The sequence below is a fragment of the Pseudomonas sp. F220 genome (genome assembly GCF_057813935.1).
In genome coordinates, this window is record NZ_JBVASJ010000039.1 from 1 (window position 1) to 50351 (window position 50351).

General features: G+C 59.2%; 45 protein-coding genes and 1 pseudogene. 22 read left to right on the plus strand and 24 right to left on the minus strand.

Going from position 1 to position 50351, the window contains the following annotated elements; genetic code table 11:
• Positions 1-381: 381 nt before the first annotated feature.
• The 9 genes from ACZYSM_RS24510 to ACZYSM_RS24550 all read right to left on the minus strand — a co-directional run bounded on the left by ACZYSM_RS24510 (position 382) and on the right by ACZYSM_RS24550 (position 12000).
• Entirely contained in the window at positions 382-1308 is a 927-nt protein-coding gene (locus ACZYSM_RS24510; protein WP_489075480.1) for a ketoacyl-ACP synthase III, read from the minus strand.
• Positions 1309-1725: 417 nt separating this feature from the next.
• Complete coding sequence (locus tag ACZYSM_RS24515; protein ID WP_489075482.1) at positions 1726-3294, minus strand: flagellar hook-associated protein 3; 1569 nt, start codon at positions 3292-3294, stop codon at positions 1726-1728.
• Positions 3295-3308: 14 nt separating this feature from the next.
• Positions 3309-5351 (minus strand): flagellar hook-associated protein FlgK, encoded by a 2043-nt coding sequence (flgK, locus tag ACZYSM_RS24520; protein ID WP_489075484.1) that lies wholly within the window; start codon positions 5349-5351, stop codon positions 3309-3311.
• Positions 5352-5374: 23 nt separating this feature from the next.
• Positions 5375-6649: a flagellar assembly peptidoglycan hydrolase FlgJ gene (gene flgJ / locus ACZYSM_RS24525; RefSeq protein WP_489075486.1), complete on the minus strand. Its 1275-nt coding sequence runs from the start codon at positions 6647-6649 to the stop codon at positions 5375-5377.
• A 10-nt stretch (positions 6650-6659) separates the two neighbouring features.
• Entirely contained in the window at positions 6660-7769 is a 1110-nt protein-coding gene (locus ACZYSM_RS24530; protein WP_489075488.1) for a flagellar basal body P-ring protein FlgI, read from the minus strand.
• A gap of 15 nt (positions 7770-7784) precedes the next feature.
• Positions 7785-8480, minus strand: coding sequence for a flagellar basal body L-ring protein FlgH (gene flgH, locus ACZYSM_RS24535; RefSeq protein WP_489075490.1), 696 nt, complete (start codon positions 8478-8480; stop codon positions 7785-7787).
• Between the two features lie 51 nt (positions 8481-8531).
• Positions 8532-9317, minus strand: coding sequence for a flagellar basal-body rod protein FlgG (flgG, locus tag ACZYSM_RS24540; protein ID WP_489075492.1), 786 nt, complete (start codon positions 9315-9317; stop codon positions 8532-8534).
• A 45-nt stretch (positions 9318-9362) separates the two neighbouring features.
• Positions 9363-10103: a flagellar basal body rod protein FlgF gene (locus ACZYSM_RS24545; RefSeq protein WP_489075494.1), complete on the minus strand. Its 741-nt coding sequence runs from the start codon at positions 10101-10103 to the stop codon at positions 9363-9365.
• 328 nt (positions 10104-10431) lie between these two features.
• Positions 10432-12000 carry a sigma-54-dependent transcriptional regulator gene (locus ACZYSM_RS24550; RefSeq protein ID WP_489075496.1) on the minus strand — a complete coding sequence of 523 codons (1569 nt, stop codon included), beginning with the start codon at positions 11998-12000 and terminating at the stop codon, positions 10432-10434.
• A gap of 422 nt (positions 12001-12422) precedes the next feature.
• Between ACZYSM_RS24550 and phhA the strand changes: the two genes are divergently transcribed.
• The 6 genes from phhA to ACZYSM_RS24580 all read left to right on the plus strand — a co-directional run bounded on the left by phhA (position 12423) and on the right by ACZYSM_RS24580 (position 16834).
• Entirely contained in the window at positions 12423-13214 is a 792-nt protein-coding gene (gene phhA, locus ACZYSM_RS24555; RefSeq protein WP_489075498.1) for a phenylalanine 4-monooxygenase, read from the plus strand.
• Between the two features lie 70 nt (positions 13215-13284).
• Positions 13285-13641, plus strand: a complete 357-nt coding sequence (locus tag ACZYSM_RS24560) for a 4a-hydroxytetrahydrobiopterin dehydratase (protein WP_489075500.1) — start codon at positions 13285-13287, stop codon at positions 13639-13641.
• On the plus strand, positions 13641-14834 hold the full coding sequence (locus tag ACZYSM_RS24565; RefSeq protein ID WP_489075502.1) for an amino acid aminotransferase: 1194 nt from the start codon (positions 13641-13643) through the stop codon (positions 14832-14834). The genes ACZYSM_RS24560 and ACZYSM_RS24565 overlap by 1 nt, the downstream gene beginning before the upstream one ends.
• Before the next feature lie 267 nt (positions 14835-15101).
• Positions 15102-15233 carry a hypothetical protein gene (locus ACZYSM_RS24570; RefSeq protein ID WP_489075504.1) on the plus strand — a complete coding sequence of 44 codons (132 nt, stop codon included), beginning with the start codon at positions 15102-15104 and terminating at the stop codon, positions 15231-15233.
• Between the two features lie 81 nt (positions 15234-15314).
• On the plus strand, positions 15315-15497 hold the full coding sequence (locus ACZYSM_RS24575) for a hypothetical protein (protein WP_489075506.1): 183 nt from the start codon (positions 15315-15317) through the stop codon (positions 15495-15497).
• Between the two features lie 137 nt (positions 15498-15634).
• On the plus strand, positions 15635-16834 hold the full coding sequence (locus ACZYSM_RS24580) for an MFS transporter (RefSeq protein ID WP_489075508.1): 1200 nt from the start codon (positions 15635-15637) through the stop codon (positions 16832-16834).
• Here ACZYSM_RS24580 and arfB read toward each other — a convergent pair.
• From arfB to ACZYSM_RS24615, 7 genes are all read right to left on the minus strand, one after another.
• Positions 16831-17244 (minus strand): alternative ribosome rescue aminoacyl-tRNA hydrolase ArfB, encoded by a 414-nt coding sequence (gene arfB / locus ACZYSM_RS24585; RefSeq protein ID WP_489075510.1) that lies wholly within the window; start codon positions 17242-17244, stop codon positions 16831-16833. The genes ACZYSM_RS24580 and arfB overlap by 4 nt on opposite strands.
• A gap of 230 nt (positions 17245-17474) precedes the next feature.
• Positions 17475-18896, minus strand: coding sequence for an amino acid permease (locus ACZYSM_RS24590; protein WP_489075512.1), 1422 nt, complete (start codon positions 18894-18896; stop codon positions 17475-17477).
• A 959-nt stretch (positions 18897-19855) separates the two neighbouring features.
• Positions 19856-21124 (minus strand): 23S rRNA pseudouridine(2605) synthase RluB, encoded by a 1269-nt coding sequence (rluB, locus tag ACZYSM_RS24595; RefSeq protein WP_489075514.1) that lies wholly within the window; start codon positions 21122-21124, stop codon positions 19856-19858.
• A gap of 295 nt (positions 21125-21419) precedes the next feature.
• A complete protein-coding gene (scpB, locus tag ACZYSM_RS24600) occupies positions 21420-22415 on the minus strand; it encodes an SMC-Scp complex subunit ScpB (RefSeq protein ID WP_489075516.1) in 996 nt (331 codons plus the stop codon).
• Positions 22416-22427: 12 nt separating this feature from the next.
• Entirely contained in the window at positions 22428-23246 is an 819-nt protein-coding gene (locus ACZYSM_RS24605) for a segregation and condensation protein A (protein ID WP_489075518.1), read from the minus strand.
• Entirely contained in the window at positions 23247-23876 is a 630-nt protein-coding gene (locus ACZYSM_RS24610) for an L-threonylcarbamoyladenylate synthase (RefSeq protein WP_489075520.1), read from the minus strand.
• A 13-nt stretch (positions 23877-23889) separates the two neighbouring features.
• Complete coding sequence (locus tag ACZYSM_RS24615; RefSeq protein ID WP_489075522.1) at positions 23890-24753, minus strand: PHP domain-containing protein; 864 nt, start codon at positions 24751-24753, stop codon at positions 23890-23892.
• Between the two features lie 87 nt (positions 24754-24840).
• Between ACZYSM_RS24615 and ACZYSM_RS24620 the strand changes: the two genes are divergently transcribed.
• From ACZYSM_RS24620 to ACZYSM_RS24645, 6 genes are all read left to right on the plus strand, one after another.
• A complete protein-coding gene (locus ACZYSM_RS24620) occupies positions 24841-25437 on the plus strand; it encodes a septation protein A (RefSeq protein WP_489075524.1) in 597 nt (198 codons plus the stop codon).
• 1 nt (position 25438) lies between these two features.
• Positions 25439-25738, plus strand: coding sequence for a YciI family protein (locus ACZYSM_RS24625; RefSeq protein ID WP_489075526.1), 300 nt, complete (start codon positions 25439-25441; stop codon positions 25736-25738).
• A 110-nt stretch (positions 25739-25848) separates the two neighbouring features.
• Complete coding sequence (locus ACZYSM_RS24630) at positions 25849-26259, plus strand: SH3 domain-containing protein (RefSeq protein WP_489075528.1); 411 nt, start codon at positions 25849-25851, stop codon at positions 26257-26259.
• 7 nt (positions 26260-26266) lie between these two features.
• Positions 26267-26944: a response regulator transcription factor gene (locus tag ACZYSM_RS24635; protein WP_489075530.1), complete on the plus strand. Its 678-nt coding sequence runs from the start codon at positions 26267-26269 to the stop codon at positions 26942-26944.
• Between the two features lie 333 nt (positions 26945-27277).
• Entirely contained in the window at positions 27278-27715 is a 438-nt protein-coding gene (locus ACZYSM_RS24640; RefSeq protein WP_489075532.1) for a Spy/CpxP family protein refolding chaperone, read from the plus strand.
• A 64-nt stretch (positions 27716-27779) separates the two neighbouring features.
• Positions 27780-29114: a sensor histidine kinase gene (locus ACZYSM_RS24645; RefSeq protein WP_489075534.1), complete on the plus strand. Its 1335-nt coding sequence runs from the start codon at positions 27780-27782 to the stop codon at positions 29112-29114.
• Between the two features lie 123 nt (positions 29115-29237).
• Here the strand turns inward: ACZYSM_RS24645 and ACZYSM_RS24650 are convergent, their stop codons facing one another.
• A complete protein-coding gene (locus ACZYSM_RS24650) occupies positions 29238-29804 on the minus strand; it encodes a nitroreductase family protein (RefSeq protein WP_489075536.1) in 567 nt (188 codons plus the stop codon).
• Positions 29805-29925: 121 nt separating this feature from the next.
• On the opposite strand from ACZYSM_RS24650, the gene ACZYSM_RS24655 reads away from it, so the two are divergent.
• A complete protein-coding gene (locus tag ACZYSM_RS24655) occupies positions 29926-31380 on the plus strand; it encodes a TrkH family potassium uptake protein (RefSeq protein ID WP_489075538.1) in 1455 nt (484 codons plus the stop codon).
• Here ACZYSM_RS24655 and ACZYSM_RS24660 read toward each other — a convergent pair.
• Entirely contained in the window at positions 31337-32398 is a 1062-nt protein-coding gene (locus ACZYSM_RS24660) for an AraC family transcriptional regulator (protein ID WP_489075540.1), read from the minus strand. The genes ACZYSM_RS24655 and ACZYSM_RS24660 overlap by 44 nt on opposite strands.
• Before the next feature lie 160 nt (positions 32399-32558).
• Between ACZYSM_RS24660 and ACZYSM_RS24665 the strand changes: the two genes are divergently transcribed.
• Both ACZYSM_RS24665 and ACZYSM_RS24670 read left to right on the plus strand, forming a co-directional pair.
• On the plus strand, positions 32559-32870 hold the full coding sequence (locus ACZYSM_RS24665; protein WP_489075542.1) for an Mpo1-like protein: 312 nt from the start codon (positions 32559-32561) through the stop codon (positions 32868-32870).
• 110 nt (positions 32871-32980) lie between these two features.
• A complete protein-coding gene (locus ACZYSM_RS24670; protein ID WP_489075544.1) occupies positions 32981-33571 on the plus strand; it encodes an HD domain-containing protein in 591 nt (196 codons plus the stop codon).
• A 134-nt stretch (positions 33572-33705) separates the two neighbouring features.
• On the opposite strand, the gene ACZYSM_RS24675 is transcribed toward ACZYSM_RS24670, so the two are convergent.
• A complete protein-coding gene (locus ACZYSM_RS24675; protein WP_489075546.1) occupies positions 33706-34527 on the minus strand; it encodes a UDP-2,3-diacylglucosamine diphosphatase in 822 nt (273 codons plus the stop codon).
• Between the two features lie 134 nt (positions 34528-34661).
• On the opposite strand from ACZYSM_RS24675, the gene ACZYSM_RS24680 reads away from it, so the two are divergent.
• Together ACZYSM_RS24680 and ACZYSM_RS24685 are read left to right on the plus strand one after the other, a co-directional pair.
• Positions 34662-35411 carry a helix-turn-helix transcriptional regulator gene (locus ACZYSM_RS24680; RefSeq protein WP_489075548.1) on the plus strand — a complete coding sequence of 250 codons (750 nt, stop codon included), beginning with the start codon at positions 34662-34664 and terminating at the stop codon, positions 35409-35411.
• Positions 35412-35537: 126 nt separating this feature from the next.
• Complete coding sequence (locus ACZYSM_RS24685; RefSeq protein ID WP_489075550.1) at positions 35538-36431, plus strand: DMT family transporter; 894 nt, start codon at positions 35538-35540, stop codon at positions 36429-36431.
• Here ACZYSM_RS24685 and ACZYSM_RS24690 read toward each other — a convergent pair.
• Positions 36425-36712 (minus strand): Rdx family protein, encoded by a 288-nt coding sequence (locus tag ACZYSM_RS24690; protein WP_489075552.1) that lies wholly within the window; start codon positions 36710-36712, stop codon positions 36425-36427. The genes ACZYSM_RS24685 and ACZYSM_RS24690 overlap by 7 nt on opposite strands.
• A gap of 90 nt (positions 36713-36802) precedes the next feature.
• Between ACZYSM_RS24690 and ACZYSM_RS24695 the strand changes: the two are divergent.
• Positions 36803-37524: pseudogene (locus tag ACZYSM_RS24695) on the plus strand (patatin-like phospholipase family protein); the annotation flags it as partial.
• A gap of 119 nt (positions 37525-37643) precedes the next feature.
• On the opposite strand, the gene ACZYSM_RS24700 reads toward ACZYSM_RS24695, so the two are convergent.
• The 3 genes from ACZYSM_RS24700 to recQ all read right to left on the minus strand — a co-directional run bounded on the left by ACZYSM_RS24700 (position 37644) and on the right by recQ (position 41979).
• Positions 37644-39110: a motility hub landmark protein FimV gene (locus ACZYSM_RS24700; RefSeq protein WP_489075554.1), complete on the minus strand. Its 1467-nt coding sequence runs from the start codon at positions 39108-39110 to the stop codon at positions 37644-37646.
• Between the two features lie 188 nt (positions 39111-39298).
• A complete protein-coding gene (locus ACZYSM_RS24705) occupies positions 39299-39733 on the minus strand; it encodes a MarR family transcriptional regulator (RefSeq protein WP_489075556.1) in 435 nt (144 codons plus the stop codon).
• Positions 39734-39852: 119 nt separating this feature from the next.
• Positions 39853-41979 (minus strand): DNA helicase RecQ, encoded by a 2127-nt coding sequence (recQ, locus tag ACZYSM_RS24710; protein WP_489075558.1) that lies wholly within the window; start codon positions 41977-41979, stop codon positions 39853-39855.
• Between the two features lie 277 nt (positions 41980-42256).
• Between recQ and ACZYSM_RS24715 the strand changes: the two genes are divergently transcribed.
• The 4 genes from ACZYSM_RS24715 to lapD all read left to right on the plus strand — a co-directional run bounded on the left by ACZYSM_RS24715 (position 42257) and on the right by lapD (position 46154).
• On the plus strand, positions 42257-42844 hold the full coding sequence (locus ACZYSM_RS24715) for a UPF0149 family protein (RefSeq protein WP_489075560.1): 588 nt from the start codon (positions 42257-42259) through the stop codon (positions 42842-42844).
• Positions 42845-42854: 10 nt separating this feature from the next.
• On the plus strand, positions 42855-43253 hold the full coding sequence (locus ACZYSM_RS24720; protein ID WP_489075562.1) for a YbaN family protein: 399 nt from the start codon (positions 42855-42857) through the stop codon (positions 43251-43253).
• Positions 43254-43480: 227 nt separating this feature from the next.
• Positions 43481-44188: a cysteine protease LapG gene (lapG, locus tag ACZYSM_RS24725; RefSeq protein ID WP_489075564.1), complete on the plus strand. Its 708-nt coding sequence runs from the start codon at positions 43481-43483 to the stop codon at positions 44186-44188.
• Positions 44189-44213: 25 nt separating this feature from the next.
• Positions 44214-46154 carry a cyclic di-GMP receptor LapD gene (gene lapD, locus ACZYSM_RS24730; protein WP_489075566.1) on the plus strand — a complete coding sequence of 647 codons (1941 nt, stop codon included), beginning with the start codon at positions 44214-44216 and terminating at the stop codon, positions 46152-46154.
• 100 nt (positions 46155-46254) lie between these two features.
• Here lapD and ACZYSM_RS24735 read toward each other — a convergent pair.
• On the minus strand, positions 46255-50351 hold a 4097-nt coding region (locus ACZYSM_RS24735), incomplete at its 5' end, for a type I secretion C-terminal target domain-containing protein (RefSeq protein ID WP_489075568.1).

Consider the following 50351-nt stretch of genomic DNA (forward strand, 5'->3'; position numbering starts at 1 on the left):
CGGCCTGACGACAACCCTGAGCTCCCATACGGCTGAAAGGCCGTTCTAGTAATTAGGATCGTCGGGCATCGATTCTCATCGAGGCGCGGGGCCACCACCCCACTCAGACGCCGGATAGATGAAAGCAAGCCAGCCACGCATCAAAAACAGTATTGTAGAAAAGGGGGTAACCATAGATGTGGGAGCGGGCTTGCTCGCGATGCAGGCAGCGCGGTTTTCCAGATGTACCGAGTCGCTTCCATCGCGAGCAAGCCCGCTCCCACATTATTAGATTCCCGTTGCATCAAGACCGTGACGGCCTGAAAAAAACACCTACTCTAAAACGCAAAACGCCCAAGGTCTTTCGACCCTGGGCGTTTTTGTTGTTACTCGGTTAAGGCATCAAGGGCGATAGATAATCGCCGAGCCCCAAGACAGGCCCACACCGAAACCGCTTAGCGCCACACGCGACCACGAAGCGTCGAGTACGTGCTTTTCCAGCAGCAGAGGAATGCTCGAGGAAATAGTGTTACCGGTCTCGACCATGTCCTTGATGAACTTCTCTGGCTCTCCCTCGAAACGGCGCGCCACCGCATCGACAATTGCCGCACTGCCCTGATGGATACAGAAAGCGTCGATGTCTTCAGGCTTGAGGTCCGACTCGCTGAGCAACTCATGCAGATGGGCCGGTACTTTCAGCAGCGCGAAGTTGAACACCTGACGGCCATTCATGAAAAACACCCCGTCACTGACCTTCAGGTGCGGCGCGCCGGAACCGTCAGTGCCGAACTTGGCTTTGCCCAACTGCCAGGGAGCGTCTTCGCCCATCCAGGTTGCGGTGGCGGCATCGCCGAACAACATGGTGGTGTTACGGTCTTGCGGGTCGACGATTTTCGAATAAGGGTCAGCGGTTACCAGCAGGCCATTTTTCAGCCCTGTGGCTTCCATGAAGCCTTTGAGTGCATAGATCCCGTAAACGTAGCCAGAGCAGCCCAGGGAGATATCGAAGGCCGCGACATTAGTCGACAGACCCAGCTTGTCCTGGACGATGGCCGAGGTATGGGGCAGGCCTTCTTCGTCACCGTTCTGGGTGACGACGATCAGCACGTCGATAGATTCGCGCTTGAGCTCTGGGTTGTTCGCGAACAGCGCGTTGACCGCCTCGACGCACAGGTCGGAGGTTTCTTGGGCGGCATCCTTGCGCGGCAGAAATGCCGAACCAATCTTGCCCAGGATGAACTCTTCGTCTTTATCGAACTTCGCGCCCTGGGCGTAGTTATCAAGCCCGCTCGCTGGCACGTAACTGGCGATGCTTTTTATGCCAATCATTGTGGCTTCCCAATACTAAATAACTGGAGATCACCGCTCGCACGATCGAGTGGCGCTGACAATTAAGGAGGTTCACCGCGCAAAGATGCGCCGCAATTGGATGCCAACACCATGAAAATCGACCCTGCAGAGGCCCGGCATCCGTCCATCCTTTTCACACGATACAGTGAAGATGCGCTTTATGACTCATAGGTCACTCATTTTGCGTGCTTTGTGCAAAACCGCCAGCGCTGCAGACACCATCGACCAGGCGTTTGCGCACCCAACCGGCAAGCAAACAGAAGGCAGGACAGCAGGAAAATCCACGGGTTTGATGCAAAGAAAATCTAATGTAGGAGCGGGCCCGACCCGCCCCCACATCTGGACCTGTGAAACGCTGAAAATGTCATCACCTTAACTTAAGGGCATAAGCGCGGCTCAGAGCTTGCTGAACAGGCTCAGTTGGGCGATTTTCACAAAGGCCAGCTGCGAGGCTTGCAACAACGACTGCTGGAACGCCAGGTCGATGGACGCCTTCGCGACATCGGTATCGGCGATGGACGACTGGGTACTGGTGTTGGCCATGTCCAGACTGGTGTTCTCGGAGTCCTGGGTATCAATGGCGTTCATCCGCGCACCAATTGACCCGCGTACGTTATCGACATGATCAGTAGCATTGGACAGGTTGCCGATCGCCGCATTCACCGAGTCCTTGAGCTTGAGCTGAGCCACCACGTCGCCGTCGGACGGTGTTTCCAGCGCTTTACGCAGCTGGCCCAAGGTCTCCAGCGCGCTCTGGCTTTTATGGCTGCTGGCGCCGACCACAAATTGATCGCCCGGGTTCGGCGTGCCAGTGACGTCAAAGGTCACCCCGGCCTCGGTAATCGAGGTACCGGCCATGGTTCCCGTCGCGATGGCCTTGCTGTTGGCGCTCAAGGGCTGGGCGTAAACCGCATAGTCAGTGGCATTGGTGAATTTGATGACCGCGCCGCTGCTCGGGAAGGTGCTGGCGTAAGCCGCCTGGTTCGTCACGTTGGCCCCCGTCACCTGCGCGGTGGAGGTGTTGCTCGGGGTGCGCGAAGCATTAAAGCTGTCGGGCTTGGTCTGCAGTGTGAAGACATGCCCATTGACCGTCGCATCCGGGGTGGGATCGTTGTCCTTGAGATTGAGGCTGATATCGAAGGTCACCCCCCGCAGACTGATGCTCGATGACCCTTCCTTCTTCGAATCGAAAATCCCGTTGCCGGGGATTTCGGAGGTCACATCGGTGCCAGCGGCATCAGTCACGGTGTACTGGGTGCTGCTGGTGAACGCTACCGTATAAGGCTGCCCGGCAGTGAAGCCTTTTTGATAGGTCGAGTTCGAGGTCAACAAGCCAGCCGAGACCGAGACCGTGCCATCATTGATCGAGGGCGGCTGCAAGGTGGCCTGGGTGCGGCCCGAGTTGGGCGCCCCTTCCAGAATAGTCTTGCCGGTGTCATTGGAGGCTATCGACAAGGTATCCGACACCTGCAGGCTCAGCGGGGTCTCGTCACCCTGGTAGGTATAAGTACCGTCATTGTTGCGAACATAGGGTGGCGTCGAGCTCTTCGAACCGGAAAACATGTACTGACCCGAGGAGTCCTTGCTGTTGAGCAGGCCCATGACCTGCTTTTCAATCTGGCCGATCTCGCTGCCGATGGATTTTCGGTCTGCATCGCTGAGGCCACCGTTACCGGCCTGGATCGCCAGTTCACGCGCTCGCTGCAACGAGGTATTGACGCTGTCGAGCACGCTCTCTTCATTGCTCAGGGAGTTTTTGAGGCTGCTCATATTGCCGCTGAATTGGCCGAGCATGTCTTTCTGTTGTTGCAGCAGCAACAACTTGGCAGCCCCCACCGGATCATCCGCAGCGGTCTGGATGCGCACGCCGGAGCTTATTTGCTCCTGCGTCTTGACGATACTGGAGAAGTTATTCTGGTACTTGGCCGCGCTGGACTCGAAATACTGAGCGGTAGAAATTCGCATCGTCGACTATTCCCTTAAAGACTGTTGATCAGCGTACTGAAAGTTTCTTGCGCGGCTTTAATAATCTGCGACGACGCGGTGTAGTACTGCTGGAACTTGACCAGGTCAGCGGCCTCGTCATCCAGGTTTACCTGGGTCACCGAGTTTCGGCTGGCCTTGGCCTGAGTCAGAATCGCGCTGGTGGCCGTGTCGTCCACACTGGCCTGGCTGGCTTGCGCCCCCACGTGCTCCACCAGACGACTGTAGGCCGTCGTCAGGCTGACACCGGCATTGCCTGCGGTCACCCCCACCGTGGCCTTGGTCTGCAAATCGAGCAGCGCATTGGCGTTACGGTTGTCCGACTTGCCCTCGGCATTGAACGAGATGGTGTAGCTGTCGCCCTTGGCCGGCGAGCCGCCAATACTGGTATCGAAACTGAAGGTCTTGGGGTTGTTGGCGGCATCGAGGATCGGGTTTCCGGCGGGGTCAAGCATCGGCACACTGATCGTCAGATTGTTGCTCTGGCCAGGAATAATGCTGCCCGTGCCAATCTTCGTGCCCTTGGCGTCATAGACGTTGTAGGCCTGAGTGCCGCCACTGGCCGCGTCAAATGCCATCTTGACCGGCATCGAGTGCTCGATGGCCCCTTGTAACTCGGCCAGGCCTGCGCCGCTGTAGATATCCAGCGGAGTAGTCAAGGACGGCTGGGTAATGGTGCCGGTGCCATCATTGCCTGTGTTCCCGGTGGTCGACAGCGGCCCTGCAAATGCGAGTTTGCTGGCATCCGTCAGCGGGGCGCCGATGGAGGTCGCGCCGGCACGGGTTGGTACGACCTTGAAGCTGTCGCCAGCACGGAGAGCCCCGCCATTGAGTGCCAAGCTGAAGCCGTCGATCACCGGCGGCGGATTGGTCGACAGGTCGAACGCCCCCATGGCTTTACCGTCGGAGCGATTGACGCTGTACTGCGTAGCACTGCTGAAGGTGACGTTATAATCGTAGGTGGACAGCGCACTGGTATTGCTGATGCTGACATCCAGGTTACCGGAGCCTGGACTATTTCCATTCGCCGCAAGACTGCGCTGGCTGACGGCCCCCGGGCTGTTGATGTTGGAGAACAGCGCTGCGCCGAATTCACCATTGGCGTCCAGGCCTTGCCCCAACTGACTGTTGATGGCACCTGCAACCACTAGCGCGGTGCGCCCAAGATCGTTTATGGCCGGCGCCAGCGCATCGTCGCGATAGCGCAGCAAACCACCGATTTGCCCTCCGGTAATCACCGAAGTCACATCAGCGCTGGACTGGGGGTTCTTGATTTGAATGCTGTACTGGCTCTTGTCTACTGGACCTGGGCCCACCGACATCGTGTTAGTGCTACTGCCGAGGACCAGCAACTGCCCCGTCCCAAGCGAAATATCATAGTTGCCGTCGCGCTCGTTGACCGTCACGCCAACCAGCTCATTCAACGAACGAACCGCCTCATTGCGCGCATCCAGCAGGTTCGCGGGACCGCTGCCCGACGTCGTCGACTGGGTAATCTGCTGGTTCAGCGAAGCAATGGATGAAGCCAGCTGATTAACCTGCCCGGCCAAGGTGCCCAACTGGGCGTTGACGCCCTGGTTCTGCTGATTCAATTGCGACGATATGGCGTTAAAACGGTTACTCAGCGTCTGCGCACTGGTCAATAGCAACTGTCTGGACGACACATTATCCGGGGCCGCCGCCGAGGTCTGCAGCGAAGCAAAAAAGCTGCTCAGAACCGCACTGATGCCCGTGGACTTATCGGACAGAAGCTTATCAACCGTACCGATCTGGTCGAGGTACGCCTTGGTATCGCCATTGAGCGAGGTGGTGGTCTGCAACTGTTTATCGAGGTAGGCGTTATACACCCGACGCACATCCGCCAGGGTCGTGCCGCTGCCGATAAACACGTTACCGTACTGTTGAGAAGCACTGCTGCTCTGGACGGTTTGCTGACGTGAGTAACCCGCGGTGTTGGCGTTGGCAATGTTATTACCAACAGTGGCCAACGACGATTGACTCGCATTGAGCCCCGACATCCCGATATTGAGCAAACTCATGGTTCAGACCTTATACCTTATGTCTATAAAGGCGTGGTGGAAACGCCCGCCGCAGCGTAGTTCTGGTAACTCTTCATCTGCTTGGCTATCTGCGAAATCTTGCTTGCGTAGTCCGGGTCGGTTGCATACCCGGCTTTTTGCAACTCGCGTACAAATTGTTCAGGGTTATCGGCCGACTTCAGCACATCTTGATAGCGATTATTGCTTTGCAGCATGGTCACCAAGTCATGGAAGCTGTCCTGGTAAGAGTCATAGGAACGGAACTCAGCCGTCTCCTTGACCATCTCGCCATTTCTGAATTCGCTGGTGATTGCGCGGGCCTGAGGCCCCTGCCAACTGCTCGTCGCCTTGATGCCGAACAGGTTGTGACTGCTGGTACCGTCCTGCTGACGCATGACCGATTTACCCCAACCGGTTTCCAGCGCCGCCTGGGCCACCAGATAGCGCGGGTCGACGCCGATCCGTTCAGCCGCCTGCTGCGCCATTGGCAGCATGGTGGCGACGAAGTCATCTGCGGAACTGAACGCCTGTTTGGCCGGTGCCAATGGCGGCTGCGCCACGGCACGACCGTAAATCTGCATCCGCCCGCGTGGCGCGGCATAGCTTTGCGCAGCCTGCCAATCACCTTTGATCACCGCATCGGTGGCCGCGGTGGTGCGGTTCGGCAAGGTGGTTTTGTGGGTGGCCACAGACGCGGTCGCAGACGACGGCACTATCCCGGCCAACAAGCGATCGGTCAGCTTGCTCGGCAGCGACAGACGACGCTGATTGAGCAGCGCCATATCGTTATGCGCAGAACCATCAGAGGTTTTATGCGGATCAACAGCACGCGATGCCCAGAGCGGACGCTGGCCATTGAGCCGTGTCAGCGGTCCGCCTGTCGCACTGGTACCGGCGGCGATGGGCGTCGGCGTCCTGGCAACGTCAGTCGCACCGGGCAACGTGGTCGGCGCAGCGGCGGCGGTCGATTTGGTTTTCGACATCTGGCGCATCAGCACATCCGCGAGGCCGATACCACCGCCTTGGCGAGACATGGAAATCGCCAGTTGCTGGTCGTACATTTCCTGATACTGCTTGGCTGCCGGCGTGTTGAGCGGATTGTCCTTACCCAGCGTCTCGGTGGCCGAGCGCATGGACTTGAGCATTTCGCCGAGAAACAACGATTCGAATTCCTGCGCCACCTTGCGCATGTTCGCATCGCTGTTTTTGTCGCCGACCTTGAGCTGATTAAGCCGGTTGAGGTCGGAGTAAGCCCCCGAATCCCCACTGGAAACCAGACCGCTCTTGCGAATATCCATGGCCGCTACCTCAAATCACGATCAGGTCGGCTTGCAACGCGCCGGCCTGTTTCAAGGCTTCGAGGATTGCCATCAAGTCACCCGGCGCTGCGCCGACCTGGTTCACCGCTCGGACGATTTCGTCCAGCGTGGTGCCCGGACCGAATTTGAACATTGGCTTGGCTTCTTGCTGGGCATTGACCCGCGAACGCGGCACCACTGCCGTTTGACCGTTGGACAGAGGTCCTGGCTGGCTGACAATCGGGTCTTCGGTGATGGTCACGGTCAGGCTGCCGTGGGTCACGGCGGCCGGTGAAACCTTGACGTTCTGCCCGATCACGATGGTGCCAGTGCGCGAATTGATAATGACCTTGGCCACCGCCTGACCCGGATCGACTTCGAGGTTTTCCAGGATCGACAGGTAGTCGACGCGCTGGCCAGGATCCAGCGGCGCAGTCACCCGAATCGAACCGCCATCGATGGCCTGAGCGACGCCAGGGCCAAGCAAATTATTGATCTTGTCGACGACGCGCTTGGCGGTAGTGAAGTCTGAACGGTTGAGGTTGAGGGTCAGGCTGTTGCCCTGATTGAAACCGCTCGGCACCGCACGTTCGACAGAGGCACCACCTGGAATCCGGCCGGCCGATGGAACGTTGACGGTGATCTTCGAACCATCACGACCTTCAGCATCAAAACCACCGACCACCAGATTGCCCTGAGCGATGGCGTAGACGTTGCCGTCAATACCTTTGAGCGGCGTCAGCAGCAAGGTGCCGCCACGCAGGCTCTTGGAGTTACCGATGGAAGACACGGTGATATCCACCAGTTGCCCCGGCTTGGCGAACGCCGGCAAATCCGCACTGATCGATACCGCTGCGACGTTCTTCAACTGCACGTTGCCGGAGCCTGCCGGCACCTTGATGCCGAACTGCGACAGCATGTTGTTGAAGGTCTGCAAGGTGAACGGGGTTTGCGTGGTCTGGTCGCCCGTGCCGTTAAGCCCGACGACCAGGCCGTAGCCGATCAATTGGTTGGAACGTACGCCCGAAATACTCGCGATATCCTTCAACCGCTCGGCATGAGCGCCGAAGGCTGCAGTCAGCAACAGCATGGCCGCCATCAGGTGCTTGAAATTCAACATGGGAAGTTTCATCACCTAGAAAGGGAACAGCGGGCTGAGGAAGAAACGGTCGAACCAACCTGGCTGACTCGCATCGGCAAACGAACCGGTACCCGAGTACGTGATGCGCGCATCGGCGATCCGGGTCGAAGACACAGTATTGTCGGTGGCAATATCGTCAGCCCGCACCAGACCGGCAATCCGCACCAGCTCGTCACCGGTATTGAGGGTCATCCACTTCTCGCCGCGCACAGCGATGATGCCGTTAGGCAATACGTCGGCGACGGTCACGGTGATCGAACCGGTCAGGCTGTTGCCCTGCCCCGCCTTACTGTCACCCTTGGTCGCGCGGTCACCGCTGTAGCTGGCGTCCAGACTCAAATCGCCACTGCCCAACGGGTTATTGGTGTTGGGCACACCACCGAACAGCGAGGACAGGCCAATGTTGGTCTTGCTGGTCTTGGCCAGTTGCGAGTTGGCATTTTTACTGGCTTGGGTTTTCTCGTTCAGGGTGATGGTGATGATGTCACCGACCCGGAACGCCTTGCGGTCGCCGTACAGGTTCTGCTCGAAACCGGCCTGATAGATCGAACCATTGTTCGCCGCAGCAGGCAATGGTGTGCGCGGCAACACCGGCGCGTAGTAAGGGTCATTGGGCTTCGGCGTCGGGGCAACACAGCCCGCGAGCACAGCGATCCCACTCAGTGTTAGAACAGAAACAAACCGATTCATGACCCTACCTCACGGTGTTGCAGGCGACCTCAGGCCGCCTCATAGACTTGATTACAGATTCTGCGTTAAGTGCGAGAGCATCTGGTCGGCGGTGGAGATCACCTTGGAGTTCATCTCGTAAGCGCGCTGAGTGGTGATCATGTTGACCATCTCCTCAACGGTGCTGACGTTCGAGGTTTCCAGGGTGTTCTGCAGCGTGGTACCGAAACCGTTGAGGCCTGGCGTACCAATTTGCGGCGCGCCGCTGGCAGCAGTTTCCAGGAACAGGTTGCTACCCACCGCTTGCAGACCGGCCGGGTTGATGAAGTCGGCAGTTTGCAGGTTGCCGATCACTTGCGACGCAGCGCTACCGGCGGTGGTGATCGAAACGGTACCGTCCTGGCCTATGGTGAAGGTTTGCGCATTGTTTGGAACGACGATCGCCGGCTCCAGAGCGAAGCCGTTGGCCGTCACGATCTGGCCGTTAGAGTCCAGGTGGAAAGTACCGTCACGGGTATAGGAAGTCGTGCCATCGGGTTGCAGGATCTGGAAGAAGCCGCGACCGTTAACGGCCATGTCCAGCGGCTGCTCGGTGGTTTGCAGGCTACCGGCGGTGAAGTTCTTCTGAGTGCCGACAATGCGCACACCGGTACCCACTTGCAGGCCCGACGGCAGCGAGCTGTCCTGGGTCGACTGGGCACCAGGCTGGCGTTTGATCTGGTACAACAAGTCCTGGAACTCGGCACGGTCACGCTTGAAACCCGTGGTCGACACGTTCGCCAGGTTGTTGGAAATAGTCGTGAGGTTGGTGTCCTGTGCGGACAGACCTGTTTTGGCAACCCATAGAGCCGGAAGCATTTAATTCTCCTCGTGCGCCTGTTTTACGGCGCTACGTTCTGATAATTAGCTGATCTGCAAGACCCGAGCCATGGCCTGGTCATCGTCTTTGGCGGTGTTCATCATTTTGATGTGCAACTCGAACTGCTTGGACAGCGCCAGCACCGAGGTCATCTCTTCGACGGCATTGACGTTGCTCGACTCCAGGAAACCGGACACTACTTGCACGCTGGCATCGGCCTGCACCGGCTGGCCGTCCTTGGTGTGGATCGAACCATCCAGACCCTTGGTCATGTTTTTGAGGTCCGGTCTGACCAACTTGATGCGGTCGACTTCAGCCATTACCCGTGGGCCTTCGCCCATCGCACGGATACTGATGGTGCCGTCCTGACCGACTTCGATTTTCTGCTCTGGCGGCACGGCAATCGGTCCACCGTTGCCCATCACCGGCATACCGTTGCCGGCCCGCAGCACGCCCAGGGCGTCCACGTTCATGCTCGCGGTGCGCACATAACCTTCGCTGCCATCGGGAGTTTGCACGGCAATCCAACCGTCGCCGCTCACCGCCACATCGAGGTCGCGCCCGGTTTCCACCATGGCCCCGGCAGTAAAATCAGTTGCCGGACGCTCGGACAAAGCAAACGCTCGCGCCGGAAAGCTGTCACCAAACACCGGTATCGAACGCGCCTGCTCCAGGTCACGCTGAAAACCGTTGGTGGAGATGTTCGCCAGATTGTTGGCATGCGCCTTTTGCGCCAGTGCATTCTGGCTGGCGCCGGTCATTGCCACGTAAAGGTACTTGTCCACAGTCTTTCCTCTGTCTGCCGGACGTTTGCCGCCCACCGCTGTACTGCTGAGTCACAAGCAATAAGTGCACCAACTTTTTTTCTGGGGGCTTGGGGCAAGCAGACAAAGGACTTGAGGGGATCAGAGGGAATTTATGAATTGTGTCAAAGACGAAAAACCGGCGGAGTTATGCCGCTTGGTGGCAAATCGACCTGGGTACACTCTCAAGCGGGCACAAAACCTGTAGCAGCTGGCGAAGCCTGCGTTCGGCTGCGAAGCGGTCGTAAAAAGGTCCGACCTGATTTCGGATCAAACAAAGAGTCGCCTGTTGCTACGAAAAACCTGCGCATTAAACGGGATCCTTATCCCCCTTCCCCACCTCATACTCGCGCAACTTGTTGGCGATGGTGGTGTGGGAAACCCCAAGCCGCTTGCCCAATTGCCGACTGCTCGGATGCTCCGAATACAACCGTTCCAGCACTGCTTTTTCGAAGCGCCCGACAATCTCGTCCAGCCCTCCTTCCAGCGAAAAATCGCCAAGCGGTTGGCGCACGCCGTAGTCCGGCAAACGAATATGCTCGGCTTTGACCGTCCCCCCCTCACATAGCGAAACCGCCTGAAACAGCACGTTTTCCAACTGCCGAACGTTGCCCGGCCAATGGTAGTGGCTGAGCCGATCCATCGCCGCCGGCGCCAGTTTCGGCAAAGGGCAACCGATCTGTCGGCTGGCCTGATCGAGGAAGTGCTCCACCAGCGGCGTCAAACCGTCGAGGCATTCGCGTAGCGGAGGGATATGCAGGGACAGCACATTGAGCCGATGGTAGAGGTCCTGGCGGAATTCACCGCGAGCACACAACTCAGACAGATCGACCTGAGTCGCGCAGATCACCCGCACGTCCAGATAGACCTCTTCATCACTGCCGACCCGACGGAAACAACCGTCCTGCAGAAAGCGCAGCAGCTTGACCTGTAAGCGCGGGCTCATCTCCCCCACCCCGTCAAGAAACAGCGTGCCACCGGCCGTCAGCTCCAACAGGCCGAGTTTGCCTTCGGCCCGCGCGCCTTCGAAAGCACCTGGGCCATAACCGAACAGCTCGGTCTCGGCCATCGACTCCGGCAACCCCGCGCAGTTGAGTGCCATCAGCGGTGATTGCCCACGCGGGCTGGCCAGGTGACAGGCGCGCGCCAACAATTCCTTGCCGGTGCCGGTTTCGCCTTCGATCAACAGCGGCGCATCTAGCGGCGCCATGCGGCGCGCTTCGCGAACCACCGCAGCCATGACTTTAGAACTCTGGAAAATGCTGTCGAAACCGCGCAGTTCCTGCTTGCGCACATTGTAGATACGCTCACCGACCCGATCGGCCCGGTGCAGCGTCAGCACAGCACCGGCCATTGCTTCGCTGTCATCGTGCTCTGATTGCAGCGGCGCGATATCGGCCAAAAACACGTCACCCTTGACCTTGACCCGCAAGCCATTGATCCGCGACTTGTTAGCACGAACCAGCTCCGGCAAATCGAAATCTTCGGCATAGCGCGACAGCGGAATCCCCGGCACTTCATCCACCCGCACGCCGAGCAGCTGTGCAGCAGCACGGTTCGCCGCAACGATGGAGCCGCCCATGTCAATGGACAGCACCGGAAACTCCAGCGCACCCAACAGCGCGTTGAGTTCCATATGCCGACGTTCGCTGGGCATCAGTCCTACTCGCTTGACGCCGAACACACCGGCAATCGCCTCGAATTTCGGACGCAGCGCCTGGAACTGGATGTTGATCAGGTTCGGACAATGCAGGTAGATCGCGTTGCCATGCTCGCCGCCGACTTCGCCGCGGGCGACGTTGATCCCGTACTCCACCAGCAGGTTGAGAATGTCACGCAGGATGCCGATGCGGTTCTGGCAGTGGACTTTGATACGCATATAAAGGCCCGCAATTGGAAGGTCGAGAAAATGCCAGTCAGTTAAGCGAACGCTGCACCTTGTAGGAGCCGAGCTTGCTCGCGATGGACTTTAACGATAACGCGTGTTTTCTGAATAAACGCGTCGCCCTTGAGTTCATCGCGAGCAAGCTCGCTCCTACATCGGCATTAAGGCAAAGCCCGCCATTTTTTTGCAGTTTGGCTCAGTTAGTCGTCACGATTATGTGACAGTTCCAGGCCTTTTCAAACCGACAGATCTCAATGAGTATGGGATCCAGGCCTTTTCGTAACGAAAACTTTACGAAAAGCAGGGAAAATTCCTGCTTGCTCTCCAGCCGAGGTGCTGCAACTTGTTCTTCTCTGCGCTATCTCTATGGGCATAGCAGGACATAACAAGAACGAATCCCCTAGTAGGAGAGCAGCATGAAGCAGACGCACTACGTGGCTCGCGAGCCCGATGCGCAAGGTTTTATCGACTACCCCGCTGAAGAACATGCGGTGTGGAACACGCTGATTACTCGCCAACTGAAAGTGATCGAGGGTCGTGCGTGCCAGGAATACCTGGACGGCATCGAAAAAATCGGCCTGCCTCACGACCGCATTCCGCAACTCGGCGAAGTCAACAAGGTGCTCGGCGCCACCACCGGCTGGCAAGTCGCCCGGGTTCCGGCGCTGATTCCCTTCCAGACCTTTTTCGAATTGCTGGCCAACAAGCAGTTTCCGGTAGCGACCTTTATTCGTACCCGCGAAGAGCTGGATTACCTGCAAGAGCCGGACATTTTCCACGAGATCTTCGGCCACTGTCCGCTGCTGACCAACCCCTGGTTCGCCGAATTTACCCACACCTACGGCAAGCTTGGCCTGCAAGCCTCCAAGGAAGAACGGGTCTACCTGGCGCGGCTGTACTGGATGACCATCGAGTTCGGCCTGGTCGACACCCCGCAAGGTCAACGCATCTATGGTGGCGGTATTCTTTCCTCACCCAAAGAAACGGTGTACAGCTTGTCCTCGGAGCCCGAACATCAGGCTTTTGACCCGTTGGAAGCCATGCGCACGCCGTATCGCATCGACATTCTGCAACCGCTGTACTTTGTCTTGCCCGACTTGAAGCGCCTGTTCGACCTGGCTCATGAAGACATCATGGGAATGGTCCAGCGCGGCATGCAAATGGGCTTGCACGCACCAAAATTCCCGCCTAAGCCCAAGGCGGCTTGAGAACGACAGCACTCGCGGCGCGCTCAAAAAAATAGTAGTTTCCAATAAGAACCGAACTCAGGAATACACCATGTCTACTTTGAACCAAGCCCATTGCGAAGCCTGTCGCGCCGATGCTCCTCAAGTCAGCGACGAAGAACTGCCGGTACTGATCAAGCAGATCCCTGACTGGAACATCGAAGTTCGCGACAGCGTCATGCAGCTGGAAAAAGTTTTCCTGTTCAAAAACTTCAAATCCGCCCTGGCCTTCACCAATGCTGTCGGTGAAATCTCCGAGGCTGAAGGCCACCACCCTGGCCTGCTCACCGAGTGGGGCAAAGTCACCGTGACCTGGTGGAGCCACTCGATCAAAGGCCTGCACCGCAACGACTTCATCATGGCCGCGCGCACTGATGAAGTGGCCAAAGACGCCGAGGGCCGTAAATAATGCATTTCGATGCCATCGGCCGAGTGCCCGGCGACCCGATTCTCGGCCTGATGGAGGCCTACGCTTCGGATACGAACCCGCGCAAATTTGACTTGGGCGTTGGCGTCTATAAGGACGCCCAGGGCCTGACGCCGATTCTTCAGGCCGTGAAACTGGCCGAGCAACGGCTGGTCGATCGGCAAACCACCAAGACTTACATCGGTGGTCACGGCAACGCGGCGTTCGGCAAGGTCATCAATGATCTGGTGCTGGGCGCGGACTCCGAGCTGATTACTCAGCACCGGGCTGGCGCGACCCAGACCCCGGGCGGCACCGGCGCCCTGCGCCTGAGCGCAGACTTCATCGCCCGCTGCCTACCGGGCCGTGGCATCTGGCTGAGCAACCCGACCTGGCCGATCCACGAAACCATCTACGCGGCGGCTGGCCTCAAGGTCAGCCACTATCCGTATGTCGGCAGCGATAACCGCCTCGACGTCGAAGCGATGTTGGCGACCCTGAATCTGGTGCCCAAGGGCGACGTCGTGCTGCTGCACGCGTGCTGCCACAACCCCACCGGTTTCGATCTGTCCCACGATGACTGGCGCCGGGTGCTGGAGATCGTCCGCAGCCGCGAACTCCTGCCGCTGATCGACTTCGCCTACCAAGGCTTCGGCGACGGTCTGGAGCAGGATGCATGGGCCGTGCGATTGTTCGCACAAGCGCTGCCTGAGTTGTTGATCACCAGCTCCTGCTCGAAAAACTTCGGCCTGTACTGCGAACGCACCGGTGCATTGATCGTCTGCGCGGCGAACGCCGACAAGCTGGTGGATATCCGCAGCCAGCTGGCCTTTATCGCCCGCAACCTGTGGTCGACACCGCCGGATCATGGTGCGGCAGTGGTTGCGACTATCCTCGGTGATCCTGAGCTGAAAAGCCTCTGGACCGATGAGGTCGAAGCCATGCGCTTGCGCATTGCACAACTGCGCTCTGGCCTGGTGGAAGCCCTTGGCCCCCACGGTCTTGGCGAGCGCTTCGCCCATATCGGCGTCCAGCGCGGGATGTTTTCCTACACTGGCCTGACACCGACACAGGTGCAACGCCTGCGGGAAAACCACAGCGTGTACATGGTCAGCTCCGGCCGGGCCAACGTCGCCGGTATCGATGCGACGCGCCTGGATTTGCTGGCTCAAGCCATCGCCGAGGTTTGCGCGTAATAATGTTGGCAAAGCACGGGCTCGCGGCTACGAAAATCTAATGTGGGAAGCGTCGCCCGGCCCTTCCCACACTAGAGCTGTGGTGTTTTGCAGATTGCATCTCCTTCCCTGCTGGCTCATCCCTTCACCTGTCTAGACAACCCCATCTGTCGCAACAATTGGATATAAAAGACTATTTGTCGTTTCCAGTGCTGTATCCTCTTCAAGCTTTTTAAAAGCGCGGATCTTCCAGCTATTTAAAAACAGACCTTGCGAGGAGCGACGACGATGCACGAAATCCCTAATCTCCCCTTCCCAAGCCTGCGTGAAACTGAGCAGACAACCCCGCAACAAGCCGGAGCCCAACAGCCCGAGCGCAAAGAAGCAACTGAACGCCGCAAGGCCGACAGCAACGACTGAGCGCGATACACAGACCGTGTGGAAAGCGCTAAATCATGCGCTTTCCACACAGCCTGAACGCCAGCCCCAGAGACCCGCACCATGACCGACAACTTCAGCGAAACCCAAGCCAGCGCTCTAATCGGCACCGCTGAAAAAATGATCGATATCTGGAATCGCCTCACCCCGGAAAAACAAGCTGCGCTGCTGCAACGCTTCGGCACCCAGGAAAACGCGCTCGCCGCTCTGGTCGCCACGCAAATGCTCGCACCTGCCAAATCCTGATGTTTCTCGCCTGAATCAAATCGCTGTTGGAACCTCACCCTCGGCAAGATAGTTTTTCGTTTTAGCGCCCTGCATCGACACAACCATCGGTATCATAAGCAGCCTATCTATCCTGCTGCGCCAGTGGACCTTTACCCATGCCAGATACCCAGCGCCCCATGGCGGTCACGCTGCAAGTTGTTTCCATCGTGCTTTTCACCTTCATTGGCTACCTGAATATCGGCATCCCCTTGGCCGTGCTGCCAGGTTACGTGCACAGTGACCTGGGTTTCGGCGCGGTGATCGCAGGTTTAGTGATCAGCGTGCAATACCTCGCCACCCTGCTCAGCCGCCCTTATGCCAGCCGAATCATCGATAACCTCGGTAGCAAACGCGCGGTGATGTACGGCCTTGCCGGTTGCGGTTTGAGCGGTGTATTCATGTTGCTCTCGGCCTGGCTGCAAAGCATGCCGGTCCTGAGCCTGACCAGCTTGTTGATCGGCCGATTGGTGCTGGGCAGCGCCGAAAGCCTGGTGGGTTCTGGTTCGATTGGCTGGGGCATTGGCCGGGTCGGCGCGCAGAACACTGCCAAGGTTATTTCCTGGAACGGTATCGCCAGTTACGGCGCGCTGGCCATTGGCGCGCCGCTGGGGGTGCTGTTGGTCAATCAACTGGGACTGTGGAGCATGGGCGTCAGCATTCTGTTGCTGGCCGCACTAGGCCTGCTGCTGGCCTGGCCGAAAACCGCCGCGCCCATCGTGGTCGGCGAACGCTTGCCGTTCCTGCACGTATTGGGCCGAGTGCTGCCCCACGGTTGCGGCCTGGCCCTGGGCTCGATCGGTTTTGGCACCATCGCTACCTTCATCACCCTGTATTACGCCACGCAGCACTGGTCCAACGCAGTGCTCTGCCTGAGCCTGTTCGGCGCCTGCTTCATTGGTGCGCGACTGCTGTTCGGCAACCTGATCAATCGCCTCGGCGGTTTTCGTGTGGCGATTGCTTGCCTGTCGGTGGAAATCCTCGGGCTCTTGCTCTTGTGGCTGGCCCCGGACGCCCACTGGGCTCTGGCTGGCGCAGCGCTAAGCGGCTTCGGGTTTTCGCTGGTGTTCCCGGCCTTGGGTGTGGAAGCGGTCAATCTGGTGCCGGCCTCCAGCCGGGGTGCGGCAGTCGGGGCTTACTCACTGTTCATCGACCTGTCGCTGGGCATCACCGGGCCGCTGGCCGGAGCAATTGCCGCAGGCTTTGGTTTTGCATCGATCTTCCTGTTCGCCGCATTGGCGGCCATGGCCGGTTTAATGCTGAGCATTTACCTGTACCGCCAGGCGCCGAAATACCGTGAAGAGCGCCAAGCCAGCTAAAAATCTATCTTGCCGCGCCCGGCCTTAATCGAGCCACGCTTGGTCTTTGATTCCAGCCGACGCTTCTTCGATCCCAACGTCGGTTTGGTCGCACGCCTCTTCTTTTCGACCTTGGTGGCATTGAGAATCAGCTCGGTCAGGCGCTCCAGCGCATCGGCGCGGTTCTGCTCCTGGGTCCGATACTGCTGCGCCTTGATGATGATCACCCCTTCACTGGTGATGCGGCTGTCGCGCAGCGCCAGTAACCGTTCCTTGTAGAAGGGCGGCAAGGATGAGGCCGGAATATCGAAGCGCAGATGCACCGCGCTGGAGACCTTGTTGACGTTCTGCCCACCCGCGCCTTGGGCACGAATGGCGGTCAACTCGATCTCGGCATCCGGCAGATGCACATTGTTGGAAATCACCAGCATGAAAAACGATCCGGTTTCAGGGCGTTCAGGATACGCGGATACGGTCACCTATAGGAGCTGAAAGTCCGCAGGTGTACCCGGTCGGCGTAGGAGCCTGCGATCTTTTGGCGGTGCTGGAGATGGCCCAGGAGCAAGATCAAAAGATCGTAGCCTGCGCCAGCTCCTACGTAACCCATAACGCAGAAACAACAAACCCGGCATAGGCCGGGTTTGTTATCAGCAGGTTGCGCTTATTTCACCGCAGAACCGGCCGTGTTCAACGCATGTTGAGCACTGCGCTTGTTCTTGATGCCGTAACAGACCCACATGAACGCCACCCACACCGGGATCGCATAGACCGAGATCTGGATGCCCGGAATCATCAGCATGATGCAGAGGATGAACGCCACAAACGCCAGGCAAACGTAGTTGCCGTACGGATACCACAGCGCCTTGAACAATGGGGTCTGCTGGGTACGGTCCATGTGCTGACGGAACTTGAAGTGCGAGAAGCTGATCATCGCCCAGTTGATCACCAAGGTCGCAACCACCAGCGACATCAGCAATTCCAGCGCGTGTTGCGGGATCAGGTAGTTGAGCACCACGGCAACGAACGTCACCGCCGCCGACGCCATAATCGAACGCACCGGCACGCCACGCTTGTCGATCTTCGCCAATGCCTTAGGTGCATCGCCCTGCTCGGCCATGCCCAGCAACATACGGCTGTTGCAGTAGGTACCGCTGTTGTACACCGACAACGCCGCGGTCAAGACCACGAAGTTAAGGATGTGTGCCGCGGTGTTGCTGCCCAGCATTGAGAACACCTGAACGAACGGGCTGCCGCTGTAGGCATCACCGGACGCGTTCAAACTGGCCAGCAAGCTGTCCCATGGGGTCAGTGACAACAGCACGATCAGTGCGCCGATGTAGAAAATCAGGATCCGGTAGATCACCTGGTTGATGGCTTTGGGGATCATGGTCTTCGGCTGGTCAGCCTCGGCTGCAGTGAAACCGAGCATTTCCAGACCACCGAAGGAAAACATGATGATCGCCATGGCCATCACCAGTCCGCTGACGCCATTAGGGAAGAAACCACCGTGCTCCCACAGGTTGGTCACCGAAGCCTGCGGGCCACCGTTGCCACTGACCAGCAGGTAGCTGCCCAGGGCGATCATGCCGACGATGGCCACGACCTTGATGATCGCGAACCAGAACTCCGCCTCGCCAAAGACTTTGACGTTGGCCAGGTTGATCGCGTTGATCATCACGAAGAACACCGCTGCCGAAGCCCAGGTTGGGACGTCCGGCCACCAGTAGTGTACATATTTGCCGACCGCGGTCAGCTCCGACATACCCACCAGAATGTAAAGAATCCAGCAGTTCCAGCCCGACAGGAAGCCGGCAAAACCGCCCCAGTATTTGTGGGCAAAGTGACTGAACGAACCGGCCACGGGCTCTTCTACGATCATTTCGCCCAGTTGGCGCATGATCATGAAGGCAATGAAGCCGCAGATCGCGTAGCCGAGGATCATCGACGGACCGGCCGACTTCAGAACGCCGGCAGAGCCCAGGAACAACCCGGTACCGATCGCGCCACCGAGGGCGATCAGTTGAATATGACGATTTTTCAGGCCGCGTTTCAGCTCGCCTGAATGCGAGTTTTGTCCACTCATTAAAAGGGTCTCACGCAAGGTTTGATGATGTTTGGTTGCTGCTTGGGTACGGATTTAAGCAGCGCAGATCAAACCCCAGCGCAGGTACCAGGAGTTCAGCGTTTTTTCACGGGTCATGCGTCACCTGTTTGTTTTTATCTGTGACGAAATCGAACCCGCCACGCTTGTGACGCGGCGGAGTGAACAAGGCGGATAGCCTTGAGTTTATTGGCCTTGGGCAATCGAACGGAGTGCTGGGAGCAAACGAGTCATGACAGCCGACAGGCGCAAAATGCGCGGATACGCAGTTGAGTCACAGTTAAAACGCCGCGCATTGTACACCCGTAACCAGCTGCTGCCAGACACCGCTTGATCAGCGCGTCGGTTGCCGGGATGGCACGGGGCCGTCTCGAGGGTCGCGGACGGCGGCAATAAACTGGACGAACCGCTGTGGGCCGTCAGTGGCGACGATGGGGGAATCATCGCTTGGGGAGAGTCGGTGGGAATGGATCATGGCGTACATTGCGCCTCCTTCTTGTTATGACCTGCACGACAGGCATGGGGCGCATAACACCCTCACCAGCGATGGGAAACAACCGGGGTAGAGCCTTGCAATCGCTCATTGCCCCCAGGGATTTGGAAGGTTTTCCTTACGACGCTGAAGGTCCGTCGAATTCAGGGGTGAAAAACGGGACATTCGTAAATATTTCGTTACAAAGCGGAACACGAAATTTCCACTACAGATCGGTCGAGGGATCGGTCGTTGCCACTGACGCCATCGTGAGCAGGCTCGCTCCCACATGGGATCTGTGCCGAACTTGATCGGTTGGTCGGCGCAAAACCTGTGGGAGCGAGCCTGCTCGCGATGGCGGAGGCAGGAGCAACGCTGTTCTACAGAGTGATACGAAGGGCAAAAAAAAACGCCAACCCTGAGGCTGGCGCTTCTTCTTGAAGCTTGAAGCTTGAAGCTTACCGCTGCTTCACTCAGGCTTGCGACGGCCAAAGCCTGGGCGCTGACCAGAGCCGGCCGGTGCGCCACGGCGTTTGCCCGATGGCACATCCTTGTTGACCAGGACGATACTCGGACGCTTGGACTTTGGCCCAGGCTTGGCTGGACGCTTGGTGTCGGCCGGGCGCTCTGCCACTGGCGTACCACGACTGGAATCGCTGCGACCGTTTGCTGGCGTACCACGCTCGCTACGACCGCCTGCTGGAGCACCGCGACCGGAAGCTGGACGCGGAGTGCGTGGGCCGCGCTCGCCGTCCTGGCGTGGTGCTGCTGGCTTACGCGCCGGGCGATCACCTTCGATCTGCGGCTCGCGGGCTGGACGCGGACCTGCGGCAGGTGCACCGGCGGCTGGACGCAGAGTCCGTACGCGCTCGGTCTTGCCAACCGGGCGGGACGATTTGCGCTGCATACGCTCAAGCTTGTCTTTGCTCTTGGCGTTCATCTGCGGCATGGCAACCGGCGTCAAGCCCACTTCAGCACTGAGAATGTCGACTTCGTACTGGCTCATTTCGCGCCAGCGGCCCATCGGCAGATCAGAGTTGAGGAACACCGGACCGAAACGCACACGCTTCAGACGGCTGACCACCAGGCCCTGAGATTCCCACAAACGACGCACTTCACGGTTACGGCCTTCCATCACCACGCAGTGATACCAGTGGTTGAAGCCTTCGCCGCCCGGTGCTTGCTTGATGTCGGTGAACTTCGCCGGGCCGTCTTCGAGGACTACGCCGGCCTTGAGCCGCTCGATCATCTCGTCATCGACTTCGCCACGCACACGCACCGCGTACTCGCGATCCATCTCGTAGGAAGGGTGCATCAGGCGGTTGGCCAGCTCACCGTCGGTGGTGAACATCAGCAGACCGGTGGTGTTGATGTCCAGACGGCCGATGTTGATCCAGCGACCTTCTTTCGGACGCGGCATTTTATCGAACACGGTCGGACGGCCTTCAGGGTCGTCACGGGTGCAGATTTCGCCGTCGGGTTTGTTGTACATGATCACGCGGCGCACCGATTCGGCAGCCTCTTCGCGCTTGATCACCTTGCCATCAATGGTGATGGCGTCATGCAGGTCGACGCGCAGGCCAAGGGTGGCATCTTTGCCATTGACCTTGATTCGGCCATGGCTGATCCAGGCTTCTACGTCGCGGCGCGAGCCAACGCCGATACGGGCGAGGACTTTCTGCAGTTTTTCGCCTGCTGGGCCGATTTCCTGGCTGTCTTTCTGGTCGTTGTCACTCATCTGGGCACCTCCCGGTGTGTCAATTCAGGCCTGGCCTGAAGCGTTGAAAACTGGTCTTTGGGCGAAGGGATCGCCGAAGGGTCGCGAATCATACGCTCATGGCGCTGCTCGCGCATCAGAGACTAGTTGATAAGTCGTGGCTTATTTGTTTTTCCGCCGACCGGTGGCGCCGAGTTTGAATTCAATACAGATCCAATGTGGGAGCGGGCTTGCTCGCGAAAGCGGTGTGTCAGGCAACGGTGATGTCGACTGACACTCCGTCTTCGCGAGCAAGCCCGCTCCCACAGGGTCCGTGTCAGTCGTCGAGAAGGCGGCGTTCGTTCTCAATTGCTTCGGCGAGCGCCTGGGCTTCGGCTTCTTCGTCGCTCAGGACTGGTGCGGTTTGCTCCAGCGCGGCGACAGCGGCCAGCAGTTTGGCGCGGGCCTCTGCGACGCCGATGAGGTCGTCTTCCTGCTCTTCCTCAATTTCAGCCTCAGCCTCGACGCGAAGCTCAATCTCAACCTCGATTTCGGGTTCTGCTTCGGCTTGAACTTCGGACTCGGCCTCGCTCTCGGTGCTGGTCTCGCTTACCGCCCCATCCCGAAGCAAATCGTCAAAGTCGGTTTTGAGTCCCAGCTCCATAGTGTCCAGCTCGGCCAGCAAGCTGTGGAAACTGGTTTCGTCCTTCGGTTCTTCCGGTTCGGCGCTGGCGTCGGCCAGGGCCTGAATGCTTTCCGGTACCGGCGCGTCGTCGAAATCGAGAATCGGATCCGGCTCCAGCTCACGCAGTTCGGCCAGCGGCGGCAGGTCGTCGAGGTTCTTCAGATTGAAGTGATCGAGGAAGGCTTTGGTGGTGGCAAACATCGCCGGTTTGCCCGGCACCTCGCGATACCCGACGATGCGGATCCACTCGCGTTCGAGCAGGGTTTTGACGATATGGCTGTTGACCGCCACACCGCGTACATCCTCGATTTCACCCCGGGTGATCGGCTGGCGATAGGCAATCAATGCCATGGTTTCCAGCATGGCTCGGGAATAACGCTGCGGCCGCTCTTCCCACAACCGGCCAACCCACGGCGAGAACTTTTCGCGAATCTGCAGGCGATAGCCGGACGCGACTTCCTTCAACTCAAAGGCCCGGCCGTCACAGGATTTGGCGAGAATCGCCAAGGCCTTCTTGAAGACCGGCGGCTCCGGGCGTTCGCCTTCTTCGAAGAGTTCGAACAGACGTTCCATCGACTGCGGCTTCCCCGAGGCCAACAGAAAGGCTTCAAGCAGTGGCGCCAGCTCGCGGGGTTCACTCAGGTTCATTGATTTTGCTCTTTATTCGGCTCGCGCCCGCACATGGATAGCCGCAAAAGGCTCATTCTGCACCAGTTCGACCAAAGATTCCTTGACCAGCTCAAGGATCGCCATAAAGGTCACGACCACACCCAGGCGCCCTTCTGCTGCGGTGAACAGCTCGACAAAGGGCACGAAGCCGCCGCCCTTGAGCCGTTCCAGCACATCACTCATGCGCTCGCGGGTAGACAGCGCCTCACGGCTGACCTGATGGCTCTCGAACATATCGCCACGGTGCAGGACTTCGGCCATGGACATCAGTAATTCTTCCAGACTTACGTCCGGCAATAATTTGCGCGCCCGGGCTTCCGGGGCATCGAGCTTGGGCACCACCACATCGCGGCCTACCCGGCTCAAGCCATCGATGCCTTCGGCAGCGGCTTTGAAGCGTTCGTACTCCTGCAAGCGGCGGATCAGCTCGGCGCGCGGGTCGTCTTCTTCCTCTTCGATCTCGCTGGCCCGTGGCAACAGCATCCGCGATTTGATCTCGGCGAGCATTGCCGCCATTACCAGGTACTCGGCGGCGAGTTCCAGGCGCACCGACTTCATCAACTCGACGTAGCCCATGTACTGGCGGGTGATTTCCGCCACCGGGATGTCGAGGATGTTGATGTTTTGTTTGCGGATCAGGTACAGCAGCAGGTCGAGCGGGCCTTCGAAGGCTTCGAGGAAAACCTCAAGCGCATCCGGAGGGATGTACAGGTCCAGCGGCATTTCCATGACCGCCTGGCCATAGACCATGGCGAACGGCAGTTCTTGCTGCGCGCTAGCAGGGTTGTCCATGGATTCGACTGCGGACATTCAGGCTTCGACCGTGAACGGCGCAGGATCACCACAACCGACACGGATCACTTCCGGCTCGCCGTCAGCCAGATTGATCACCGTCGACGCTTTGATGCCGCCGAAGCCGCCGTCGATGATCAGGTCAACCTGATGCTCAAGCAACTGGCGCATCTCGTAGGGGTCGCTCATCGGCTCGGTCTCACCGGGCATGATCAGCGTCACGCTCATCAGCGGTTCACCCAGCTCTTCAAGCAACGCCAAAGCAATCGGATGGCTCGGCACCCGCAGGCCGATGGTCCGTTTCTTGGGATGCAACAACAGGCGCGGGACTTCGCGGGTGGCGTTGAGAATGAACGTGTACGGGCCCGGCGTATGAGCCTTGAGCAAGCGAAAGGTGCCAGTATCAATTTTGGCGAACAGCCCCAGCTGCGACAGGTCGCTACAGATCAGTGCGAAGTTGTGCTTGTCGTCCAGTTGCCGTAAACGACGGACACGCTCGATGGCGTTCTTGTCGCCAATCTGGCAACCAATGGCATAGGAGGAGTCGGTTGGATAGATCACCACCCCACCGGACCTGATGATCTCGACAGCCTGTTTGATCAGGCGCGCTTGCGGGTTTTCCGGATGAATCTGGAAAAATTGACTCACATTTTCTACCTGTTCAGACGGCGGTAATAACTGGGTCATGTTTAAACCGACACCAAAGCGGTGGCAGATCCTCCGGGAGCGGGCGGTATTCGCCAATCTCGGACCAGCCTCCAGGGCCATGGAAATCACTGCCGGCGCTGACCAGCAGCCCAAACTCACGAGCAAGAATAGCCAGGCCGCCCACCTGCTCAGCGGGCTGATGGCCATTGACCACCTCAATCGCGTGGCCACCTGCTTGAATATAGTCGGCAATCAAGCGACGACGTTTGCTGCGGGTGAAATCATAATGCCAAGGATGCGCCAGGCTGACCCACGCGCCCGCCGCACGCAGCGTCTCGACGGTTTCCTCCAGGGTCGGCCAATGCTGTTTGACGTCGCCCAGCTTGCCGGCACCCAGCCATTTGCGAAACGCTTCAGCGCGATCCTTCACGAATCCGGCCCGCACCAGGTAATCGGCGAAGTGCGGTCGAGCGGGCGCATTGCCACTGTCGCCCAATTCCTGTTGAACCGCCCGGGCGCCCTCCAGCGCTCCCGGCATGCCTTTGAGTTCCAGCTTGCGGCTTATTTCTTCGGACCGTAGCCAACGGCCATCGTGCAATTTGGCAATAGCCTCGACCAACGCAGGGGCGTTGACGTCGAAACCATAGCCCAATACATGGATGGTCGCACCGCCCCACGTGCAGGACAGTTCGACACCGTTGATCAGTTGCATACCCAGCGCAACCGCTGCGCTGCGGGCCTCTTCCAGGCCTTCGAGGGTGTCATGGTCGGTCAAGGCCAGGACTCGCACGCCTTTCTCGAACGCCCGCGCCACCAGTACCGCAGGCGCCAGGGCGCCATCGGAGGCCGTGCTATGGCAGTGCAAATCAACATTCACAGGACTCTGTAACCTCAAATCAGCTGGCGCTTTCGCTGCCATGGATGTTTGTTATTATGCCGCCACATCCTGCTTCTGGCTGCCACTGTGAAACAATTCATCGACTTCATCCCGCTGCTCCTGTTTTTCATCGTCTACAAAATCGACCCACGGGTCGTCGATATCGCCGGCCATGAGCTGACTGTAGGCGGTATTTACAGCGCCACTGCGATGCTGATCATCAGTTCACTGGTGGTTTACGGCACGTTGTTCATTTCCCAGCGCAAGCTGGAAAAGAGCCAATGGCTGACATTGATCGCCTGCCTGGTCTTCGGCAGCCTGACCCTCGCCTTCCACAGTGAAACCTTCCTCAAGTGGAAAGCCCCGGTGGTCAACTGGCTATTCGCACTGGCTTTTGCCGGTAGCCATTTCGTTGGTGACCGCCTGCTGATCAAACGCATCATGGGCCATGCGCTGACGTTGCCGGACCCGGTCTGGACTCGTCTGAACATTGCCTGGATCGCGTTTTTCCTGTTCTGCGGCGGCGCCAACCTGTTCGTGGCCTTTACCTTCCAGAGCTACTGGGTCGACTTCAAAGTCTTCGGCAGCCTGGGCATGACCTTGCTGTTCCTGGTCGGCCAAGGCATCTACCTGTCCCGCCACCTGCATGACGCCGACACCACCACCCCGAAAACAGAGGACTGACATGCTTTACGCAATCATTGCCACAGACGTCGCCAACTCCCTGGAAAACCGCCTGGCTGCACGCCCTGCTCATCTGGAGCGGCTGCAACAGCTGCAAGCCGAAGGTCGCGTGGTGCTGGCAGGTCCTCATCCTGCCGTCGACAGCAATGATCCCGGCGCCGCGGGCTTTACCGGCAGCCTGATCGTCGCCCAGTTCGACTCGCTGACTGCCGCCCAGGCCTGGGCCGATGCCGATCCGTACATCGCGGCGGGCGTCTACGCCAATGTTCTGGTCAAGCCGTTCAAGCAAGTCCTGCCGTAAAATGTCACCCGCGCGGTAAACCTTGTCGGTTCATCGCGCGTTCAATCACTCATTATTCTCGTTTAACGGCCGACAACCTGCCCAACACTCGATTGGAATCAGGAGTTCCGATGCGCCAAGGTCCGTTGTGTCTGCTGTTGGTCATGTTATCGATCGGGGCCCCTGCCCATGCCGAAGAGCGTTCTGACTCGGGTAATTCAACGCCTCTGTCACTGAGCGCCGGCAGCCAGATCACCGAGTTGCAGCAGCGTTTGAAAGAAAGCGAACGCCAGCGCGATGAGCTGAACAAACAATTGCAAAGTGCCGATGCCGAACGCGAAAGCGCCCAGCTGACCCGACTGCGCCAAGAGAACCAGCGCCTCAAGCTGCAACTCAAGGAAAGCCTGGCCAACCCCGCGCAGCGCCTGCTGACCGATCAGCAGCAGTGGTTCGTCACCGGTGCCGGAGTAGCGCTATTGGCCCTGCTCTGCGGTATCTTCGCCAGTGGCAGACGTAGACAACGTCGGCAATGGCTAAATTGAGTGAGTCATGAGCGACCTGTTACTGATAGATGATGACCAGGAGCTGTGCGAGCTGCTGACCAGTTGGCTGAGCCAGGAAGGCTTTCAGGTGCGTGCCTGCCACGATGGTCAGAGCGCTCGCCGCGCCTTGGCCGAAACTGCGCCGGCCGCCGTGGTGCTGGATGTGATGCTGCCCGATGGCAGCGGTCTGGAACTGCTCAAGCAACTGCGCAACGATCATCCGGACTTGCCGGTGCTGATGCTCTCGGCCCGTGGCGAACCGCTGGACCGCATCCTCGGTCTGGAGTTGGGCGCTGACGATTACCTGGCCAAACCCTGTGACCCACGGGAGTTGACCGCCCGCCTGCGTGCCGTGCTGCGCCGCAGCCATCCGACGGCGGTGTCCAGCCAACTCGAGCTGGGTGACCTGTGTTTCAGCCCGGTACGGGGTGTGGTCAGTATCGATGAACAGGAGTTCACCCTGACCATCTCCGAAAGTCGCTTGCTTGAAGCGCTGCTCAAGCAACCGGGCGAGCCGCTGGACAAGCAGGAACTGGCGCAGATTGCTCTAGGACGCAAACTGACCCTGTACGACCGCAGCCTGGACATGCACGTCAGCAACCTACGCAAAAAGATCGGCCCGCACCCCGACGGTCGTCCACGCATCGTTGCCCTGCGCAGCCGCGGCTACTATTACAGCCTGTAAGCCCGACACCATTTCCTGTAGCAGCTGCCGAGCCCGCGAGGCTGCGTTCGGCTGCGCAGCAGTCGTAAAATCAAACTGCTCGGTCTTTCAGGTTGCCCGAGTTGTCCGGATCACGACTGCTTCGTCCGGATGCGGCCCAAACCGAACACAGCCTTCGGCAGCTGCTACATAGGTCATGCTTCGTCAGGAAGAAATCGGCAAAGTACTGGATTTGTCAGGAACGTAGAAAATCGTCTTTACCCAAGCTTTACGCTCCGCTGACCGCCGCTGACCTTGATCTCCGTAATCTGCAGACATCCGGACTCACCGGGAATCGATACAAGGAGATACACCATGCGCAAGACTCTTATCGCTCTGATGTTTGCTGCTGCACTGCCGACCGTTGCCATGGCCATGCCAGAAGGCTCAGGCCCGATGGAGCCGATGGACGGCCCGCATCACAGTGAACACATGCGTGGCAAAGGCCCTTACAGCCAACTGGACCTGACCCGTGAACAGCGTCAGCAGATCGGCAAAATCATGGGCGAACAGATGCGCGAGCGTCGGCACCTGATCGAAACCTACCTGGAAAAGCTCTCGCCAGCCGATCAGAAAGCCCTGAAAGACGAAATGGCCGCCAAACACCAGAAGGCTGAAGCCGAGGTTCGCGGTCTGCTGAAACCTGATCAGCAGAAGCAATTCGACGCGATTCAGAAAAAACAGGCTGAGCGTCGCGCTGAATGGGCTGAGTTCAAAGCCTGGAAAGCCCAACAACAGCAAAAAGCGCAATAATGCTCTAGCGTTCATCCCCAACCCAACGGTTCGCCGTTGGGTTTTCTTTGCTTGAGGACTTCCCGTGCGTTCATTGTTCTGGCGCATCCTTGCCAGCTTCTGGTTGGCCATCGCTTTGGTTGCAGGGCTTTCACTCCTGCTCGGGCACATGCTCAATCAAGACGCCTGGATCCTCAGCCGCCACCCTGGCCTGAATACCCTGGCCGAGGACTGGACGCAAACCTTTGAGACGCAGGGTGAAGATGCCGCCCAGAAAATTCTGGAACAGCGTAAACGGCAGTATCACATCGATGTTCAAGTGCTCAATGAAAGTGGCGATCCGGTGGTGCACGGCACCTTCCCACGCCGCGCAGCAGCCTTCGAAGCACGGCAGAACAACGATGACCGACGCCTGCCGTGGCGCCGCCTGACCGCCGAATACACCAGCCCGAAAACCGGTGAAACCTACCTGCTGATCTACCGCATTCCGCACCCAGAGCTGGATGCCTGGCACCGTGAGAGCCTGCTTTGGCCACTCAGCGCCTTGGGTATCGCATTGGTGGTGCTGACCTTATTCAGTCTGCTGGTCACTCTCTCCATCACCCGCCCCCTTAGCCGTTTGCGCGGCGCGGTGCACGACCTTGGCCAGACCACCTATCAACAAAATAGCCTGGCGAAACTGGCCAATCGTCGCGATGAGTTCGGCGTCCTGGCAAACGATTTCAACCGCATGGGCGCACGCCTGCAAAGCCTGATCGGCAGCCAGCGGCAATTACTGCGCGATGTTTCCCACGAACTGCGCTCTCCTTTGGCCCGATTGCGTATTGCCTTGGCATTGGCTGAGCGCGCCAGCCCCGAAGAAAGGGAAAAACTCTGGCCACGGCTGACCCGTGAGTGTGATCGCCTGGAAGCCTTGATCAGTGAAATTCTGGTGCTGGCCCGTGTCGACGCCGATAACGCCAGCGCTGAAGAAATCGATCTCAATGGGTTGCTGAACAACCTGCAAAAAGACGCCTTGCTCAACTCTACGGAGCAAAGCGTGAGAGTCGAGGCCGAATCACAATTGAGTCTCAAAGGCTGGCCGACCATGATCGAGCGGGCGCTGGACAACCTGTTGCGCAACGCCCAGCGCTTTAACCCAACGGGGCAGCCGATTGAAATGTTGGCGCTGCGACAAGGGGAAAGGATTGTCATCAGCGTACGCGACCATGGGCCGGGCGTTGACGCTGAACACTTGAACCAATTGGGTGAGCCGTTCTACCGGGCTCCCGGACAGACGGCTCCTGGGCATGGCCTCGGGCTTGCCATCGCCCGCCGGGCGGCGGAACGGCACGGCGGTAGTTTGATACTGGCCAATCACCCGGAAGGCGGATTTATTGCCAGCCTGGATTTGCCGTTGGTGCCTGGGGCAGCGGTTTAGCCCTGAGAGCTGCGCATGACCAAAAAGATCCAGCCTGCGGCAGCTCCTACGTGGATCGCGTACACCGTTGCATATGTACGCAGGACTTGTAGGAGCTGCCGATAGGCTGCGATCTTTTGATCTTCAGGGCTTGGCCGGCCAGGCGCTGACAAACTCGGTAATATCCAACTTCGGTGCCGTGCGCGGTTCATTCTGCGGTGTGCCGAGGTACAGGAAAGCAATCACCTCTTCGCCCTCGGCCAAGCCCAGCCCTTTGGCGACATGGGGCGAATAGGACAACTCACCTGTACGCCACACTGCGCCGATGCCTTGGGCAAAGGAGGCCAGCAAAATACCGTGGGCGGCGCAGCCGGCGGCTAACAATTGTTCGGACTTCGGCACCTTGAAGTGATCCTGCAATCGCGCAACGACCACCACCACTAACGGCGCTCGCAGCGGCATGGCACGGGCCTTGTCCAGAGCGGCCTGAGTCACCTCGCCACCTTGCAACTGCGCCGCTTCAGCCAACAACTCGCCCATTTGCTCGCGTGCCGAGCCTTCGACCGTCAGAAAGCGCCAAGGACGCAGTTGCCCGTGATCCGGAGCACGCAAAGCCGCTGCAAATAAAATCTCCCGTTGCGCCGCAGTGGGCGCCGGTTCTAGCAATCGCGGCACGGAAACACGGTTGAGCAAAGCGTCGAGAGCCTGCATCGGCCACCTCCTGAAAAAAATGTCCGGCCATTCTAGCGGTAACGGCCTCAGAGGTGCCGGTTTACATGCCCTGCCCCGCAGGTAGAATGGCGCCCCTCCCTTAACAGCCCGAGCGGACTTCATGGCGTTGCCGACCTTACGGATCATTGGTTTCATCATCGGCATCTTCCTGATCACCCTGGCCATCGCCATGGTGGTGCCTATGGCCATCCTGGTGATTTTCGACCGTACGGGCGACCTGCCATCGTTCCTCTGGGCCAGCATGATTACCTTTATCGCCGGCCTGGCACTGGTGATTCCCGGGCGTCCTGAGCAAATTCATCTGCGACCACGGGACATGTACCTACTGACGGTTTCCAGCTGGGTGGTGGTGTGCATCTTCGCCGCCCTGCCGTTTTTTCTGACCCAACACATCAGTTACACCGACTCGTTTTTCGAAAGCATGTCCGGCATCACTGCCACCGGCTCCACCGTACTCAGTGGCCTGGACACCATGTCTCCCGGCATTCTGATATGGCGCTCGCTGCTTCACTGGCTCGGAGGGATCGGCTTTATCGGTATGGCGGTGGCGATTCTGCCGCTGCTGCGAATCGGTGGCATGCGGCTGTTCCAGACCGAATCTTCGGACCGCTCGGAAAAGGTCATGCCACGCTCGCACATGGTGGCCCGACTGATCGTCGGCGCCTACGTCGGCATCACCATCCTCGGCAGCCTGGCGTTCTGGTGGGCCGGGATGAGCCTGTTCGATGCCATCAACCATGCCATGTCAGCGATTTCCACCGGCGGTTTTTCGACCTCTGACCAATCCTTGGCCAAGTGGACACAACCTGCGGTGCATTGGGTCGCGGTGGTGATCATGATTCTCGGCAGCCTGCCATTTACCCTCTACGTTGCGACCTTGCGCGGCAATCGCCGGGCGTTGATCAAGGATCAGCAGGTTCAAGGTTTGCTCGGGATGCTACTCGTTACCTGGCTGGTGCTGGGCACCTGGTACTGGTGGACCACCAACCTGCACTGGCTGGACGCCTTGCGCCATGTGGCGCTGAACGTCACCTCGGTGGTCACCACCACCGGGTTTGCCTTGGGTGACTACAGCCTGTGGGGCAACTTCTCTCTGATGCTGTTTTTCTATCTAGGGTTTGTCGGCGGTTGCTCCGGCTCGACCGCCGGCGGAATCAAGATCTTCCGTTTTCAGGTCGCCTATATCCTGCTCAAGGCCAACCTTAATCAGTTGATTCACCCGCGGGCAGTGATCAAACAGAAGTACAACGGTCATCGTCTCGACGAGGAAATTGTCCGGTCGATTCTGACGTTTTCGTTCTTCTTCGCCATCACCATCTGCGTGATCGCCCTGGCGCTATCGCTGCTGGGCGTGGACTGGATGACCGCCCTGTCCGGCGCAGCCAGCACCGTCTCCGGCGTCGGCCCAGGGTTGGGTGAGACCATCGGCCCGTCCGGCAACTTCGCCACGCTGCCCGATGCCGCCAAGTGGATTCTTTCGCTCGGCATGCTGCTCGGTCGACTGGAGATCATCACCGTGTTCGTGCTGTGTATTCCGGCGTTCTGGCGTCATTAAGTAACGCCGGTGCCTCCAGCAGCCGCGTCCGGTATTCGCCGGGCGTGGAATCGAACCAGCGACGAAAGGCCCGGAAGAAGTTGCTCGGGTCGGCGAAACCCAGCAGATAGGCAATTTCCAGCAGGGTCATGGTTGGCTGCGCGAGGTACTGCTCGGCCAGCTCGCGACGGGTGTCGTCCAGCAGCGTCTGAAAACTGGTGCCCTCCTCCTGCAAACGCCGTTGCAGAGTGCGCTGGGACAAGTGCAAGGTCTGCGCGACTGCATCACGCTTGGGTTCGCCTTGGGGCAGCAGGCGACACAAAACTTGCCGCGCCTTGTGCGTGACCCGACTTTCAGAGAACCGCGCCAGATACTCACCGGCAAACCGGTCATGCAGCAGCGCCATCGCCTCATTGGCCGTCGGCAACGGCGCTTCCATGTCCGCTCGCTCGAAAATCAGCGCGTCGTACGGAGCGTTAAACTCCAACGGCGCGTGGAAAGCTTGTTTGTAGGGTTCAAGATCGGCTGGCTGATCGCCTTCGACCAACACTTTGCGCGGCTGCAAGGTGCGCCCGGTCAGCCAACCGCATAACGCCAGCGCACAGGCCAGAGAAGCCTCGGCACTTTGCCGGGTCGGCGGCAGATGGTCGCCATGCACGGTCAGAATCAGCGCATAACCTTCCGGTAAAAGACGAAAGCTCAAATCAGCGCTTTCGGCGATGATCCGCTGATAACGCACCAACCGCTGAAAGCCTTCAGCCAGAGTCCGGCTGGACATCAAGGCGTAACCGGCCACGTGAAAGGATGCCGGGCGCACCACCTTGCCCATGTTCAAGCCAATCGCCGGGTTGCCGGAAAGCTCCACGGCTCGCTGCCAAAGCCGCGTCATTGAATCTTGAGGAAATCGCGCATCCGGGTCGTCCAGAGCCGCGTAGTCGAGCCCCAGCTGCCTGAACAATACACGGCAATCCAGGCCGTCCATCTCCAGCGCTTTGACAATCCCCATCGCCCAGCTTGCAGAAGTCGTTCTTTCACTCATGGCGTTTACTGACATGATGAGCCGCATCCCACGGCTGATTTCAAAAGGATACTAAAGTGGCGCCTATTGTCACTGGCTGTTGCCACTGATCACTCTAGACTTAAATAAACTCCCCGCAGAACATCTGGTCATCAGAACAATAACTACAGAGATCGCAGTCGTGGAAAACATCAAGCGTTTCAATAACTTCGCTGAGTTCTATCCTTACTATTTAAGTGAGCATAGCAACAGCACCTGCCGTCGCCTGCACTTCATCGGCACCAGTCTAGTCATTCTCATTCTGGCCTTTGTCATTGGCAAAGGTGCCTGGTTGCTGCTGTGGACACTCCCCCTGGCCGGTTACAGCTTCGCGTGGGTCGGCCACTTCTTCTTTGAAAAGAACCGCCCGGCGACTTTCCAGCATCCGCTGTACAGCCTGCTCGGCGACTTCGTCATGTACCGCGACATGATCCTAGGCAAAGTACCGTTCTAGTGGCCTGTACGGCTCACCGGGTCATCTGGCCGTCCTGTGCAGCCAGTGCAAGACTGGATCCAAGGCATACACTGAAGAACATTCCGTCGAAAACAAGAAGAGGGTCGCCGATGAATGCCAACGCCTGCTTCGCCCATATGCAAGATGGCACGCAGGAAGACTGGGCGATCATCGCCGCAGATTTCAGTGCCTATGCCAGGCTGCTGCCGACGCGAATCGTCGCGCATCTCAAGTTGCTTGAAGGTGATTTCGGCGGTTTCCCGATAGATCGTCTGACCCACTCACTGCAGACCGCCAGCCGCGCCTGGCGCGATGGCCGTGACGAAGAATATGTGGTCTGTGCCCTGCTCCATGATATTGGCGACACCTTGGGGTCCTACAATCACCCGGACATTGCCGCGGCGATTCTCAAGCCCTTTGTCAGTGCCGAAAACCTGTGGATGGTGGAGAAACACGGTATTTTTCAGGGTTATTACTTCTTCCATTACTTGGGAATGGATCGACATCTGCGCGAGCAATTCAGCGAACATCCGCAGTACCGGCAAACCATCGAGTTCTGCGCCAAGTATGACGCTGCAGCCTTCGACCCGGCTTACGACACCCTGCAGCTGAGCTTCTTTGAACCGATGCTGGAGCGCCTGTTCGCTCAGCCGAAGAGCTCGATCTACAAGGCGGTGATGCAAGAGTATTCGCTCGCCTGAAGAGACGGGATTGTAGATTTCAGGGCCGCTTCGCAGCCCATCGCGAGCAAGCTCGCTCCTACAGGGATCACGTACCCCTGTAGGAGCGAGCTTGCTCGCGATGACGTCGGACCAGACAACCGACTCCTCAAGTCCTACCCCGGCTCTGCAACCTTTGCCAACTCAGCCTTCAATTGCGCCTCACGCGCCTGGGCATCGGCCAACCGATACAGCTCGATCGAGCCATCCCAGTGCTCGATCAACGCGGTGCATGACTCCACCCAGTCTCCGCAGTTGAGGTAATCCACCTCGCCGACTTTGCGGATTTCAGCGTGGTGAATATGCCCGCAGACCACACCGTGCAGGCCGCGTTTGGTGCATTCGTGAGCGATGGCCTCTTCAAAGTCACTGATAAAACTGACCGCGGTTTTGACCTTATGCTTGAGGTACGCCGACAACGACCAATAGCCGTAGCCATACCGCGCACGCCAGTGATTAAGCCAGCGGTTGAGGGTCAGGGTGAACTCATAGGCTGAGTCGCCCAGAAACGCCAACCAGCGGTGATAGCGAGTGATTACGTCGAACTGGTCGCCGTGGATCACTAACAAATGTCGACCATCGGCGGTGACGTGCACGGCCTCGTCCACCAAATGGATATTGCCCAGGATCAGCTTTGAGTAGCGCCGCAGGAATTCATCATGATTACCGGTGACGTAGATCACTTCGGTACCGCGTTTACTCATGGTCAGCAAACGGCGAATGACGTTGGTATGCGCCTGGGGCCAATACATGCCGCTACGTAGTTTCCAGCCATCGATGATGTCACCGACCAGGTAAATCTTGTCGGCGTGGTAACCCTTGAGAAACTGCGACAAATGCTCCGCCTGGCAATCCCGGGTGCCGAGATGCACATCGGAAATCCACAACGTGCGCACGCGTTGCTTACGACTGGGTTTGGCGAGCTCAGCGCGGGTCATGGGCAACCTCTCCGGTATTTTTTGCGAGCTTGCGCCAGAGCGATTAATAGCCCATGACACTAATACGGCAGTCCGATGACAGCGAAAGCCTGCACGGTGGGGGTGTAGACTGCCGGTCTGCCAAGGAGACTGCGATGAGACCGATCCTCACGCTACGCCAATACACCCACGACTTGATCGTCCACAGCCATGAACACGCGCAATTGGTGTTTGGTCTGTCGGGCCAGCTCGACTTCGAGGTCGATGGGCGCGGCAGTCAGGTAGTCCAGCAGAGCTTCGTGGTGGTCCCCTCAGACGCCCATCACGCCTGCGGCAGCCCAAACGGCAGCCGCTGCCTGGTGCTGGATGTGCCGAGCGAACACTGGGTGACGCAATCGTTGGGCGACCACGCCGATGCCAGCCGCCGCTTGCTCGACAACCCCGGTCGGCTGCCACTGAACGCCGCACAAAACCAGCTGGTCAGCTGGCTGGCTAGCAGCCCGGTGAATGACCCGTTGATTGCTCAGCAAGGCGCCGTTCTTCTGCTGGCCAGCCTCAATAACGCCGCGCCGAACAGCGTCGGCGGTCGACGCTTGCCCTATGCCGCGATGAACGCGCATATCGATCAATACGCCGCGTACCCGTTGCAAGTCGCCGACCTGGCCCGCGTCGCCGGTCTCTCCAGTGCACGCCTGCACGCACGATTTATCGCCGAGTGCGGCCAGACGCCAATGGACTACATCCGCAGTCGCCGCCTGCACATCGCCGTGCGGCTGTTACGCGAATCCGGGTTGCCGATCGGCGAAGTCGCCAACAGAGTCGGCTACAGTTCCCAGAGCGCGTTCGCTGCAGCGGTGATGCGTGAGTTCGGTGCCTCGCCCGGAAAACTGCGCCGCGAGGCTTGAGACAAATAACGCGAGGATTGCGACAGACAGACGTGAGAAGGACGTTCATTGTGTAGGAGCTGCCGAAGGTTCGGCAGCTCCTACAGGATGGTGTCCATCCCCACTATCGTGATGTTAAGGATTGCAATGACTCCGCGTACCGCCCTTGGCGCTCTGCATATCGGCGCACTGATGTTCGGCCTGACCGGTGTGCTCGGCAAACTCGCCGCCGCCTCGCCCGCCATTATCGTCTTTGGCCGTGCCGCATTCGCGGTGATTGCGCTGGCGTTTTTTGCCCGTTTCGCCAGCAACACTCGCTGGCAAAAACTTGAGGCCGCTGACTGGCGCCGTCTGTTGCTCAGCGGCCTGTTGTTGGCGGGGCACTGGGTGAGTTTCTTCATCGCGGTGAAAGTCGCCGGTGTGGCGATTGCGACCCTGGGCTTTGCCAGCTTCCCGGCATTTACCGTGATCCTTGAAGGACTGATTTTCCGCGAGCGGATTCGCGTCAATGAAATCCTCTTGGTGGTGCTGGTGAGTGTTGGCCTGGTGCTGGTGACGCCGGACTTCGACCTCGCCAGTGAGGCCACCAGCGGGCTGCTCTGGGCGATGGGTTCGGGGTTGTTGTTCGCCCTGCTATCGCTGACCAACCGCGCCAGCTCCGGGCGAATTCCAGCGGTACAGGCCGCGCTCTGCCAGAACGTGGTGGTCGCCTTGTGCCTGCTACCGGTGGCTGCACCAGGGCTGACCGAGGTTCGCGCCATCGACTGGCTGTGGATCGGTTTGCTCGGGGTGTTCTGCACCGGGGTTGCCCACAGCCTGTTCGTCGCCAGCCTCGCAGTGATCAAGGCGCGCACTGCTGCGGTGGTGTTTGCCCTGGAACCGGTCTACGGCATCACCGTAGCCTGGCTGCTGTTTGGTGAAAACCCGACCCTGCGCATGCTCATAGGCGGCGCCTTGATCATTGTCGCTATCGTGGTTTCCAGCAGCTTCTCAAGCGGCTCAAACAAAAAAACTGTGGTGGCTGAGGCAGCGTCTCACTGAGTTCGGTCGCTGTGACCTAGATCGCGATCCGGATCAATCTGATCGCGAACCCGTTGTTTGAGTACTTTGGCCTCAGGGAAACCACCGTCAGCCTTACGCTCCCAGATTTGAACGCCGTCGCAGCTGATGTGAAATATTCCGCCCGTTCCAGGCACAAGGGAGACTTTGCCGAGATCGTCGCTAAAGGTGCTGAGCAGCTCCTGAGCCAGCCAGGCGGCGCGCAATAACCACTGGCATTGCGTGCAATAGGTGATGACGACTTCCGGTTTACTTCCGGTCATGGTGCGCTGAACTCCTGAACTCAATGACGTCGCTATAATAGCCGCCTTTATCGCTCGCCCAGAGATTCATGATGAGCCGCCTGTTGTCCTGGCGGTTTGACCGACAACATTCCGTTGGATGTAGCTCGAGAGATGGGCGTCGACATCACCATCGTGGTCGACATCGGCACCCCGTTGCGCACACGCAAACAGCTGGCAACCGTGGTCGATGTACTGAACCAGTCGATCACCCTGATGACCCGCCGCAACTCCGAAGAACAACTGGCTGTTTTACACAACGATGACGTGCTGATCCAGCCACCGCTGGCCAGCTTCGGTGTGACCGACTTCGGCCGCGCTCAGGAGATGATCGACGCCGGATACCGCGCCACACGCATTCTCGATGCGCGCCTCGCTCGCTCGCTTGCGCCCGGCCGAACCGGTCGATGCTGAGCTGGCCGCGGCCCGGGCTCCCGGCCAACGAACCCCGATCATCACCGCGATCAAGGTCGAGAACGACTCTAAAGTCGGCGACGACCTCGGGGTTCCGTCAGGACGCAATTTCCGGGCAGAACATCAGCCTGACCCGCGCCGTCTACTACCGTCGCCTGACCCCGCGCTCGTACGTGCCGCTGGACTTCCCGTTGTACATCGGCGCCTCGCTGGAACGCGGCCGGGCCTGGAACAACGACAACGACTTCGACAGCGGCTACATCAACGCCGCCAGCATCTTCCTCGGTTTCGACACACCGCTGGGACCGTTGAACTTCAGTTATGGGTTTAACGATGACGATCAGCAGGCGATTTATCTGAATCTTGGGCAGACGTTTTAGGGGGTAAAAATCAAATATCGGTCAGCTATGAGAAACAGGCAGTACTCCGACATTACCCCAAGTTTTTTGGTGCAGGACGATCTTTTGAGGCCACCTAACTGCCTAATATGCCTAAGGCCTCAACGAATACTCGCCAACAGGTTACGCGCGGTCTGTTGCAGCGGTTCGTCGCCGTCTTCAAGCAACTCATTGAGCAAGCGACTGGCGTTGTCCAGGTCACCCTCCTCGATACAGGTTTGGGCCTTCCCCAATGTATCGGCGCAGACCTGCTCACGCTCCAGCGTGTCGAAATCCACTGACAACGGTTCGATGTCCAGCGTTTGCGGGGCGTTCGCGAAACTATCGAGAAAAGCCTCATCCAACGCCTCTATCTCCGATGGCGAGGGCAGATCAGACTTGGGCTCGTTGAAGCCGCTCAGAAACTGCTCGTCGGACATTTCGAATACGTCAGGCAACTCTTTCAAGTTCGACGTGAAGGTTGGGTCGAGACTGGGCGGCGTCTCGATGACTGGCTTGTTGAGATACGGCGGTGCGGTTTCAAACGGGCTGATCAAATCCCAGTCCGAGTCCATCGACAGATCATCCAGGTTCAGCTGAAACTCATCCAGCACTGGACTGCCCGATGCTTTGGCTTGGGACTCAGCCAAAGCTGGTGGTGCTGAAAACACGCGAGGCGCCACTCGGTTAACGAGTGACTCACGGACCACCGGCTCCATGGGCGACGGCTCAGGCGTTGCTTGAGCCTGATGCCGCTGACGTCGTACCCAGAATGCCAGCATTAACAGTACTGACAGCACCACCAACCCAGTCATCACCAGCAAGTTCGGTCCACCGGGCTTTTCGGCCTGCGGTGCAACGGTCGGCGAGTTTGCTACCGTCGGTGTGGCAGGCGCCGCAGAGCTGGCAGAGAGCCTTTTGACGTCGGCCAATTGAGTTTGCAGGTCGATGACTTCTTTTTGGTTAGCGGCGATCTGCTCGTCCTGGCCTTGAAGCCTGGTTTGCTGATCATCGATGGCTGTTTGCAGGTGCTGGTTCTCCAACACGCTGGCGGCCAACTGCTCGGAAGTGGATGCAGGCTGCTCCTGAACCGGTGCAACGGCAGTTGATTGAGCATCTTTTGCAGCTTCAAGCGACTTCGCCAGCACCGCCGTATCGGGCAGCAACAGGTTCTGACCAACAGCTACGATCCCCGGTGAACCCGGTGGGTCGATCAGCACGGTGTATTCGCGAAGCAAACGCCCGTTGGGCTGATTCACCTGCACCAGGAAATTCAGGAAAGGTTCACTGACCGGTTTGTTCGAAACCACCCGAACCACACTGCGGCTGCCACTCAGGATCGGGGTGAAACGCAAGTCGTTGAGGAAGAACACCCGTTCGACCCCGGCGCGGCTGAACTCTTCGGCCGTCGCCAGGCTCACGGACAATTCGCCGTCGGCCAGATCACCCGGCTCAACCAGCGCAATCTCGGCATTGAGCGGCTGGTTCAACGCCGAATGCAGTGTGATATCGCCCAACCCCAGTGCCGGGGCCAATGCCGAATAACACAAGGCACTGGACACCACTAACAGCGAGCGAATCTTGAACAAGCGGGGCTTTTTTTCAGAGGGGTTCAAACTGACTGAACAGCGTAACGCGGACTGCAAACTTTCAAGCATGAGCATCCCTTGGATAACCGAAACCAACCTGCGGGGCGTTCATGCGTCCTGCACGAACACTGCTATCTCTTATAGTCTGCCAAGCGCTGAATCTCAAAAGTCTGCGGGGTTGTAATGCCTCAAGATTTTTCCAGATTGGCCAGAATGTGCCCATGAACCCGCATGCACACGCGCAAATCTTCTTCGTCGACGCCGACAAAAAGCTCGTGGCGCAATGCGGTGGCGATGGTTTCAATTTGTTCGATCAACGGCCGGGCCGGAGCACAGAGGACGATTTTTTTCGCCCTGCGGTCTTCAACAACCGCTTGACGCTGTACCAGCCCCTGAGCTTCCAGACTGTCGAGCAAACGTGCCAGGGTTGGTCCTTCAACACCCACGCTTTGGGCCAACTCACGTTGAGTCGGCGCTTCGTCAAAACGGGCGAGGTGCAGCAGCACCAGCCAGCGGGCCTGGGACAGGCCAAGCCCTGCCAGACGGCGATCCAGTTCAGCACGCCAGCCTCGAGACATCTGCGCCAACTGCATGCCAAAACGGTGTTGATCGGTAAACGACATAAAAAACTCATGGTTAGACTGAAATAGAGGAAAGCTAATTATTAGTCAGCTAAGCATGGCCCTCGCTGCGAGGCAAGGCTTGCTATGTACTTAATCGTTACACCTATGAAACAGGCCACTCAAATCTCGAATTCCGACTGCAAAGCCGCACGCACGCAGTACAGAACGCCCTCGGGAACGCGCCCAGCGAACAGTCCGATCACCTCTGCGGCAGGCGGTAGCTCGCCCTCGCCGTCAAGGAACGCGTCCTGTATTTCACCCAGCAAGTCCTCTGGCAGATCCAGCGCCTGCTCCAGTGACAACTGCTGCTTGCCAATGGCCTCGGCGAGCAGGGTGTAGACGTTCTTTTCCGAGCACTGCAACTGACCGGCGATCTGCATCGGCGTCATGCCGGCGCGGGCCAGGGTGATCAGTTCGTGGCGAATATCGGCGACCACTTTCGGCGCCTCAGCCTGACCGCCCAGCACTTCGAGGAAGGCCTCGCCGTAACGCTCCAGTTTGCGCGCCCCGACGCCGCTGACCTTGGCCATTTCCGGCAAGGAGCTTGGCTGGCTGCGGAGCATTTCCAACAAGGTTGAATCGGGAAAGATGACGTACGGCGGCACGCCATGCTCTTCAGCCAGTTTGCGTCGCAGGGCGCGCAAGGCTTCCCACTGCTCGCGCTCTTCGCCGCGTACCAGTTGACTGGCCTGGCTGGTGCTGCTTTTCGGGGTGGTCTGCGGCTTGAGGTCGCGGCGCAGTTCCAGTGTGACTTCGCCCTTGAGCAACGGCCGGCAACTGTCGCTCAAGCGCAGGCCGCCGTAGCCTTCCAGATCGATGTCCGCCAGACCTCGAGCCACCAGCTGTCGGAACAGAGAGCGCCATTCACCCTCGGTCCGCGCTTTGCCTACACCAAACACCGATAGATGTTGATGACCGAAGCTGCGCACCTTGTCGTTGTCTTTGCCCAGCAGCACATCCACCAGATGCCCGACACCATAACGCTGGCCGGTACGGTAGATCGCCGAGAGTGCCTGACGCGCAGGCTCGGTGGCGTCCCAGGTCTGTACACCGTCGACACAGTTATCGCAGTGACCACAGGGTTGCGGCATGTCTTCGTCGAAATACGCCAGCAGAGTCTGACGCCGGCAACGGGTTTCTTCACAGAGTGCCAGCATGGCGTCGAGCTTGTGCTGCTCCAGACGCTTGTGGCGCTCATCGCCCTCGGAGTTTTGCAGCATCTGCTTGAGCATCAGCACGTCTTGCAGGCCGTAGGCCATCCAGGCGTCTGCGGGCAAACTATCACGGCCGGCGCGACCGGTTTCCTGGTAATAGGCCTCAAGGGACTTGGGCAAGTCGAGGTGCGCGACAAAGCGCACGTTTGGCTTGTCGATTCCCATACCGAAGGCGATGGTGGCGACCATGATCAGGCCTTCCTCATTGAGGAAGCGTTTCTGATTGAAGGCGCGCGTCTCATTAGGCAGCCCGGCGTGATACGCCAGAGCCGGGAAGCCTTGCTCGCAAAGGAACGCGGCCACTTCGTCGACTTTTTTGCGCGACAGGCAGTAGACAATGCCCGCATCGCTACGGCGCTCGGACAAGAACGCCAGCAACTGCTTGCGCGGCTGCTCTTTGGGCACGATGCGGTAGAAAATGTTCGGGCGGTCGAAGCTCGAAAGAAAACGTTCGGCGTCCTGCAGATGCAGACGATTGACGATTTCTTCGCGAGTACGCTTGTCGGCAGTAGCGGTCAGGGCGATGCGCGGTACATTGGGGAATATCTCCGCCAATTGCCCCAGTTGCAGGTATTCCGGACGGAAGTCATGACCCCACTGAGAAACGCAGTGCGCTTCATCGATGGCGAACAGGGCGATTTCCAGGCTCTGCAGGAAAGCCAGCATCCGCGGCTGTACCAGGCGCTCGGGCGCGAGATAGAGCATCTTCACTTCGCCGCGTTTGATTCGCGTCGCCAGATCTCGCTGCTGCTCGGCGCTCAGGGTGGAGTTCAAGGCGGCTGCGGCAACGCCCAGCTCTTCCAGGGTCGCGACCTGATCGTCCATCAGTGCGATCAACGGCGACACCACCACCGCCAGACCTTCACGCAGCAACGCCGGGACCTGGAAACACAACGACTTGCCACCACCGGTAGGCATCAATACCAGAGCATCGCCGCCACTGGCCACGCGCTCAATGATAGCACCCTGACGGCCACGAAAACTGTCGTAGCCGAAGATGTCCTTGAGGACGCGCTGAGCCTGTTCGAGCATGAAAAACTCCAAATATTGCCGAATATCCCTCTGTGCAGGCTGGATGAAAAAGTCACGGTCTTCACGGACAAATCCGTAAGCGGACTTTTCCTGATCCGTCGCAACACCTGCAGGGCATTACAAAACGCGGCAGTATACCCGAGCGGTCCGAGGTAAAGGCTGCCGGTGACGAATAGCCGCGACACCGCAAAAACCGTGCAAATCTGCCCTGCGGCTGGCCTGAGCGCTCAAGAAGGCCTAGAATTCAGCATCGCATATTCCCCAAGGTAGCCCTTTAATGTCCTTCGCTGAGCAACTAACCCGCCTGCAAGCCTTCCTCGACGCCGACGAGCTGCATGACGAGGCGCTGGACTATGTGGCCGCCCACGGCTACCTGACTGCGCTATCGATCTGTTCCGAGGTCGTTCCCGACCGTGAGTGGATTGACGCTCTGTTCGCCGAGGAGCCGCATTACCGCGACGACGCCGAGCGTGCAGAGATTGAAGCCACCCTGCTGCTGCTCAAGGCGCACATCGCCCGTCAGCTGGCATCCGATGAAGAATTCGAGCTGCCGTGCGACCTCGATCTCGGCGAAGAGCCGGACGACTCCGACCTGCGCGGCTGGTGTATCGGCTTCATGGAAGGCGTGTTCCTGCGCGAATCGGCCTGGTTCGAAACCGCCGAGGACGAAGTCAGTGAAATGCTCCTGCCGATCATGGTCGGTTCCGGCCTGTTCGATGAGCAGCCTGAATTCTCCGACATCGCCAGCGATGCCAACCTGATGGACGACATGATCGTTCAGATCCCTGAAGCCCTGACCGCTTTGTACCTGCTGTGCAATGCACCGGACGAAAAACCGGCCATTCTCAAGCCTCGTCACCACTGAGTCCTTGCCTTTGGCGGCCAACTCCATAGGCAACCGCCCCCTGATACTGCGTTACGTTCTGCTGGCCATCGGCTGGCTGAGCGTCGCATTGGGGGTGATCGGGATTTTCCTGCCGGTGTTGCCCACCACACCCTTTCTACTGCTGGCGGCCGCCTGTTTCGCCCGCAGTTCACCGCGTTTCTATCAATGGCTGGTTGAACATCCAAAGCTCGGCCCGTGGATCCGCGACTACCTCGACGGCAACGGCATCCCGCTCAAGGGCAAGGTCTACGCTATCAGCCTGATGTGGTTGAGCATCGGGTTTTCCTGCTATCTGGTACCCCTGCCCTGGGCCCGAGGCTTCATGCTGACCAGTGCGGTGCTGGTGACGGCTTATATCTTGCGGCAGAAGACCCTTCACAGGTCTTGAGGCTCAAGCGCTCCCGGTAAAGATCGCAGCCTGCGGCAGCTCCTACAGGATTGCGTACACCCGCGATATTGCAGCTGTACTCGGTTGGAGTAGGGGCTGCTGAAGGTTCGAGCCGCGTTCGGACGATCTTTTGACGTTTCACGCCGATCACCCGTCAACCGACGATCTACCTGCCCTTTCAGAAAACACCGCCTAAACTTCAGAAATCTGCACCTGAGCAGCCAGACATGTCCCGTAGTCCGCGTAGTCCAGGATGGTCAACGCTCCGACTTCGGCTCGGCGAATGGTTGCTTGTGTCGGGTTTTCTACTGGTCGGCCTGGGCAGTGTCTGGGCGAACTGGAATTTTGCGCTGATCCTGCAAACCGCCGAGCAACGCTACGGCGCCCTCGGCCCGGCCAAAGGACGGATCGAGGCCTGGAATCAGATGCTGCAAAGCGAAGCAAAACAACCAGAGCGCGAGCAACTGCGCGCGGTCAATCACTTCTTCAATCAGCAACTGAGCTTCCAGGACGACACGCACATCTGGCATCAGACCGACTACTGGGCCACCCCCCTCGAATCACTGATCAAGGGTGCCGGCGACAGCGAAGACTATGCCCTCGCCAAGTACTTCAGCTTGCGTAACCTTGGTGTTCCCAGCGAAAAACTGCGCATCACCTACGTCAAAGCGCTGACCCAGAACCAGGCGCACATGGTGCTGACCTATTACGCCAGCCCCGGCGCCGATCCATTGGTGCTGGACAACCTGATCGGCGAGATCCGGCCGGCCTCACAACGTAAAGACCTGCTTGTGGTGTACGCCTTCGATGCCGAAGGCCTGCATCTGTCTGGTGCAAACCGCGACAAACGCAGCAGCGACTCGAAAAAACTCTCGCGCTGGCAAGACGTGTTGAAGAAGATGCAGGCCGAAGGTTTTGTCGTGGGTGATGGCTAACGCCGCCAACAACAAGGAGCGCTTCATGTCGCTACTCAAACAGTTGTTTCTCGCCATCTGCGTGTTCCTGCTGGTAGCGTTCAGCGGCAGTTTTTTTGTCAGCCTCGAGATCTCGCGTGAGCAAATGCTCAGCCAGTTGCGCTCCCACGCCCAGGATGCCGCCACGGCACTGGGACTGTCGTTGACCACGCAAATCGATGATCCGGCAATGGTTGAACTGATGGTCAGTTCGATCTTTGACAGCGGTTACTTCTCCAGCATCCGGGTGGTGAACATCGAGGATGAACAGGTGCTGGTGGAACGCAGTACACCGACCGTTGCCGAGGACATACCCGGCTGGTTCGTGCGCCTGGTGAACTTGCGCCCGCAAGGTGGAGATGCGCTGATCATGCGCGGCTGGGAGCAAGCAGCGCGGGTCGAGGTGCTGAGTAATCCACAGTTCGCACTGGCCAAATTCTGGGACAGCACCCTCGGTAGTCTGGTCTGGTTGCTGCTGTGTGGATTGCTCAGCGCGGTGTTTGGCGGCTGGCTACTGCGCAGGCAGTTGCGCCCGCTCGATAACATGGTCAAGCAGGCCGAAGCCATCAGTAAACGCGAGTTCCTCAGCCTGCCGAAGCTCCCCAAAACGCCGGAGCTCAAGCGCGTGGTGCTGGCCATGAATCAGATGGTCGAAAAACTCAAAGGCCTGTTTGCCGAAGAAGCCGCACGCAGCGAAAAACTACGGGCAGAGTCCTTTCAGGACAGCCTCACCGGCCTGGCCAACCGGCGCCTGCTGGATGAACAACTCGCCGACCAGTTGCTGGTTACCGAACAGAGCAGCGACGGTCACCTGTTGATGTTGCGAGTCAACGACTTGACCGGCCTCAACCAGCGCCTGGGTGGTCAACGCACCGACGCCTTGATCAGCCTGATCGGTGGACTGCTCAAACGCTTGATTCAGCAAGCAGATCGCCGCCACTGGCTGGCGGCGCGCAACCGCGGCGGTGAGTTCAGCCTGTTAGCCCCTGGCCTCGACAGCAAAGACGCCGCACGGCTGGCCGCCGAGATCAGTGCGACCCTGGAAAACCTGCGCCTCACCGGCGCCAGCGACTGCATGCCAGTTGCGCACTTGGGTATTGTTGCCTATCAACCGGGCGACCCTGTCAGTACGGTGCTGCTGCGCCTCGATCAGGCGCTGGCCCAGGCCCGACACCATCCAGAACGGCCGTGGGTGCATCTGGCGCTCTTCAATGGCGCGCCAGGTCAGACTCAGCACGATTGGCGCAACTGGATCGATGACGCTCTCAGCCACGGCAAAATGCAGCTGTATTTTCAACCGGTGGTGCAGTGTGCCGATACCAGCCAAGTGCTGCATCACAAGGTGCTGGCCCGCCTGCTCGATCCACAGGGCGAGGCGATTGCCGCCGGGCACTTCCTGCCATGGATCGAACGTTTGGGTTGGTCGGCCCGTTTCGACCTGGCAATGCTCGAACACACCCTGGACTACCTCGCCGAACACCCTTGGCCGCTGGCGTTAAGTCTTTCCGGCAGCACATTGCGGGATGCGTCGCACCTGCAACAGATCCTGGCCATGCTCGAAGCCCTACCCGACCTCGCTCCACTGCTGACCCTGGAAATCGACGAACGCCAACTGCCACCACCGGACGAACTGCAGCAGCTGAGTCAAAGCATCCAGGCCACCGATTATCGGATCGGCCTGCAACACTTTGGCGGCAATTTCAGCCAGATCGCCAACCTCACTAACCTCGGTTTGGCTTACCTGAAAATCGACGGTAGCTACATCCGCTCCATCGACCAGCAGAGCGACAAACGCCTATTTATCGAAGCCATTTTCCGCGCCACCAACAGCATCGACCTGCCACTGATTGCCGAGATGGTCGAGACTCAAGGCGAGTTGGACGTGATCAAGGCGTTGGGGCTCTTTGGGGTAATGGGGAGGCTGATTGGACCACCGGAGCCGATGTAGATAAAGCGGCGATCGTTCCCACGCTTTCCACGCACTGCTGGCCCTGGCCGGCAGCCCGGGAGGCACATGCTTGCCCTCCCGGGTAGTCCCGCCCAGTTTGTCAGACCGTCAGCGTATGGTCGGCATCCCCGAACCAGGTACGCACCAGATCGACGCCGGTCGTGCCAGCGTTGGCAAGAACCGCCACATCGGTGAAATGCGCACCATTGGCTGCGCCATCGGTATCCACCTTCACGGTGATATCGCTGCCGGACTTCACCAGTTGGACGAAGTCGGACGCCTGGCTGCTGCCGCTAACGAAGTTGGCTTTGAGCAGCGCGGAGAGGTCGAGCACGTCACCTTCAGCGAAGTTATAGTCGAGGATGGTGTCCCCGCCTTCGTTCGGATTGAGGTAGGCGAACACATCGGCTCCCGCGCCACCGCTGAGAGTGTCCGCCCCGCCACGACCCGCGAGGATGTCGTTGCCGTCGCCGCCACTGAGCACGTCCGCCGCCATGCTGCCCACCAGTGTGCCGCTGGATGCGCCGTGGTAATCGACCAAGGTGCCGCCCCCGCCGCCGTCGGTGACCTGGAAGTCGGCCACCGAGTAGTGCCCCAGCAGGTTCACCTCGGCCCGATGCACGCCGTCGTCCACCGTCAGCAGGCCGCCGGAGCCAAGGGCGTTGGCGCTGTAGCTGAGCTGGGGGTTGGCGCCGAAGGCGAGATCGCCGAACATCAGCGAGTCATTGCTTTCGAGCCCGATAATGCCGACCAGCGAGCCGGCATCCGCGGCGTGCTCCACGATCAGCGTGCCCGCCCCTTCACCGTGGAAGGCGACGGACGCGTGGGCGGCGCCGGTGAAGATCAGGCTGGCGTCGCCGTCGATGGTGGCGCTGCCGTTGCCCGTCACGTCGGCCAGCAGGCGCAGGTCGCCGCCATTGGCCCACAGGTGGCCTGAGTTGTCGACCGCACTGGCCACCGTCATGCCACCCGAGCCCGTGGATTCCAGCACGCCGCTGTTGACGATGGTATGGGTGCCGGTATCGAGCACCAGGCTGTTCAGCCCGTCGGCCTGGATCAGCCCCGCATTGACCAGCACCATTTGCCCTGCGCCTAGTTGGCCGGCACCGGAGATGTGGTTGTCAGCATTGGTCAGCACGGTGTCGGCGCTGCCACCGAAAATCACGTTGTGCGCGCTATCGGATAGCAGCACATGGCCGCCGCCGGTCAAGGTCGCGCCACGGAAGAGGATTTCCAGGTCGGTTGCGCTGCCGGTGGAACCGAGCTCGATGGTGCCACTGTTATGGATGCTGCCACCGAACGGCATGATCGCCCCGTCGGCAATGGTGATGGTGCCGGTATTGGTGGTGAGCGGGTCCACATCGAACTGGAAGTTCGCTTCGCTCAAGCCCGCCGCATCGACACCTTTCAGGGTGATCGTCTGGCCTGAGCCTATGCTGACCAGTGCATTGCCATTTGCGTCGTTGGCGATACTCAAGTCAGCAAAGCCGGTGACGCCCGTGAAGCCGATCAAGTCGATCTTGTCCGCCGCGGTATCGAAGTTGTAGATCTGGTTGTTGCCGATCGGCAGGGCGAAGACGAAAGTGTCGGCACCGGACGAGCCGGTCAGGTTGTCGTCGATGGACAAGGCAAAGATCGGTGAGCCTGGGGCGTAGGCCTCTACGTTGTCCGAGACGATGGCGCTTCCTGTGGTCCCATCTGCGTTGGTCCAGGTCTCCGTTACATGCAACACCATAGCGCCGACGTAGCCTGCCGTCGTAGTGACGGTGAGTACCGATGGATCGATGGTGGTGACCGTCCAGCTGCCGTCGCCGAGATGCGTGGCGCCGTTCACTATCCAATCCGCTGGAACACCGGCGATCGTTATCTTGACGGGAAGACTGTGATCCGCCGACGGATTGGCCAGAGCCAAGTTGATCGGCTCGCCAGCGATGCCTGCCGGATGGGTGACCGACCATGTAACACTGTTCGTGCTGAACGCGCTGGTACCCCCGCCTGAGCCGGGGTTGACCTTCGTCGCAACCGTGCCCGACGTCTGATCCCACGCCTTGTAGGTTAGGTCACCGGAGTGGTTGCCTCCCACCATACGAAGATAGTCAGTGCTGCGCAGCAGTAGAGCCGAGGTCGTAGTCACCGTACCTAGGGCCACCCAGGTTGTGCCATTCAGCGAGTACTCCCAAGAGCCACTACCTGTTCCAGTTGCAACAGTGATCGCGATGCCGCTCAGCGCACCACTGTCAACATCAGTGGAATTCAGGAACGAACTCACCAACACCCCACCGCTGACGTTGACCGACGACGGAACTGTCCCGGACAGCACCGGCGCGTCGTTAACCGCGGTGATGTTGATGTTGATCGTGTCGCTGTCGCTCAGTGCACCACCAGTGCCAGTGTTGCCGCCGTCATTGGTCAGCATGATCAGGGTGACCGCACCGTTGGCATTGGCAACCGGGGTGTAGGTCGGCTGGCTTGCGACCGTGCCCAGATAAGCATTGATGTTGGCGAGCGTGCCGGAAAGCACGATGCTGCTGGTGCCTGATCCGCTGACCGTGACACTGCCTGCTGTCGCGGCCGTTAAGGTGCCGCTGCCTACCGTGAGCGTGACCGAGGTGGTGCCAGCGCCTGCGTCGACGTCTGCCACCGACAGACCGCTGAGCTTGAATGCGGTGTCTTCATTCGTCGTGTAGCTTGCCGGCAGCGTGTTCACCGGCGCGTCGTTGACCGCGGTGATGTTGATGTTGATTGTGTCGCTGTCGCTCAGTGCGCCACCAGTGCCAGTGTTCCCGCCGTCATTGGTCAGCATGGTCAGGGTGACCGCACCGTTGGCATTGGCAACCGGGGTGTAGGTAGGTTGGTTCGCGGCCGTGCCCAGGTAAGTGTTGATGTTGGCGAGCGTGCCGGAGAGCACGATGCTGCTGGTGCCTGAGCCGCTGACCGTGACACTGCCTGCTGTCGCGGCCGTCAATGCGCCGCTGCCTACCGTGAGCGTGACCGAGGTGGTGCCAGCGCCTGCGTCGACGTCTGCCACCGACAGACCGCTGAGCTTGAATGCGGTGTCTTCATTTGTCGTATAGCTTGCCGGCAGCGTGTTCACTGGCGCGTCGTTGACCGCGGTGATGTTGATGTTGATCGTGTCGCTGTCGCTCAGTGCACCACCAGTGCCAGTGTTGCCGCCGTCATTGGTCAGCATGGTCAGGGTTACCGCACCGTTGGCATTGGTAACCGGGGTGTAGGTCGGCTGGCTTGCGACCGTGCCCAGATAAGTGTTGATGTTGGCGAGCGTACCCGTGAGCACGATGCTGCTGGTGCCTGAGCCGCTGACCGTGACACTGCCTGCTGTCGCGGCCGTTAAGGTGCCGCTGCCTGCCGTGAGCGTGACCGAGGTGGTGCCAGCGCCTGCGTCGACGTCTGCCACCGACAGACCGCTGAGCTTGAATGGAGTGTCTTCATTCGTCGTATAGCTTGTCGGCAGCGTGTTCACCGGCGCGTCGTTAACCGCGGTGACGCCGATGGTGACGCTGTGCGAGATGCTGCTGTCGATGCCGTCGCTGACCACAACGTTTACCGTCCGATCAGAAGTAGTCGGCGTATTGCTGGAGTTGTTGTAGAGGATGCCGTCCAGAATCGTCTGGTAGGTGGCCTTGGTGGTCGAACCGGAGATCGAGAGCACGCCGGTGCTGGCGGTGTAGCTGACCGTCAGGCCGGCCGCTGCCGTAGTGGCGCTCGCGTTAAGCGATAGCGACTCGGTGGCGTTGCCGTCGGGGCGCACCGTCAGCGTCGCCGTCATCGACGTCAGGTTGGCCGAATCGACATCAGTGATGGCCGCCGATGGGGCGATCAGCACGGAGGTCTGTTCGGTGAAGGCTGCGGTCGCGTCGTTGCCGGCGCCTCCACCGTTCAGGTCGGTTACCGGTGCATCGTTAGTGCCGGTGATGGTCACGTCCACCGTGGAACTCGAGAGCGCCCCGTACTGATCCTGCATCTGGTAGCTGAGCGTGACGTGCTCGACCACACCTTGCGCCAAGTGGTCGAAGTTGGCACCCGGGTTGAACACCAGCTGGTTGCCGACCACGCTGACCGTGCCTTGGCCGATCGGCGCGCTGGCTGAGTTCAGCGTGAACAGGTGCCCGTCATCGACATCAGTGTCGTTGGCCAGCACATCGAGGGTCAGGGTCTGGTTTTCCGTGCCGGCGGCCA

Coding starts and splice junctions, on each gene's coding strand:
- ACZYSM_RS24655 (WP_489075538.1), top strand. CDS start 29,926: ATGGCGTTGCCGACCTTACGGATCATTGGTTTCATCATCGGCATCTTC.
- scpB (WP_489075516.1), bottom strand. CDS start 22,415: ATGAACCTGAGTGAACCCCGCGAGCTGGCGCCACTGCTTGAAGCCTTT.
- ACZYSM_RS24640 (WP_489075532.1), top strand. CDS start 27,278: ATGCGCAAGACTCTTATCGCTCTGATGTTTGCTGCTGCACTGCCGACC.
- ACZYSM_RS24680 (WP_489075548.1), top strand. CDS start 34,662: ATGAGACCGATCCTCACGCTACGCCAATACACCCACGACTTGATCGTC.
- ACZYSM_RS24565 (WP_489075502.1), top strand. CDS start 13,641: ATGCATTTCGATGCCATCGGCCGAGTGCCCGGCGACCCGATTCTCGGC.
- ACZYSM_RS24590 (WP_489075512.1), bottom strand. CDS start 18,896: ATGAGTGGACAAAACTCGCATTCAGGCGAGCTGAAACGCGGCCTGAAA.
- recQ (WP_489075558.1), bottom strand. CDS start 41,979: ATGCTCGAACAGGCTCAGCGCGTCCTCAAGGACATCTTCGGCTACGAC.
- ACZYSM_RS24575 (WP_489075506.1), top strand. CDS start 15,315: ATGACCGACAACTTCAGCGAAACCCAAGCCAGCGCTCTAATCGGCACC.
- ACZYSM_RS24690 (WP_489075552.1), bottom strand. CDS start 36,712: ATGACCGGAAGTAAACCGGAAGTCGTCATCACCTATTGCACGCAATGC.
- ACZYSM_RS24580 (WP_489075508.1), top strand. CDS start 15,635: ATGCCAGATACCCAGCGCCCCATGGCGGTCACGCTGCAAGTTGTTTCC.
- lapG (WP_489075564.1), top strand. CDS start 43,481: ATGTCCCGTAGTCCGCGTAGTCCAGGATGGTCAACGCTCCGACTTCGG.
- ACZYSM_RS24510 (WP_489075480.1), bottom strand. CDS start 1,308: ATGATTGGCATAAAAAGCATCGCCAGTTACGTGCCAGCGAGCGGGCTT.
- flgG (WP_489075492.1), bottom strand. CDS start 9,317: ATGCTTCCGGCTCTATGGGTTGCCAAAACAGGTCTGTCCGCACAGGAC.
- ACZYSM_RS24650 (WP_489075536.1), bottom strand. CDS start 29,804: ATGCAGGCTCTCGACGCTTTGCTCAACCGTGTTTCCGTGCCGCGATTG.
- arfB (WP_489075510.1), bottom strand. CDS start 17,244: ATGCTGGTGATTTCCAACAATGTGCATCTGCCGGATGCCGAGATCGAG.
- ACZYSM_RS24715 (WP_489075560.1), top strand. CDS start 42,257: ATGTCCTTCGCTGAGCAACTAACCCGCCTGCAAGCCTTCCTCGACGCC.
- ACZYSM_RS24685 (WP_489075550.1), top strand. CDS start 35,538: ATGACTCCGCGTACCGCCCTTGGCGCTCTGCATATCGGCGCACTGATG.
- ACZYSM_RS24635 (WP_489075530.1), top strand. CDS start 26,267: ATGAGCGACCTGTTACTGATAGATGATGACCAGGAGCTGTGCGAGCTG.
- ACZYSM_RS24550 (WP_489075496.1), bottom strand. CDS start 12,000: ATGCGTATCAAAGTCCACTGCCAGAACCGCATCGGCATCCTGCGTGAC.
- ACZYSM_RS24605 (WP_489075518.1), bottom strand. CDS start 23,246: ATGTCCGCAGTCGAATCCATGGACAACCCTGCTAGCGCGCAGCAAGAA.
- ACZYSM_RS24675 (WP_489075546.1), bottom strand. CDS start 34,527: ATGACCCGCGCTGAGCTCGCCAAACCCAGTCGTAAGCAACGCGTGCGC.
- flgH (WP_489075490.1), bottom strand. CDS start 8,480: ATGAATCGGTTTGTTTCTGTTCTAACACTGAGTGGGATCGCTGTGCTC.
- ACZYSM_RS24570 (WP_489075504.1), top strand. CDS start 15,102: ATGCACGAAATCCCTAATCTCCCCTTCCCAAGCCTGCGTGAAACTGAG.
- ACZYSM_RS24705 (WP_489075556.1), bottom strand. CDS start 39,733: ATGTCGTTTACCGATCAACACCGTTTTGGCATGCAGTTGGCGCAGATG.
- ACZYSM_RS24515 (WP_489075482.1), bottom strand. CDS start 3,294: ATGCGAATTTCTACCGCTCAGTATTTCGAGTCCAGCGCGGCCAAGTAC.
- ACZYSM_RS24630 (WP_489075528.1), top strand. CDS start 25,849: ATGCGCCAAGGTCCGTTGTGTCTGCTGTTGGTCATGTTATCGATCGGG.
- ACZYSM_RS24530 (WP_489075488.1), bottom strand. CDS start 7,769: ATGTTGAATTTCAAGCACCTGATGGCGGCCATGCTGTTGCTGACTGCA.
- flgJ (WP_489075486.1), bottom strand. CDS start 6,649: ATGGATATTCGCAAGAGCGGTCTGGTTTCCAGTGGGGATTCGGGGGCT.
- phhA (WP_489075498.1), top strand. CDS start 12,423: ATGAAGCAGACGCACTACGTGGCTCGCGAGCCCGATGCGCAAGGTTTT.
- ACZYSM_RS24625 (WP_489075526.1), top strand. CDS start 25,439: ATGCTTTACGCAATCATTGCCACAGACGTCGCCAACTCCCTGGAAAAC.
- ACZYSM_RS24670 (WP_489075544.1), top strand. CDS start 32,981: ATGAATGCCAACGCCTGCTTCGCCCATATGCAAGATGGCACGCAGGAA.
- rluB (WP_489075514.1), bottom strand. CDS start 21,124: ATGAGTGACAACGACCAGAAAGACAGCCAGGAAATCGGCCCAGCAGGC.
- lapD (WP_489075566.1), top strand. CDS start 44,214: ATGTCGCTACTCAAACAGTTGTTTCTCGCCATCTGCGTGTTCCTGCTG.
- flgK (WP_489075484.1), bottom strand. CDS start 5,351: ATGAGTTTGCTCAATATCGGGATGTCGGGGCTCAATGCGAGTCAATCG.
- ACZYSM_RS24660 (WP_489075540.1), bottom strand. CDS start 32,398: ATGAGTGAAAGAACGACTTCTGCAAGCTGGGCGATGGGGATTGTCAAA.
- ACZYSM_RS24560 (WP_489075500.1), top strand. CDS start 13,285: ATGTCTACTTTGAACCAAGCCCATTGCGAAGCCTGTCGCGCCGATGCT.